We start from the raw sequence: 57,671 nt of genomic DNA, 5'->3' as shown, positions 1-57,671 counted from the left end.
TTTGTACCATGCCAAGCCAAGGCGATCTTCTCTCGCGAAATGCCATTGAAGTCCAAAAATACGCCTAGCACTGATCGTGCGTCCGGAGAGGCCTCATCTAGGTCGTAGTGACGATTTACCTTAGCACTATGGCGATAGCGGCGAGGAGAACGAAGCCTCGGTAGTTGGCGATGAGCTTGTCGTATCTTGTCGCGACCCGTCGAAACTGCTTCAACTTGTTGAAGAAACGCTCGACGAGATTGCGCTCCTTGTAGAGCGCCTTGTCGTAGTGGAGCGGCGCGCGGCGATTGGATTTCGATGGGATGATGGGTTTGGCCCCGCATTCGAGGACAGCCTGGCGCAAGTGATTGGCGTCATAACCCTTGTCGGCGATGACGGCTTCGGCCTCGAAGCCTTCGATCAGGGCGTGCGCCTTGGTGATGTCGTTGCGCTGGCCTGGCCCGAACAGCAGGCGGACGGGATTGCCGAGCGCGTCGGTCGCGGCGTGGATCTTGGTGCTCAGGCCACCGCGAGATCGCCCCAAACCTTGGGCATCCGCCCCCCTTTGGCGATTCTTGCGCCGGCAGCGTGCTGGTGAGCCCGCACGATGGTTGAATCGATCATCAGCCATTCGAGGTCGGCTTCGGTGGTGAGCGCTTTCAGAAACCCATCCAACGCGCCTCGCTCGATCCAGCGGTAATAGCGTCGTTTCACCGCTTGATGGTCGCCGAAGCGCTCGGGCAGGTCGCGCCAGCGCCCGCCCGAGCGGGCCATCCATAACAGCGCATCGACGAAGCGCCGGTTATCACAGCGCGGCCCGCGCTGACCGGCCCTGCCGCCCGGCACGAGGTCGCAAAGCCGCTCCCATTGATCGTCGCGTAGCGCATCGACATCCCGAATCATCAGAGCTGATCTCCAAAAATCAGCCTTGAATCATGGAAAACGACCGCCGAGAATCCCTCCAGCGAGGAATTCGTCACTACGATCTAGGCTCAGGACCTATTAATTTGCTTGCGGAGATAGCGAACGATTGATTCATTGGAGGCGCCGGGAGGTGCTTTGATGAGTGATCTGTTTTGGCTGTCGCCGGCGCAGATGCGCCGTATTGAACCTTACTTTCCGCTGTCGCATGGGGTTGCGCGGGTCGATGATCGGCGTGTGATCTCGGGGATTATCTTCGTGATCCGCAACGGACTGCGCTGGCGCGACGCCCCGAAGGACTACGGCCCGCATAAGACGATCTACAACCGCTTTATCCGCTGGAGCCGGCTTGGCGTGTTCAACCGGATCTTCGCCGAGCTGGCGGCCAAGGGCGGCAAGCCCGACCGGCTTATGATCGACGCCACGCATCTCAAAGCCCATCGCACGGCGGCAAGCCTGCTCAAAAAGGGGCTGTTCCCAGACGTATCGGGCGCACCAAGGGCGGCCTGAACTCCAAGCTTCACGCGGTCTGCGATGGCCAGGGCCGCCCACTGGTGATGCTGCTGAGCGAAGGCCAGATGAGCGATTACAAGGGCGCGGCCCTGATGCTTGGCGCCTTGCCGAAAGCCAAGGCCATGCTCGGCGACAGAGGCTACGACGCCGGCTGGTTCCGCAACGCCCTGGCCGAACGCGGTATCGTCCCCTGCATCCCGTCGAAGGCGAACCGCAAAATACCGATCAACCACGACCGCACGCTTTACCGTCAGCGCCACAGGATCGAGAACATGTTCGGCAAGCTGAAAGACTGGCGCCGCATCCACACCCGCTACGACCGATGCGCACACACCTTCTTCTCCGCAATCTGCATCGCCGCAATCTGCATCGCCGCAACCGTCATCTTCTGGATCAATCAATGAGTCCTGAGCCTAGCACTACTTTGGCGGAATTAATTCTGAGTACGCCTGAAGCGCATTCGGCAATGGGGACATCGGTGGTAGATTTGCTTTGGCGATAGCGCCTTGATGACGGCGCGTCGAACCGCCGGGAGGGTCGGTTGCGGCGGCCCGTGAAGGATTCTTTTTTTCCCGCGTCGCCTGCTTGAGGCGCTGATGCTGAAGGAAGGCGTAGGCGATCATGGTCATGAGCGCGTGCCGGTGCAGCCCCCGCCATGATCGTCCTTCGAAATGATCGAGGCCGAGTTCCTCTTTCATCTGCTGATGCCCCTGCTCGCAGACCCAGCGCGCTTTGATTGCGGCGGCGAGCCTCTTGAGACTGACCTTGGCCGGCAGATTGGCGAGATAATATTTGCGCTCGCCGGATGAGCGCCATTCGCCGACCAACCACGCCTCCTCGCCCGGCATGTGCTGTTGGCCCTTGTCAAGGATGCGCTGAGGCGCCCCGTCCGCGATGCGAATGCGCAGGGCGGCGAAGCGGGCGCTCAGGGGACCTTTGACGCCACGCCGCCAACTGACTTTCCTCCATTTGGCCTCGACCAACATCGTCTCGGCCGCGACCGAGAGCTGATCGGGGATCTGGTTCTTGCGCGGCCGGCCGCGCCCCGCCACAGGGAAGATCAAGGAAACGCCGGCGGGATAGACCTTTTGATGTTTGGGAACGCCCACGGCCCAAACAAGCCCGCGCGCGCTGAGCCCCTGGCGGAAGGCGGCGGACAGGCCGTAGCCAGCGTCGGCGAGAACGGCGCCAAAGCGGACGCCTTGAGCCGTCAGCCGGTCGATCTCTTGAAGCGCGATCTCCGGCTTGGTGAGTGGCCTTTGAGATGCTTCGGGAACGCCGGCTCTCGCCATGCGGAGCGGATCACTCGTCCAGCTCTCCGGCAGGAACAGCCGCAAGCCGACGGCGATCGGAACTTCTTGACGCGCCAGCGTCAGGGAAACCAGGGTCTGGCAATTGGCTCTCTTTCCGAGCATGGACGCATATTGCGGGGCGACTCCGACCGAATGCTCGCCCTTCTTGGGCAGGCTCGTGTCGTCGATGACCAGAAAGGCGTCGGACGCGCCGATGAGCCTATCCGCTTGCTTCGCCAATTCCGCCTCAAGCGGCGCGCTATCCCACAGGCCGTCCGAGATGAAATGATGCAGCCGGTCGTAACGATCGGGCGCCATGCGCGCCGCCATCGGCTCGATGCTCTTGCGTTCCCCCGGCCCAATCAGCCCCGCCACATATAAAGGGCACATCTGCCGCCGCTTCTTGTGGCCAAGTTTCTCAACGAACGGCTTCAACCAATCCGTCAGCGCCGCATTCCAATCCGCCATCACTCGCGCTCCCATTGGAGCGCAAAGCCTTGCCAATCAAAGTAACCAATCCGTTAATCCGCCAAAGTAGTGCTAGTGTATGTCTTACGTAGCGCGCGTTAAATTACTCTGAGGACAGACTTTTTGACACTATCTGTTCGACGTGAGCAGACCACAACTCGAAGGCCACTCGCAGCGCGGCGAGGCCGGCGTCTCGATTGTATGTCGCCTCAAGGCCTACCCTCGCATGGCCCATCGCCAGTTCGGCCAAATCGCTGTTCACGCCTAAGCGCGAGAGCCCGGTGCGGAAGGTCCTGCGCAAGTCGTGCAACTTGAAGTCGACGCCCGCGGTTTTTGACAAGGCGCCGGTCAAATCCGACCAGCCGGACATTAGGCCGCCGCTGCGGACAGACGGAAAGACGAGATCAGAGCCGGCGCTGATTGGACAAACGTCGAGCAGGTCGGCGAGCGCCGGCGCGATAGGCACGGAATGCCCGCGGCCCTGCTTCACAAAAGCCGCTGGCAGATTGATGACGCCGTCGGCCCGGTCAACCATCGGCCATGTCAGGCCGGCGCCTTCGCCGCGGCGACACCCGGTCAAAATCAGAAACCGGATGAGCCGGCCGAACGGAGCGCCGAGGCTTGCAGCCTGCCAGACTTTGGCGAGCTCGACGTCGGAAAGAGCGCGGCCGTGTTCCTGCTTCGAAATTCTGTCCGCCCGCGTCGACCGCTCTTTGCGGTAGCCGAGCAGAGGATTTGCGTCGAGCGCCTTGCTCTTGACGCACCATGTAAAGAACGCGCGTGCGCGCGATCGGAAGTCTTCAGCGGCGCCTTCTTTGCCGACCTTTTGCAGCGCTTCGATAATTGCCCACAGATCGGCGCCGGACACGGTCTTAATATCGCGCGCTTTAAAGGGGCCAGGCGCGCCTCAAGGCCATTGATGACTGTCACGCGGTTGACGTAGCCTCGGCGTGCGAGGTCGTCGCCGTAGCGGTCCAGGAGCGCGACGACGCTGGATGTTTTCTTGCGCTTGAGCTCAGTCCGGTTGACCGCCGGGTCTTCGCCGGCCGCGATGCGTCCAGCGATTTCGCGCGCCAGCCTGCGCGCCTCGACGGTCTTGACGCTCGGGAAAGTCGAGAGCCTGAGCTTTTTAGTGTTCGCGCTCCGGCCCGCGCCAGCAGGGCGATAAGCCATAATCCAGGTTTTAGAGATGGCCGCACACGAAGCCCGAAGCCGACAACGTCCGTATCCCAATAGATTTGCTCTTGCTGGCCTTCGCTGGGCTCGGCGGCGGCTGCGACAATGTCGGTGATCTTTCTCTTAGGCATAGATAGCATCCGGCTCCGCGCCCCCCTCAAGAGAGCCGATTTTACGGAAGCGGTGCTACCCAACGGAGCTCTGGGTAGCACATAGGCAGCACGATCGAACTAACCGCGCAAATCCTAACGTATCCCGTGCAATGCGGAAAAACAAATAAAATCAACGGTTAACGGGAGAGCAAAATATACTCCTTATGCCGCAATAAGCCTCCTGTAACCGGCGCTTATCTCCCTTCACACGGGAGGGGTCACAGGTTCAATCCCTGTCGCGCCCATCATTTAAGCCGTTGATAATCACGGTATTTCTGCGGCACATGCTGAAGTCGCCCGGAAGCTTTTCTTTCGGAGGAAGCATGGGGAGATCGCCGCGAAACTTTTGGAATCGAGCGGGCGTCGGTTTATCGGGTCTTGGGTTCGCCAGCGCCGTGAAGTGAGTGATATTCGCCGAGGCGCTTGGCGACGATCGCGGATCGATCCAACGCCGCGGCGTAAGCTTCCTCGCACTCGGCTATGATTGCTGCCGGAGCGCCTTCGCCCTCAGCCTCCCGCAAATCGAGAGCCGCGGCTTCCACGTCGTCCCAAGCGGCCGTCGCCGCAGCCATCAAGTCAGCCCTTCGCCGCGTCGATCGCTCGTGCGCAAAGTAGCCATAAACCAGCGCGCCGAGGAACGCTGCAGGAATCGAGAAAACGGGCGGTATATCGAACCATCTATCCGCGACGTACAGCGCCAAGACGCACAATGCCAGCCGCGCCACGCCGCCCTGACCAATCGCGACCCGGTTCATTCGATATTTCCGATCGATCAAGGACCTTAAGCCCATCCTAGCCTGGTTAGCACATTCGGCTTCAAAGTCCTGAATTGTCAAATCGCTTCCAATAGTGGGTCTGACGCATTCCTGCTGAGGGCCAAAGTTAAATGGCGTCGATTAATCTAGAACGGATTCGCATTAATCCGGATCATATCCTGCAGCGGCGAAGAAGTTTGCGCAATCTTGCCGCATGAAGAGATCGAGGACGTTCCGATCCTGCTCCAAAGACCACCACCGGTTCGCTCGGCCGCCACTCGCAGATGCGCTTTGAGCTTGGAAAAGGCGTTCTCGATCGGATTGAGGTCCGGACTGTAGGGTGGCAGGAAGAGCAGGCGCCCCGGCCGCCTCGATCGCGGCGCGTATGGCTGGCCCCCTGTGGCCGCCAGATTGATGGGGTGGACGCCCCCTCGACGGCATCTTGTGCCAGAGTGGCAGTGTGTCAGGCCACTCGAAAGGAGGCGTCCATGGAAAATGTTAGCACAGTTGGACTTGATCTCGCCAAGCATGTCTTCCAGGCGCACGGGGCCGACAAGGAGGGCGCCGTGGTCTTTCGGAAAAAATTGCGCCGCAGCCAGGTTTTGCCTTTCTTTGAAGCTCTCCCTCCCTGCACAGTCGCTATGGAAGCCTGCTCTGGCAGTCATTATTGGGGCCGCGAGATTGGCAAGCTCGGCCACTTGGTCAAACTGATCGCACCTGGATATGTGAAGCCGTTCGTGAAGCGGCAGAAGAATGACGTGTCAGATGCCGAGGCGATCTCCGAAGCCGCTCAACGTCCCACCATGAGGTTTGTCGCCGTCAAGAGCGAGGGGGCGCAGGCTGCGGCCATCGTATTCCGTACACGCGATCTGCTCGTCCGCCAACGGACACAAACGATCAACGCCTTGCGTGGTCATCTGACTGAGTTCGGTATGATCATCGCGAAGGGTCCCCAGCATGTTTCCAAACTCATTGCGATCGTGGAGGATCCTGTGTCAGGTCTGCCAGAGGCGGCTCGCATGATTCTCGCCTTTTTGGTTGAGCAACTGCGTTCTCTTGATGAACGGATCACGAAACTCGACAAGGAGATCGCACGTCGGGCGAAGGAGGATGAGGTCGTGCAGCGCTTGATGACCATCCCTGGTGTTGGCGTTTTAACGGCGACAGCGTTGACGGCTCTCGCGCCGTCAGCTGCAACCTTCAAGCGAGGGCGTGATTTTGCGGCCTGGCTTGGTTTGACGCCTCTTCAGCGATCGACCGGTGGCAAGGAACGCCTTGGCCGGACGTCAAGGATGGGCGAGCGAACACTGCGGCGTTTACTGATCATCGGGGCAAGCGCAGTTGCTTCTTGGAGTGTGCGCAGAGGGGCGCCAGCTGGATCGTGGCTTGACCGGATACTCTACCGCAAGCCGCCGATGCTGGTACGAGTGGCGCTCGCCAACAAAATTGCACGCACGGCTTGGGCCCTGCTTGCAAAAGGTGGAATATACAGAGCTCCGATCATGGCCGCATAGCGGACAGATCGCGAGGTTGTCGAAGGCGTAGGAAGGTCGAACGGAGGGTATGGCGCGACGGTCGATGAGACGGGATCGGAAAAACCAGTTCATGGATAAGCGCCCAGGAGCGCGCCAGATTGTAATGGATCCGATCCGCGAACTCCCATACGGGCCGGCGGCATGTGATGGCCGCATCAGAGGCCGGATACATGTCAGCACCCGACTACGCGCCGCGCCAAGCCTGAAGATTCCTCTTGCGCCAACGGGGGCGTCCATACATGTCCATGATCACGACGTCGCCCAGGTTGAGTTCTGGAACGAGGATCTGATCGACATAGGCCAGGAAGGCATCGCGGTTGATCGGCCCGTCGAGGACCATCGGCGCCGCCATGCCGGAAAGCCGCAACCCGCCACGAAGGTCGTGGTTTTCCAGTGGCCATGCGGGATGGCGGCGCGCAGGCGCTCGCCCTTCAAAGCCCGTCCGCGCAGGCGCGCCATGTTTGTCGACGCCCAGGTTTCGTCGATGAATATGAGGCGCTCCGGATCGAGATCAAGCTGACATTTGGAAAATTGAGCGACGTTGGAACTTGGGATGAGCAATCCGGGTTGCGCTGCTCGCCGCAGTGGTTCCCACGGTTGAAGGCCTAGCGGCCATCAACCGCTTTCGCGCATGGGTGACGCTTCCATGTCAGGGTGTGGTGGACTTGTACACCAGCAGTTTGTCCCAGAAATCACAGTGATGTTCGGCGCTGAATTGATCGGCCGTAAATGTCGACAACCCAGCCGGCTTGATGTCTTCAGCCAGGAAGAGACCATTGGGCGCTTTATAACGCGGCCAGGGTTTATTCCCTTGCCCATTCGGATTGCCTGTCCATGCGAAATTCGTCCAAGCGGTCACGAGCTGATCCGAGAGCTCCTCCTGCTTGCTGTTGAGCGGGTGTGGCGTCCCTTGTCCGCCGTGATAGAGCGGCCAATAATATTGGATGTCGCTCGTGTGATACGCCAAGGATGCGAACCCGGGCATGGGAGGGTAGTAGAAGGGCGCAGTTTGATCTCGGAATTCATAGGTATAGAGAGGCACTTGGCTAGCCAGGATTTGATCCATGTGGCGAGAGATGCAAGAATAATTAGCATCCGTTTCTAACGCGCCCCATTGCAATTGCGGACTCGGATAGGCGCTGAGTGGATACTGGGCCAAAACCGCCGCGACAGTCCCCGGCGGATATGCCGGCGGCGACCCGCCAGGCCCAGCGTTGCCGCTGTACACACTGTTCACATACGCCACAAATTGAGCTTCCGTGAGCGGCGCGCGCGGCGACTCGAAATACTCCGTCAGGACGATGAAGAAATTGCCCTCGTTTTCCGCATTCCCGTTGATGATGGGAACATGATTGAAGTTGCCGCTCAGATACTGGTCAATCGCCGGGAGCGGCAGGATTTGGCCGTCCGTGATCAAACCCGCCAGATAAGCGCCGTTGGAGCTTGTCGTTGTTCCCGCAAAGGACTCGACCCGCGCCGCGCTCAGACTACGCAGACATTTGGCGGTAGCCGCATCCGATAAAGAGCCACATCCCGCGGCGACAGCAAAAGCTGTCCCCTTCGCTTCAGCAATGCTTAAGGGCGTTTCAATGGGTATAGCGCCGCTTTCGAAGATCGCGCGGTTGAACAAACCCTTGGCGAGCGGCGACAATACCTCGGAACCTGTGTTTCTCGCCCCAGCAGATTGGCCAAAGACCGTGACATTATTCGGATCGCCGCCAAACTTTTCGATGTTTCGCTTCACCCACTTAAGAGCAAACTGGTTGTCCAGGATGCCATAATTGGCGAACAAATGACCCTCGTGATCCAGGGCGGGATGCGCCAGGAAGCCAAAGAGGTTCTGGCGATAGTTGAAGGTAACGACGACCGTATGGCCGTCACGGGCGAGCTTGCTCCCATCATAATCATTGCTCTCGCCATCGACGGCTGCGCCGCCATAACTCCAGAACATGACGGGCAGCTTTTCTTTGCCCGCGGGATCAACGTCGGGTGTGAATACATTGATATAGAGACAGTCTTCGTTGTTGTTCGCGGGGCCCGCAAAGAGGCCGAGTTCATAGATCTGCGCGCAGCTTGGGCCATAGGCGGTCGCATGCAGCACGTTGGTCCAGCGCTCATGCTTCTGCGGCGGCCTCCAGCGCAGGTTGCCGATCGGTGGAGCCGCGTAGGGAATGCCGAGAAATTCGGCGACGCCATTGTTGAGGAAGCCCTTGACAGGGCCTTCCTTCGTTTCGACGCGAAGTTTGCCTGCAGCGTCCGCCTGAAGCGGCGTCAAGGCGGCGCTGGTCGCGAAAAGCAGGCTCAGTGCGAAACCCGCTCCTGAGGCGCGTAACGTATCTGCGCGTGAGCGCAGGCGCCGCCACAGCTTTGAAAGCTTAGACATTTTCCTACCCCGATTGCTCTTTTTTGGTCCGCCACACCGATGTGACGGCATCGAGAGTAGTCGCGCCGCTTGGCTCAATCTTCCATGAAATTCAGGCGTCTATCAGAATATGGCTATGCCGTTGCGGAGCCCATAATGCGACGGGGGCCAACGCGACAGTCCCGCCAGAAGCTCCGCCATGCCCTCGATGGCGCGGTTGACGCCACGGGCCATTCAGTAAACGGATAGTCCCGAGCCGCCCCGGAGCCATCCTCGCGCCAAATATCGAAAATAATTTTCTCAGTTTATGCTGACGCGTGGCGCATTTTTGGCGCGACGCAAGCCTTTGCGGCCGAAAGTGTTGATTTCCACTGAGAACTGGCTCTGACGCATTTTTGCTGAAGGCGATCAGCTACCCCGCGCCGATCAGTCGCGCCTGAAGCAGATCGATTTTGGCGCGCCCGTACATCTGGCGTTTGATGAGTTTCAGACGAGTGATCTGCCCCTCCGTCTGTCCATTGGACCAGGGCGAGATGATCGCATTTCGGACGGCGGCCAGATCTTTCTCGACACCATTGGCGAAAGATCCGACAAGGGTTCCCTTCCCAGCTTCGAGCCACGCGTCCAGCTTGGCGGCCGCCTTTGATCGGATCATGGATTGGAACTCCATGATGGCCTCGCGAGCAACAACCAGATCCTGGACATTTCCTTCAATGGCCGCCACCAGAATGGCTTCAGACTTTGTCAGGTCGTCACGTGCCGACGTCATTAGACGGGCGATGATCCGAGCTGACGGCGTTCGCGCCAGCGCGTTTTGACCTGCCTTTTCCGCAAGGCGTCTGCGTTGCGCCCATTGTGACACCACGCCGCTTCGCCCGGAAAAGCCCGCCACACGCATTTCGCGCCAAAGCGCCAGCGCATTGCGCTCCCCTTTCTCCCAGCGCTCATTCAGCCAGGGCGACCAGCTATCCAGCGAACTGGGCTTTGTCCGGAAGACATCCGTCCGCTGGCCGCGCAGGACGTCGCGAACAAGCTTGCGGCTGTGTCCCGTCTCCCTCACGATTTGCCTGATTGGGGCGCCTTGCTTCGACATTTTCAGAATGGCCTCATTTGTCTCCTGCCGACGCAGATATCCCTGGTACTGGAGGCGCTCAGCACAGGTGAGAAGCTTGGGATCTATGACGCTGCTGCCGATGGCCTTTCTGATCTGCCGCATGGATTTGCCAACCGCATCGAGAAAGGCCCGGCTCGAGTTCTCCAGGAGATGCCAACGATCCGCGACTTGTTCAGCGTGCGGCAGGGCTTTGGCGATGGCCTCGCCGTAACCGCCGCCCCGGTCCCGGGCGACCGTAAGTATTGAAGGCCGCTCAGCCAGCCACGCCCGAGAGGTGTCCAGCGCCCGATCTGGCAACAAGATCACGGGGCGACGGCGCTCAAGATCGCAGACGATCGTTCCATAGGTCTGTCCTCGACGAAACGCGAAGTCGTCAATGCCGATGACCGTAAGCTCGGCGCCATCGGTCTGGGTGCTGCGGCGACGCACGACACGCAGAAGCGTGTCGTTGCTGACGGGCATCATCAAGCGAAGGGCGAAAGCCGCCGCAGGTCTGCCACCCAAGGCCAGACCGAGATGATGGACGATAGTCTCAAGCCTTCCGGTGCGCCGGCCGTATGGGGAAAGGACGCCAGTCTCAAATCGTTCGCAAAAGATGCGCCGACCGCACAAAACCGCGTCGCACCAGAACCGTCGCGCAATAACCATCAGTTCGACTTGGCGGCCGCCAAGGGGAAGGTCGGCGGGGCGGCGCAAATACCGACTCTGAATCCGGCCGCTTCTTCGACCGCAATCTGGACAATGACCAAACGGCCGAAGGGACCGCAACCGGATCTGGACCCGGGCGCCTTCCACCGTGACACCATCAACTGCAAAGCCATCTGGCGCCAGGCTGGCGCGTTGAAATTGCTGACCCATTCACAGCTCCTCCGACGAATCAGCAAGAGCGTCCCGGCGAACCGCAGCAAATATGAGTCAGAGCCAATTCTCGGCGGAAATCGACAGGTCAAGCTTCCGATGCGGAGAATGAGGCGCTGGCGGCTCTATGCGCCTATCGATGCGCCACGCTCAAAGAGGTGCAAATCAAGGCCGACTATCTGTGCGCCGATCACATCGATGTCAACCACTTTGAGGAAGGTCATATCAAGGCGCTGCTTCAGGCTTCGCGCAAGATGGAGGCTTAAATCATGAGCAAAAGCAAGCCTCGGGGCGGAATTGCCCGAGCGTCGAGCCAGATCGACACCGACTTGATCGGCCTCGTCGATCGGCAGATTGCTGAGCTTGACCGCCTCTTTCCATGCAGCGCATGCACCATTTGCCAATATCAGACGTGCCTCAAGTCGCGTCATCTTAGCTGGCGATCATGGCATCAAAAGCAGTATGGGGTGACGCCATGAGCGCCATTCTACGCCTTCGGCTGATGCTGCGCGTGGCGGCGGGGCTGGTCTGGATTGGCGAATTCGCTGAGAAGATCCACATAGCTTGCCACCGCAGATCCGGGCTGATCCTCGCCGAATGCAGCATCCGCACTGACGCGTTGGAGGCGCGTCGACGGCGGGGGTGGAGATTAGGACGACCGAACTAGGGACGCGTCGGGTGGTCGCTTTATCTATCGGATCAAAACGATGCCGAGCGCCGCCGTTGGGTATGAACGGCAGCGCCCGTGCTCAGCTTTGGATTACGCGTCGAACGGGAGGCCGGCCGGAACGAAGGGCGTAGCCGCGGGTTCGCGAACGGACACCGAAATGACGGATGATGACCGGGCGACCATTGCAACGGTCGATCTCTTGGCGAACCCCTTGTCGGCGAACGATTTCGACCCGGATGGATAGTGCCCGCAATGCTCGCAGTATCTTCCACTGGCGCACTCGCATGGTGCGTTACAGGAGCACGTTGGATGCCCTTCGCAGTTGCCGCACATCATTTCTTCCCCACCGTTCGAGCATTCTTGTGACGCCCGTTATCGTTTTTCGGCGATCCGTGCTGGAACTGCCGCGAATAATGATGAGCGTCGGGGCTACACGTTGCAAGAGGGCACTGACTGAGAGCAGCCTCGACGCCTGGTTCTAAGCTGATGGCTTAGCCGTGACGGCGTAGATACCAAGAATCACGAGAGAACAGAGGAGGAGCTCGAAAATCAATGCCGCCAAGGGATGTCGGCCGTTACCCGAAACGTTACCCGACAGGCAGTGCAGATTTTAATCGTAGTCGAAAATGCAGTCCAACATACTGATTTCATTGGTGCCGCAAGAGGGATTCGAACCCCCGACCCCCTCATTACGAATGTGATTTTTATGGTTTCACGACGTTTCCTGCCATTTCACAGCGTTTCAAAATACCTTTTATTTCAAAACGATAAGCTTGACAGGCATTCCTAGAGCAGCCTTACATTTCATTTGCGGTGGCGACACGGTGGCGACAAAACATGGCTCAGATCAAAATCGGCAAGCGAAGCGTCGACGGGTTACGACCGGCCGACAAGCCGGCGATCTTCTTCGATGAAGATCTGCCGGGTTTTGGCGTCCGCGTCATGCCATCCGGCCTGAAAACATTCGTCGTCGAGTACCGACCACATGGGGGCGGACGCGCCGTTCATAAACGTCGGCTCACCCTCGGCCGTTATGGCCCGACCACGCCAGATCAAGCCCGGGCGGCGGCCCATAAATTACTCGCTCAAGTGCGCCTTGGCGCGGACCCGGCGGCGGAGAAGGCGGCGGCCCGGGAGGCCCTGACCGTGTCCGCCTTGATCGACGCCTTCCTTGCCGAGCATGTCGCCCTGAAGTGCAAGAAGGGCACTGCTACAGGCCATAAGGAAGCGCTCCAGCGGCTTCGCAAGGCGCATGGGGGCCTAAGGGCGGAAAGCCTTTCACGCGGTCAGGTCGCAGCATTGCACGCGAAGATGCGAGCCACCCCGTTCGCAGCCAACCGCTGCCTTGCCGTCATCTCGAAACTGTTCAATTGGGCGAACGCCCGTGGCCTGGTTCCCGAAGGCTCCAATCCAGCCACCCGGATCGAGCGCTTCCCGGAACATCGCCGCGAACGGTTTCTGAGTTCGTTAGAACTTGGAAGGCTGGGCGATGCGCTTCGCGAAGGGGAGACCATCGGGATCGCTTTCGACATCGATATGACAAAGCCAAGCGCAAAGCATGCGCCGAAACCCGAGAACCGCCGCCGCGTGATCGACCCGTTCGCGATCGCTGCGATCCGCCTCTTGATTCTCACCGGCGCTCGGCTCCGTGAAATCCTCGACCTGGAATGGCGGCATGTCGATTTCGAACGTGGCATGCTTCACTTGGCCGATTCAAAAACGGGAAAGAAATCGATTTACTTGCCACCGGCCGCGCTCCCGATACTAGAAAGTCTTCCGCGCGTCGAAGGCAATTCCTTCGTAATTTGCGGCAGTAAAGCCGGCGCTTCGCGAAGCGATCTGAAAAAGCCCTGGGTCGCGATCACGGCGGCGGCGGGACTGCAGGGCCTGCGCATCCATGACTTGCGGCATTCATTTGCGTCGGTCGGTGCTGGGGCTTCGCTTGGGCTTCCCATCATCGGCAAGCTCCTGGGCCATACGCAGGCCGCAACGACGCATCGCTACGCGCATCTCGATTGTGACCCGCTACGCCGCGCTGTCGACACGATTGGCGCGACGATTGCTGCAGCGATGAATGGGCCTTCCCCCAAAGACGGCGTGGTCTCTATAGGGCTTCCAGCGGGCGACGAAGCTTTATGACCGCTCGCGCGACGCGATCACCCTTAATGAGGTGTAGCGTCGCCTCTGGTAAAATTGTTGTGGCGCACAGGCGTGAGACTCATAACCTGAAGGCCGCAGGTTCAAATCCCGACCGCACCCAAAGATAAGCGATTGATTTTAAGAGCTTATCCTATCCGCCACCAAACAAGTCGTCCCAGTTTGTCCTCGTCATCTCGCTCTCTCGAATATACGCGCTGATCCGCGGGCCGCAGCGCAATGCTCGCTTTCCATCAGACAAGCTCTACCTTTGCGCCCTCCAATTGATCGCGCCAACAAATTTGGCTTCGTGCCCGACCCAAGCGCCTTACAGCAACCGCGGGCGCGCCGACGCGGCGATAGACCTCAATAACCTTGCCGCGTTGCTCCGCGCTACGAATCGCCTCATGGAAGTCGAGCCGACGATGCGCAAGCGGGTCAAAATACTGTTTTCGTTCAATGCGCGGCGGCTATCAACACTCCCATTTACTAACGTCAGTGGACGAGTACACCGGCCGGCTTCTTGAATGGGGTCGCAGTAAGGTCGCGGGCCCGCCCATCATCGAAACGCTCGTTCATATACATGGGTTGAAGCTAAGCTAGGGCGACCAACGCCATTAACTGCCCTCGACATCGTTCATGCGAATGCTTGAAGCAATTTCAGCTCAAAACCTGCCGACCGTGAAACCGCTTGCCACTTCAAAGTCGTCCACTCCCGATTCCATTCCGGCCATGACTAAACATTTGACTGACGCGTACGTTGCGGTTCAACATCGGCCTGTCCGGAAAGCGCAGCGGGATGACGCGTCAAGGCGGCTACGATGTTTTCCTGAGCTATGCCCGCAGCGACGGAGCCGCCGCGGCGGAGCTGAACGGCTGGCTGAGCGCCCAGGGCCTCCGTACCTTCTTTGACCGCAGTGAGCTTCGCCCGGGTCTTCGCTGGATCCCGGCGCTCGAAGACGCGATTGGACAATCCGATGCTGTCGCCATCCTCGTCGGTCCCCACGGGATTGGCAACGCCCAGCAATATGAGCGTGAGCTCGCTTTGGTGCGGCAGATGCGCGATGACGGGTTTCCGGTGATTCCGGTGCTCATGCCGGGCTGCCAGAACCCGCCAACCGGCTTTTTGCAGCTTCTGACCTGGGTTGACCTCAGCCGGGGCGCCACGGTGCTGCCGCAGCAGGACAGCCTGGCGTTCCTTCGCGAGGCCATTCATGGAGAGGCGGTCCCGCCGTCGTCCATTCGCGCGCTGATCTGCCCCTACAGGGGCCTGGAGCCCTTCCGGGAAGAAGACGCCGCCTTCTTCTGCGGCCGGGATGGCGCAATCAGCGACCTGGTCGCGCAGGTGAAGGCGCACGCCTTTGTGGCCGTCATCGGCCCTTCGGGCAGCGGCAAGTCATCGCTTGTGTTCGCCGGTCTGCTTCCGGCGTTGCGCCAGCAGCGTCAGACCACGATGTGGGACGTCGTATCGCTCCGTCCGGGCGCGTCGCCGCTTCGAGCTTTGGCGGCCGCCTTCGGCGCCGCGCCGCAAGATGCCGGACCCGCCGCTATCGACACCTATCTCGAAGACGAAGCCGCCGCTTATCGTGCGGGCGACGCAGGCAAGCTCGCCCGCATCGTCAACGACCGTCTCGACGCTGCGCCCGAGAAGTTCGATCGGCTGCTGATCTATGTCGATCAATGGGAAGAGCTTTACGCCATGGCCCCGGCAGCCGAGGACAAGGAGCGACTTCACCAGCATTCCGGCGACGTCGAAAAGTTTATCGCGCTGCTGGTCGCAACCTCATCCGGGCTAAATCCTCGCGCGAACGTCGTGTTGACGGTGCGCGCGGACTTCTACGCTCCTCTCATCAGAAACGCGTTGGTGAGCGCGCTCCTGCCGCGGCAGCAAGTCAATATGCCTCCGATGGGCCGGAGCGACCTGCGATCGGCGATCGAAACGCCGGCCAGGATGGCGGGGCTTTCCTTCGATCCGCCGGCGCTTGTCGATCAGATTCTGAACGACGTCGGCGCACAGGAAGGGCGGCTGCCTTTGCTTCAGTTTGCGCTAAAGGAAACATGGGAGAAACGGCAGGGTGATCGGCTCAGCGCTGAGGCCTATACGGAAGTGGGCGGCGTCACGGGCGCTATCGAAAAGACGGCGGAGCGCGCCTACGCGGCCTTGACGCCGGCGCAGCAGGACGCGGCGCGGTGCCTGTTCCTGCGTCTTGTCACCCCTGGCGAAGGGCAGGAAGACACCCGCGCGCGCAGCCTGATCCCCGACGATCCGCAGCAGCGAGATGTTATAAATATCTTTTCCAATCCCCGGACCCGGCTGCTGGTGACTGGCTACACGGCGCTGCAGGGAGCCTCGCAAGCGGGAAACGACGTGCGCGCGACGGTCGAGGTGGCGCATGAGGCGCTGATCCGCCGCTGGCCGACGCTGCGCGCGTGGGTCGACGCGAATCGTGAAAAGCTTCGGGCGCGGGCGGTGATCCTCGCAGCCAAGGCGGACTGGGAAGAAAAAGACAGGATCGACAAGTACTTACTCGATCCTGGCGTTCAACTCGAGCGTGGCCGGGATCTGCTCGACGACCCCGGCGATGTCGCAGTGGACGACCTCCGCGATTATGTCGAGTTGTCGCTGGAAAAGGAAAAGGGCCGTTTCGATGCGGAGCGGGAAGCCGATCTGGCGGATCAGAGGCGGCTTGCCGATGCGGAACGTCGGGCCAGGGAAGCCGCTGAGGAAGCGGCGCGACAGGCAGAGGCTAGGGCGGCGGCCGAGGAAGAGGCCAGGAAAACTGCTGAAGGCGCGGCACGGCAAGCTGAAGCCTCAGGGCGCCGGCTGCTCAAATATTTGGTGATTGCTATTGTTGCTGCGGGTTTTGCTATTCTTTCTGCAGCTTCGGCACTTTGTTTCTTGAATCAGGCCTCGACGCAGGCGAAGGAAACGCAGCATCAACTCGACCATGCAAACGAGGCTCTCGCTGAGGCTATTTTGAACGATTTCGGGTTGGAATCCGACAAACCCCTCACCGCGCACCAGCGCAATGCCCTTTGGAAGCTGGCGGCGGCGGACACGGCGATCCAACAAGACTTCATTTCCACCTTGGTGGGGAACCCTGAGGAGATGGTTCGCGTGGCGCCCGGATTCGGGCAAGTCTCCAGATCGCTAGGTTTGCAAAGGCCGCTGCCAAGTGAGGCCGAGAAACTCCTTAGTGCTGCGTTAGCTGCACTCCGAAGTGCACCTGGCATAAACAGACCTCAGTCGATTGGGGTTGTGATCGAGGCGCTGGCGCCGAAGCTGACCGAGGCGCAGGCGCAGCAGGCGCTCGCCCCGGTGCTGCAGCAGATTGGCCAAACGACCGATTCCTCCGCGCTTCGCGCGCTGAGGGGGGCGCTCCAGGCGCTGGCGGCGAAGCTGACCGAGGCGCAGGCGCAGCAGGCGCTCGCCCCGGTGCTGCAGCAGATCGGCCAGACGACCGATTCCGACCAGCTTCAGGCGCTGGCGCAGACGCTTGAGGCGCTGGCGGCGAAGCTGACCGAGGCGCAGGCGCAGCAGGCGCTCGCCCCGGTGCTGCAGCAGATCGGCCAGACGACCGATTCCGACCAGCTTCAGGCGCTGGCGCAGACGCTTGAGGCGCTGGCGGCGAAGCTGACCGAGGCGCAGGCGCAACAGGCGCTCGCCTCGGTGCTGCAGCAGATCGGCCAGACGACCGCTCCCTTCGCGCTTGAGGCGCTGGCGCGGGCGCTCCAGGCGCTGCCGGCGGAGCTGACCGAGGCGCAGGCGCAACAGGCGCTCGCCTCGCTGCTGCAGCGGATCGGCCAGACGACCGCTCCCTTCGCGCTTGAGGCGCTGGCGCGGGCGCTCCAGGCGCTGCCGGCGGAGCTGACCGAGGCGCAGGCGCAGCAGGCGCTCGCCCCGGTGCTGCAGCGGATCGGCCAGACGACCGATCGCTACAGGCTTCAGGCGTTGGCGCAGGTGGTTGAGGCGCTGCCTGTGAAGCTGACCGAGGCGCAGGCGCAGCAGGCGCTCGCCCCGGTGCTGCAGCAGATTGGCCAAACGACCGCTCCCTCCGCGCTTGAGGCGCTGGCGCGGGCGCTCCACGCGCTAGCGCCAAAGCTGACCGAAGCGCAGGCGCAGCAGGCGCTCGCCCCGGTGCTGTGGCAGATTGGCCAAACGACCGCTCCCTCCGCGCTTCGCGCGCTGAGGGGGGCGCTCCAGGCGCTGGCGGCGAAGCTGACCGAGGCGCAGGCGCAGCAGGCGCTCGCCCCGGTGCTGCAGCGGATCGGCCAGACGACCGATCGCTACAGGCTTCAGGCGTTGGCGCAGGTGGTTGAGGCGCTGGCGGCGAAGCTGACCGAGGCGCAGGCGCAAGAGGTGCTCGCCTCGGTGCTGCAGCAGATCGGCCAGACGACCGCTCCCTTCGCGCTTGAGGCGCTGGCGCAGACGCTTGAGGCGCTGCCGGCGGAGCTGACCGAGGCGCAGGCGCAGCAGGCGCTCGCCCCGGTGCTGCAGCAGATCGGCCAGACGACCGATTCCGACCAGCTTCAGGCGCTGGCGCAGACGCTTGAGGCGTTGGCGGCGAAGCTGACCGACGCGCAGGCGCAGCAGGCGCTCGCCCCGGTGCTGCAGCAGATTGGCCAAACGACCGATTCCTCCGCGCTTCGCGCGCTGAGGGGGGCGCTCCAGGCGTTGGCGGCGAAGCTGACCGAGGCGCAGGCGCAGCAGGCGCTCTCGCAGGCGCAGCAGGCGCTCGCCCCGATGGTGTGGCAGATCATCGGCGAGACGACCGATCTCCTCTTCCCGCTCCTAGCGTCGGCGCAGGCGATTGAGGCGCTAGCGCCGGTGTTGACCGAGGCGCAGGCGCAGCAGGCGCTCGCCTCGGTGCTGGGGCAGATTGGCCAAACGACCGATAGCTCCGAGTTCCAGGCGCTGGCGCAGGCGCTGCAGGCGCTGGCGCCGAAGCTGACCGACGCGCAGGGGCAGCAGGCTCTGCACGTGGCCCTGGCGTCAACGGCATGGGCTGCGACGGAGGATGAGTCGGCGGAGTGGGCGCGTGCGATGGTTGCTTTATCGCCTCATGCGCCCAACCGAGATGGAACGACGGAGCTGCTGACCGCGATCGTCTATCCCTCCGCGGCTGGACCCGCGACCGAGGTCTTGCTCGATGCGATTCGCGCACGGCATTCCGATGCGCCGCCAAAAGAGGCGGGAACCGCCGCGGGCTTAGCATGGCTCGCAAAAAAATATCCAGAAGTTCTCCGTCCCCCGATCTGTCCGCCGCCACCGCAGCCGACCGCGATATCGGGCCTGAAATGTCCCGTCGTGGAAAGGTAAACTATGGCGACTTCTGCCGGAAACGCGTCAAAGCTCACGAAAGACTCAACCCCGCGTTGATACCGGGAGACGACAATGCCTACTTGTTTTGTGGCGATGGGATTCGGAGTGAAGACAGCCTTCTACGGCGGCAAAAAGAAATCGCGAACTCTCGATCTCGACAAAACATATGAGCATATCATCAAGCCCGGCGCGCTCGCCGCTGGGCTCGATTGTAGGCGCGCGGATGAGATCCAGCATTCGACAATGATTGATAAGCCGATGTACGAGCAACTCCTCGCGGCGGACGTCGTCGTCGCGGACATTTCGACCTCCAACGCCAACGCAATCTACGAATTGGGCGTGCGGCACGCGCTGCGGCCCTGGACAACGATTGTCATGGCGGAGACTGATTTTGCATTCCCTTTTGACGTCGCGCGGCTCAATATTTTGCGTTACGAGCATCTTGGCAAGGACATCGGCGCCGGAGAGGCGCAGCGCGTTACGGCGGTGTTGACGAACCGGCTCAAGGCGGTCCTTGCGCGCTTCGAAGTGGACAGCCCGGTCTTCCTTTTCCTGCCCCAACTCCCGCACGAGCACGCGTACGCATGCATCTCCTACAATGCGGAACGGAAGGAAACAACAGACTTGAATATCGGCTTCGCTGCCGAAGTGACGCGATGGGCGGATGGATCTCCGTGGTTTCGACCGGCCGTCCCAAGCCTCGCCGATCTTCGCAATGCATTTGAAAAAGCCAAAGCGGAGGCGACGACGCCGCAGAAATGGCGCGTGGTCGCCGAACGGCTGCAGGATTGGCGAAACATCGAAGCCGACGATCCTTTCGTGGTCCAGCAGCTGGCGTTTGCAACGTACAAGTCCGAGCATCCCGACAAGATCGCGGCGCTCGAGGAAGCGAAGCGCATTCTGACGATACTGCAACCGCAGTTTTCGAGCGATGCAGAAACTGTCGGACTGTGGGGCGCAATCCATAAACACCTTTGGGAGACGCTCCACTCGCCTGTTAATTTGGACGAAGCAATCCGCTCCTATGCACGCGGCTTTTATCTCAGGGGCGACCATTACAATGGCGTCAATCTCGCCTTCCTCTTGGATGCCCGCGCGAATCAATCGACTGGTGATGAAGCCATCGCGGATCAGGTGTTCGCGGCGCGCGTGCGCCGTGAGGTGCTGGCAATCCTCGATCAAGAGTTCGCCGAAGCTAAAAGCGACAGCACGAGCCACACGCCCGAGGAAATCTACTGGCTCCGAGCGAGCCGCGCCGAAGCGCTTTTTGGCCTGGGTCGACGCGAAGAGGCGAACCTGGAATTTCAACGGGCGGGAGAGGCAAATCCGCAGCCGAAGGACTGGATGGTCGCAACGACCGAGGATCAAATTCAAAAGCTCGAACGATTGCTAGCGCAACGGCGCTAGCACTCGATTAATGATCCGCCTGAAAACACCTTCGCTTCCCGGGCTGCCTTAACATCGAACGTTGTCGCGATGAGGTTGAATGGCGACTCCGTCTGCAGCGACGCATTACCAAAAGACGTACTGGAATTGAGTACATTCGCATTTTCCGAAAAAGCATCTTGCATTGAAATCGATTATCTATTAGTATAATCCATTAAGCACCATGATTTTTGCATTGCAAAATACTCCGAGTCCGCAGACACCATGCTGGACCCACGGGAATACTGCGTCTGGCAACTGCCGTAGCTCGTACAATGCCCCCCCTTTTTCAAGACAAGTAATTGTTGAAATGCTTTAGCGGTCATGCCCATTTGGAGGCGACGTGGCTCGATTACTTACCAAGTATTTGGCCAATGAATACACAGAGCTTTTTTCGCGCCTACAGATACTTGAGGATCGGCTCGTCGATATCGCAGTGATCTATCGGCGCATCACACGCCCTGCAGTACGACAAGCTTATGCTGCTGTCGAGCAACAGACAAACATCCCGTGGTTCTTCGTCGCAATTTTGCATAACCTTGAGTGCGCGGGACGATTCGATGGGCATCTCCATAATGGAGACCCATTATCGGCACGAACCATTCATACTCCGCAAGGCCGACCCGCGAGCGGCGATCCACCATTCACCTGGCAGGCAAGCGCGATAGATGCCCTCTCTGGCAGGGGGCTCACTCGTTGGTCCGACTGGTCGGTCCCCGGTATTGCATTCCAGCTCGAGAGCTACAACGGGTGGGGCTATCGCAATAATTATCCTTTCGTCCGAAGCCCGTATCTCTGGAGTTTTAGCAATATGTACGATCGGGGCAAATATGTCGCCGATGGGAGTTTCGTGGCGGAAGCTGTGAGCGGTCAATGCGGCGGCCTCACGTTTCTAAGCTATTTGCTGCAACAAGATGCGGACATCCGCGCGCGTGTCGCTTTCCAAGCGGAGGAACCGAGTGACCGAGGCGGCTCCCAGGAAAGGCCATTCCCCGTTGGCGGTGAATGCTCTTGGAGTCCTACCCCGCCGATTTTTCCCGGGGTCTATCTGCGAGCAGGCGTCCGACGAAACGCCGAAGTCACGCGTGTGCAGACGCGGCTAGCTGAGGTCCGATGCGATCCCGGGGTAGCTGACGGAAATTTCGCAGACTCAACGCGATTGGCTGTGATGCTGTTTCAAGCCCGCTCAGCTGACCTCTCCGACGAACCCTTGGAGATTGACGGAATCGTCGGCCCGAAGACCTGGGGGGCTTTGTTCGGCCCTAAGTCCCTTGCCCCCCGCTCCTCCGGCAGCGTTTCGCAGACTAAAGCGCCTGGCGCTCTTGGACAAGCAGCCGTCGAGATCGCCGCTGGCGAGGTCGGGACAATGGAGGATCCTCCAGGATCCAATCGCGGAATGCGGGTCGAGGAATACCAGTCGAGCATTGGCTCTTTCTGCATCGGCCAGCCTTGGTGCATGTGTTTTATCTATTGGTCCTTCAAAGAGGCGGCCAAATCTCTCGGGGCGGATAGTCCTGTTCCGCATACTGGAAGCGTTCAGGATGCTTGGGCCGAAAGCAGCAGACTCGGATCACCGGTTGAAGTGCTGGCGGCTGACGCGGCAGCGGAGGATCCGTCCCGGGTTCACCCGGGCATGGTTTTCTTCATAAGGACGAGCGACAGAACCGGACACGCCGGTCTGGTCCTGGCAAATTTCAACGGGATGCTCGAGACCATCGAAGGGAATACCAACCACGGCGGCTATCGCGACGGGATCGGCGTTTTTCGTCGCCACAAACGCCGATTGGATCAGATCAATCTTGGATTCGTGAGTTACGGATGAGGCTGCAACATGACAAACCCGGAATCAGTGCCTCCATCGTCTAAAAAGACTGCCCCAGCTGGCGATCTTGGCGCGCTTATCGCCACCGCCCAGAGAGCTGCGGACTGGTCGGCGACGGCGGACAAACTGAAGAACGGCGTCGTCCGCGCGCGGCAGATTGTCTTCGCGCTGTCTATCCTCGGAGCAACCGCAGCGACGATTGCGGGGCAAATGCCCTCGACAGGATCCTTGCGGACGATCTTCGCAACTTTTGGCGCTGTCGCATTGGCGATCGCGGCGTTCGTATCCGGTCGATCGCTGCGTGCTGCCCAAATTGCGCCGTGGGTGCGCGTCCGCGCCGCCGCAGAGGCCCTAAAGCGGGAAGCATTTCGATTCGCAGCTTCTGCGGCGCCTTATTCCGACGTTGCAACAGCCTCCGATCTCTTGAATGGAGAGCGCACGAAGATTGACGCAGATTTGGGCGACATCGTTCAAATCACGGCGACGCGCAAAGGTTCATCTCCGCGCGAGCCTCTCACTCCAGACGAATATCGAAAACTGCGAGTTCGATCGCAAATCGACGAATTCTTCCTACCCAAGGCTAACGACGCCTATCGTCAAGCGCAGCGCCTTCGCCGTTTCGAATTCGGCCTTGCATTGCTCGCCGTCATCATTACCGCCGTATCGAGCGTCACCGGGAAAACAACGTTTCCCTTCACAACAATAACGTTCGATCTCGCTGCTTTCACCGCTTTGCTGACAACGATTGCAGCCACCGTGTTAGCTCATATCGAAGGGTCGCGTTTAGAGTACTTGGCGAGCAGTTATGCAGCGACCGCTCGGAGGCTCGAAGATGAGGACTCTCGTTTTAGCCGAGCGGTCGCGAACGACTGGTCTGGCTTTGTCAACCATTGCGAGGACATCATAGCCTCAGAGAATCAAAGTTGGATGGCCAAGTGGACTCGCGCGACGGATTCACGACCCGCCGCATCCGCCAACCAATGAACGCAAGCGGTCGAGTAAACAAACTACTCCATCAGCCTCGATGCCCCGATTTGCTGCGGGCGGCCCATTTATAATGGATAACAAGCGCTTTCATTATTGATAACTGGTGCCCAATGGCCTCGCCAAAGCTTTTCCTCAGCCATGCTGGCGTCGATACAGACGCCGCTCGCCTGCTAATGGAGCGGATCGAAGCGAGCCCAACTGCGATTGAGGCCGGGCTAACCGTTTGGTTCGACAAGCGCAATCTCGGCCCCGGCCATGGTTGGCAAGCGCAACTCGAAGCGGTCATTGACCAGCAATCGACGGCCTTTGCAGTCTATGTAGGCAGCAAAGGGGTTGTGAACTGGGTCGAAAGCGAAGTCCGCTTGGCCTTGTCGCGCAGCGTCGCGGATCCTTCTTTTCCCTTCATTCCCATCCTCAGCAAGGAATGCAAGGGATCGTCGGCCCTTCCCCCATTCGCGCGGCAATATCACGGCGCGCGCGATCCGCTCAATGACCCTGACGAATTCGAAAAACTTCTAAAGGCGACCCTTCGCCTTGATCAGCGCTCGCCCATCGTCACAACGGATACGCCGTTCATTGGGCTGCGGTCGATGGACGAGGATTGGGCGAACCGCTTTTTCGGACGCAATGACGACGTCAAACTTCTAGCCGAGAAACTCGGAGCGCATCGGCTCGTCGCAATCGTCGCCGACAGCGGCTCTGGCAAATCCTCGCTGGCGCAGGCGGGTTTCACTCCTGCCTTTCGCGGCGCCGCGCTAGCGGAAACATCCGGCAGGGAGCCCGACGATCGGATCTGGCATGTCGTCGTCATGCGGCCGGGGTCAGACCCGATGCAGGGTCTGAAATACGGTCTCACCGACGCCGCGGAGCGGATCGAATTGGATGGCGATGCGCGTGCCAATCTGCGCCAGCGCGTTAATGTGGCCGATCCGGGCGAAACCGCCTACGCGCTGCGCTGCGATCTGCCCCAGAAAAAGACTGCGACTCTGTTGATCATCGACCAGTTCGAGGAGCTGCTCACCCAGACCCCGCAAGAAAAACGCCAGGAATTTGTCAATCTCGTCACAGCATTGGCCGACGGCGACTTCGGATTTCGGATCCTGCTGACGATCCGCGCCGATCACTACAATCTGTGCAGCCCGTTCGACAAACTCTTCGGCATGCTGCAAGGCGACAATCAGTCCGCCGTCCTGCGGCTGAAGCGCATCTCGAACGACGGACTCGCTGAGGCGGTGCGCACGCCCCTTCGCATGGCAGGCCACACCGATGAAGCCGGCGCACAGTCGTTCGTGTCGTTGATCGAGAGAGACATGTCGGAGCGTCCCGGCGATCTAGCCCTGGTCCAGATGGCGCTCCACAGCGTCTGGGGCCGGCGCAAGGCGCACGGGGGCGATCTTCTCAAAGCCTATGCGGAGGTTCATGGCGTCGCCGGCGCACTCGCTTACGAGGCCGAGGCCGTGCGCAAGAACCTCCGATCGGAAGATCAGGACCGGCTGTTTCCCGTCCTGACGCGCCTGCTGCGGCTCGGCGAGACGACCGGCGGCGCCACCCGCCGGACCGCGCAGCTCGACGGATTTGACGCCGCGAGCCAAAAGCTCATCGCCTTGCTGTCGAGCGAAAACGGAAGCCGTCTGCTGCTGACGAGCGACAAGACGGTCGAGATCGCCCATGAGGCGCTGATCACCCAGTGGCCATGGCTGCAAAACAAACTGAACGAAGCCGCAAGCGCAAGCGATATGCGCCTGCTCGACAGGCTGATGAGCAAGGCCGCCGGCTGGACGTCCGCCCATCGGCGCAGCAGGTCCGAACATCTAGCCACAGGCGTCGAGCGAGCAGAGTTTTTGCAGTTGGCGAGACAACGAGGCGCTTGGCTTTCACAAACGGAAAAGAAATTTGTCACCGCCAGCGAGAAACGCCACAGGCGCAATTTGTGGCTTCTGAGGGTGCTTCTCGCCGTTCTGTTGGTCGCGTTGGGTGTCTCGCTTTATGAGGGTTTTTCAGCTTCGCAGAGCGCGCGACAAACCCAACACGCGCTCGATGTGGCTAACCAGGCGCTGGCGGAAGGCATGCTGAATGATCTCGACCTGAAGGCTGATGAACCGTTTACGACCCGTCAGCGAAATGCAATATGGAAGCTCGCGGTGGCCGACGAAGCGGTCAAGCAGTACTTCATAGCGGCACTGTCGGCAAACCCGGAAGACATGATCCGGGTGGCCCCGGGATTCGCTCAGCTTGCCCGCGCCCTGGGCGTGTTGAGGCCGGCATCGACCGAGGCCTGGCAACTTGTGGCCGCTGCAGTTGCCGCGCTCAAAACCTCGGCCGACGGCAACAGCATCCACGCTGTTGGCATTGCCATTCAGGCTCTGGCTCCTAAGCTGACCGAGTCACAGGCGCAGCAGGTGTTCGACAAGGTCCTGAAGCAGATCATAGGCAAGTCCGACACTGTATTCGTACTCCAGGCTCTGACGCAGGCCCTTCAGGGGCTTGCCCCAAAGCTGACCGACGCGCAGTCGCAGCAGGCGCTCGCGGCGGTGTTGAAGGAATTCGGCGACACTGACGATGAGGAGACGCAAGAGCATTTGGCGCACGCGATCCAGGCACTCGCGCCGAAATTGAACGAATTAGAGGTGCAACGGGCGCTAGATCCAATGCTTGAGCAGATCCGTGCGGCCACTGATCTTTTTAGGAAGTTGCGTTTGGCAAGGGCGCTCAAAGCCCTCGCGCCGAAGCTGACCAACGCGCAGGCGCAGCAGGCTCTTGGTCCGGCATTGAAGCAAATCGGCGAGACTGATGAACCCTACGGGCTCCTGGCTCTCGCGGAAATGATCCAGGCGCTGCCACTGAATCTGAGCGACGCGCAGGCACAACAGGCGTTTGATAAGATATTTATGCTGGGCGGCAAAAGGTCCAGTTCCGCTGAAGTTTTTTCATACGCGGTCCAGGCGCTGGCATCGAAGCTGAACGAGAAACAGTCGCAGCGAGCGTTCCGTTTCGTGATCGTGCAGTTCGGTGTCAATGGCTTCCCACTGGAAGTCACAGCCGCGGCGATCCAGTCGCTCGCGCCGAGGCTTACCGACGAGCAGGTGCAACAGGCGCTTGATCAGCTAACGACGGAGATCGATAAGGACGTTAAACCTCGCGAGTTCATGGCTTTGGCACAGGCAATCCAGGCATTCCCTGGTAAGCTGACCAACTCGCTAGCGCGGCGGACGCTCAATGCGATGTTGAAACAGTTCGACGCAGCTCCTAGCGACTATTATTTACTAATAGAGGGGATTCGGGCGCTGGGGCCAAAGGTAACTGAAGTGCAGGCGCAGGAAGCGTTTGCTCCGGCATTGCAGAAAACCGGCGAGACTAATACTTCCTACGGGCTCCTCGCTCTGATGGAGGCGATCAAAGCGCTGCCGCTGACGCTGAGCGAGGCGCAGGCGCAGCAGGCGCTCGATGACGCTCTTGGTCTTTTGTTGGGCCGAATCGATGGGCCTTACTATCGCTCTGAGCGTAAAAACGCGGTGGAGGCGATCGAGGCGCTGGCGACAAAACTGACCGACTCGCAGGCGCAGCGTGCGATTGATCGCTCGCTTGATCCGCTATTAGAGAAAATCAGTGAAAATGCCGACAGTGATGACGACCAAGTTCAAGCTCTGGCACAGGCGATTGAGGCGCTAGCGGCTAAGCTGACCGAGAAGCAGGCTCAGCGGATCTTCGATGTGATCTTGAAGCGGATCGGCCGGACAGACGATTCCGCGACTCTCCAAGCCATCGCTGACGCGATTCGGGCTCTGGCAGCAAAACTGACCGACGTGCCGGCGCAGCAGGCGTTTCTTATGACCAGATCGTCATTGGCCTGGGCTGCCACGAGCGATGAAGCGGTTGCTTGGGCGCGGGCGATTGCTGTATCGTTGCGCGTGATCGACAATGATAGAATGAGAACGGTCGCCGCCACGATCGTTTATCCGTTTGCCGCTGGCCCCGCGACCGACATCCTGCTCGACGCGATCCGCGTGAGGTGCCCGGAGGCGCCTCCAAAAGAGACCGGAACGGAAGCCGGTCTCGAATGGCTGACGGAAAAAAATCCGGAGGCGCTTCGCCCGCCGACCTGCCCCGAGCCTCTGCAACGGGAATCACGCCTCAAATGTCCGACGACAGTAGTCGACGCCGAGCCGGTATCCCTCAAAAAACCGACGACGTTGGACGCCGTTCTTAGCAGCGCGACTATCATGGAGGGGATCCGTCGGGCTTTCCAGCTCGCCCAGGATAGCGTGTCGTCGCTAGAGCGTCGGATGTTCAAGTGAATCCATATCCTGCAGCTTTGAAGTAGTTTCTGCATTCGGTTGGCTCGAATGGATCGCAGATGTGTCCGATTTCGCGCCAGAGGGCGTCGATTGTTCTGACGGCGCTGGCGCGCAGACGCGCCTTGAGTTTGGAGAAGGCCATCTCGATCGGATTCAGGTCCGGACTGTAGGGCGGCAGGAACAGGATCCATGCGCCTGTGGCCTTGATGGCCTTTTCGGCAGCCGGACTTTTGTGGGCCGCCAGATTGATGGGGTGGACGCCCCCTCGACGGCATCTTGTGCCAGAGTGGCAGTGTGTCAGGCCACTCGAAAGGAGGCGTCCATGGAAAATGTTAGCACAGTTGGACTTGATCTCGCCAAGCATGTCTTCCAGGCGCACGGGGCCGACAAGGAGGGCGCCGTGATCTTTCGGAAAAAATTGCGCCGCAGCCAGGTTTTGCCTTTCTTTGAAGCTCTCCCTCCCTGCACAGTCGCTATGGAAGCCTGCTCTGGCAGTCATTATTGGGGCCGCGAGATTGGCAAGCTCGGCCACTTGGTCAAACTGATCGCACCTGGATATGTGAAGCCGTTCGTGAAGCGGCAGAAGAATGACGTGTCAGATGCCGAGGCGATCTCCGAAGCCGCTCAACGTCCCACCATGAGGTTTGTCGCCGTCAAGAGCGAGGGGGCGCAGGCTGCGGCCATCGTATTCCGTACACGCGATCTGCTCGTCCGCCAACGGACACAAACGATCAACGCCTTGCGTGGTCATCTGACTGAGTTCGGTATGATCATCGCGAAGGGTCCCCAGCATGTTTCCAAACTCATTGCGATCGTGGAGGATCCTGTGTCAGGTCTGCCAGAGGCGGCTCGCATGATTCTCGCCTTTTTGGTTGAGCAACTGCGTTCTCTTGATGAACGGATCACGAAACTCGACAAGGAGATCGCACGTCGGGCGAAGGAGGATGAGGTCGTGCAGCGCTTGATGACCATCCCTGGCGTTGGCGTTTTAACGGCGACAGCGTTGACGGCTCTCGCGCCGTCAGCTGCAACCTTCAAGCGAGGGCGTGATTTTGCGGCCTGGCTTGGTTTGACGCCTCTTCAGCGATCGACCGGTGGCAAGGAACGCCTTGGCCGGACGTCAAGGATGGGCGAGCGAACACTGCGGCGTTTACTGATCATCGGGGCAAGCGCAGTTGCTTCTTGGAGTGTGCGCAGAGGGGCGCCAGCTGGATCGTGGCTTGACCGGATACTCTACCGCAAGCCGCCGATGCTGGTACGAGTGGCGCTCGCCAACAAAATTGCACGCACGGCTTGGGCCCTGCTTGCAAAAGGTGGAATATACAGAGCTCCGATCATGGCCGCATAGCGGACAGATCGCGAGGTTGTCGAAGGCGTAGGAAGGTCGAACGGAGGGTATGGCGCGACGGTCGATGAGACGGGATCGGAAAAACCAGTTCATGGATAAGCGCCCAGGAGCGCGCCAGATTGTAATGGATCCGATCCGCGAACTCCCATACGGGCCGGCGGCATGTGATGGCCGCATCAGAGGCCGGATACATGTCAGCACCCGACTACGCGCCGCGCCAAGCCTGAAGATTCCTCTTGCGCCAACGGGGGCGTCCATACATGTCCATGATCACGACATCGCCCTTTTCAAGGGTCGGCGCGAGCTGGGTCTCGACATAGGTCTCGAAGATGCGCCGGTTCATCGGAGCGTCGATGACGAAGGGCGCGGTGAGCCCATGGCAACGCAGGCCGGCGACGAAGGTCTGTGTCTTCCAATGTCCGAAAGGAGCTTTGGAGCGAAGACGCTGGCCCTTGAGGCAGCGGCCACGCAGGCGCGTCATCTTGGTTGTGGTTCCGGTTTCGTCCAGAAGGACCAGCCGGTGCGGCTCAAGCCGCATCCGCGGTTGCCGTTTGGCCGTCCACTCCTCGCGCGCCTCTTTGACGTCGGGCCGATCTTGTTCGCTCGCCAGAAGCGTTTTTTTTGAAGCGGTAGCCGTTGCGGATGAACCAGCGCGAGATCGAGGCGGGAGCCGCCTTTACGCCGGTCGCCGCGGCGAGTTCTGCCGCGAGCTCCGGCATCGTGATGTCGTGCTTTTCGGCGAGACGGGCGAGCAAAAACACACGGTGCGGATCGAGCTTGGCGTGTCGCCGTCCGCCGCCCGGCTTGGGCTCGAGCCTTCCCGTCGTGTGATAAGCTTTCATCAGCTTTACGACGAAGGAAGCCGACACCCCAAAAAGCGCGGCCGCGGCATGGCGCGAATGGCCCCCTTCGACGAAGCGAGCGACCCGTTCACGCAGATCGAGCGAATAAGCTTTCGGCACGGCAAATCACCTCCTTGCGGAAGTGAATCACGAACCTCGCCCAATGGGAATCCCTGCGAGTCAACCTGAGAATCCGACGCTCTAACCCGCCACTATTGGACCAACCCCGCCGCAACTCGAGAGTGAACGCGCAGCAGCCTGTTCACAAAAGCCTATTGCGGTTTCATGCCAGAAACCCATCGAAATGCGCAACCTTCACCTTCCAATCTGCCACCGCGCGGCCGACCTCCCGCAGTGCGTCGATTTGCGACACCGCGGCAAGATTGCGGATTGGGAGCGGATCGATACGCTCGCAGCCGACGGCGTCAAGGCCGGGTCGCGTAAGCTCCGTGTTGTAGCGGACATAGGTAAAGCGCTTTTCGGCTACGAGGCCTTGAGCGTCGATCAGGTCGCCGATTTCGCGATCAATCTGATCGCCTGCAAGGCAGTTTCCGAACACGCGGCACAACAGGTCCTGTTCGATTTGCGCCGCATTCATGAGCGCGGACGGAATGTGGCTAGCGTTGTAAAGAAGATTCATGTTTGCGGGCGTGAGGGCGTCGTCTGCTATCGGCGAAAGGCCGGTGCCGACCGAAACGACGAGCATCTCCTTCTCGCCCGTCGCCCATCCGCGCTGACCTTCGGGCGCGAGCGGCCAATAGCGATCAAGCGTCGCCATCAGCACCATCTGAAAGGCAGGGTTATTGTAGACGGTGACCCCGCCGTCGACAAAGAGATGAATCTTGTCGCCGACCTTGATCGGTTCTGGCGGGAAATAGGTCGGGGCCGCCGTGCTCGCGCGGACTAATTGCCAGAGCGGAATGAGACAATTGCAATTGGCGCGTTGCGGATTGTTGTATTTGGCGAAAGGATTGTTGGAGATTGGCCACGGCGAATCAGTCGTTGCATTGCGCATGACGAGCAATAGAAGCGTGCGCAGTTTTTTCGAGCCCAGGGTCGTGTCGGCGCCGAACACGCGCTGCAGTTCGAGCGCCAGGGGCTCGCTCCTGAAGTCGGCGTACACGCGTTTGAGGAGCCATTCCTTCTCAAACATCTTGGGGCCGGACTGGACGTAAAAGTCCATGATGTCCGAAACGCGCATGCCGCAGCTCAGCCCCGAAGCGATGATGCCGCCAGTGCTCGTGCCGGCGATATAGTCGAAGTCGTTTGCCAGCACGTAGCCTTCGCGGCCTTTGGCGAAGATCGCCTCGATCTTGCTCAGGATCTCGAGGGCAAGAACCCCGCGAATGCCGCCACCATCGATGGCAAGGAGCTTCTTTGGACCCTTTGAAAGAACGCGCTCCCGCAAAGACATGATCAAATCCGTTTGCATAAAACAATAGAATAGCGTGTTTCAAAATCTTGCACTACTCTCAGCACGCCGGCGGCGCGAGGAGGGCGACATGGCGCGGATTTTTCTCAGCCACTCGAGCAAAAACAACGCGGCGGCCATTGCGCTCCGAGACTGGATTATCGCCGACGGCCGCCAGCATGGAATGATAGAATTGAATCCATCAAGGTGCTACAACTTCAGACCGCCGGTTATCTCGTAGCTGCAGCTAAGGACGAAATTTTTGTTTATAATTTGACGACATGCGCGAGAGTAGGGAATGTCAACTCGGAGAAACCGATCCGGAGTTTAATTGAAGTTGCTGATTCACCTCTCTTTATAACAGCTAATGGAGATCGGACGTATTCGCTTTGGGACGCGACTTCGGGAACTAAGCTTTATGATGGTGTTGGCGTAGCTCCCATTACGAACGTGATAGGTGGCGAGAGTGATTTTTTTGCGATCGAAGGCATAAGGACGAATTTAAACTTTTTGCGGCTCGATCCTTTTGTATTGCGTCACGCAATGCGCTCTGAAGCCGACCAAATTCGGGAGCTTGAGGAATGGCTTGCTGCAGAAACCGCGACCGAGGAAGCCAACTAATGTTGAGTTCATCCGTCCTTCTATACGCTATCGCGGGTGCGAGAGAAAGTGGACCAACTTCTTCCCGGCAGCGCTGACAGAAGAGGCCCGATCCCAATCCAAGTTAGTGTGATGAGCAGGAAGACATCGGTCCGTGCCATAGCCCCACAACGGCAAAAAGACGGCGCAGGTGCCAAGATATAGTCAACCCGCCAGAGTAGCCAAACGTTTAGAGCGGGGCGCTTTTTGACGGAATCCAGATTCCCGAGTCAGTGGTGATCTGATTCAGATTTCGTGCTGGGGAGGCCAGCATGAATGACGGCTCCGTATTCGGTTGATCTTTGTGAACGGGCGCTGGTGACCTTGCCCCCAAGTTTTATCCAGTTTTGAGTTCGCTCCGGCGGATTGTGATGCTCGTTTGAGCGGGGTGAGCAACGGGCGCAGGCGCGGAGCCTACCATCGAGCGCCGCGCCTGCACCCGTTGTGGTTCGAAGGTTGCGGCATATTCGGCCGGGGTGCGCCAGCCGAGGCGAGAGTGAGGTCGCCTGGTATTGTAATCGTCTCGCCAGGCCGCCAACATGGCTCTGGCATGCGGTAGCGACCGGAACAGCGTCTCATTCAAGAGTTCATCCCGCAACCGCCCATTGAAGCTCTCGATGAAGGCGTTCTGAACCGGTTTGCCTGGCGCGATGTAATGCCAGGCCACCAGACTGTCGTCCGCCCAGCGCAAGATCGCGTTCGAGGTGAGTTCGCTGCCGTTGTCGCTGACCACCATCTTGGGCTTGCCGTGCTCATGGATCAGACGATCCAGCTCCCGTGCGACCCTCAGGCCGGAGAGCGAGGTATCAGCCACCAGGCCAAGGCATTTGCGGGTGCAATCGTCGACGACCGCCAGAATGCGGAAGCGGCGTCCGTCGATGAGCTGATCCGAGACAAAGTCCAGCGACCAGCGGTCGTTGGGGGCAAAGGGGATCAGCATCGGCGCTCGCGTCCCGATCGCCCGCTTGCGCCCGGCACGACGCCGGACGGCGAGCTTCTCCTCTCGATAGAGCCGGAACAGTCGCTTGTGATTGACCACATAGCCCTCCCGTCGCAGCAGGACATGCAGGCGGCGATAGCCGAACCGGCGGCGCTCGTGCGCCATGGCCTTCATCCGCTCGCGCAGGGCGCCGTCATCCGTGCGGGCCGTCGCGTAGCGAACCGTCATCCGGCAGCAGTCGATCACCTTGCACGCCCGCCGCTCGCTCATCTCGAAGGCTGATCGAAGATGCGCGACGGCCTCTCGCTCGGCAGCGGGCGTCACCATTTTTTTCCAAGAAGATCTTTCAGCGCCGCATTGTCGAGCATAGCGTCCGCCAGAAGCCGCTTCAGCCGCGTGTTCTCGTCCTCAAGCGTCTTCAGCCGCTTGGCCTCCGACACATCCATGCCGCCGTACTTGGTCTTCCACTTATAAATGCTCGCGTCGCTGACGCCGTGCTTGCGGCACAGATCGGCTACCGAAACCCCGGCCTCGTGCTCCTTCAATATCCCGATGATCTGCTCTTCGCTGAAACGGCTGCGCTTCATTCTCCGGTCCTCATCATGGGCCAGAGCAAACTTCAAACCGGATAAGCCTCAGGGGGCAAGGTCACTGGCGCGGAAGGCCTCGGGCGAGACAAACCGGGAAATCGCCGCTGCGCTACGGATCAGTCCCTCTTGCGTCTCGAAGTGGACGACGCGCCAGCGCAAGACCGGCTCGCTGGCCCCCGCTCGGATCGGCGGCTACAAACCTCGGGCGCTGTCGGGTGATTGCGCCGCGTGGTTGCGTTCGCGCATCGCCTCTGGGCCGTTCACGCTGCGAGGACTGGCGGCGGAATTGGCCGAGCGCGGGATCAAGACCCATCCAAAGGCGGTGTGGGTATTCGTCCACGCCGAGGGCCTGAGCTTCAAAAAAAATCCTGCTGCCCGAGGAACAGATGCGCCCTGACGTGGCGCGAAAGCGCGCCCGTTGGAAGGCATATCAGAGCCGGATCGCGCCTTCGCGCCTTGTGTTCATCGACGAGACCTGGGTGAAGACCAACATGGCGCCTCTACGCGGTTGGGGACCACGGAGCCGGCGGCTGAAGGCCTATGCGCCGCACAGCCACTGGAAGACCCTGACCTTCATCGCCGCCTTGCGTCATGACCGCATCGACGCGCCCTTTGTGATTGACGGCCCCATCAACGGCGAGATGTTCCTGCTCTATGTTGAGAAGGTCCTGGCCCCCACGCTCTCTGCGGGCGACGTCGTCGTGTTGGATAATCTCGGTAGCCACAAAGGAAAAGCCGCCCGCGCCGCCGTCAGAGCCAGGGGAGCCCATCTCATCTTCCTACCGCCCTACAGCCCCGACCTGAACCCCATCGAACAGGTGTTCGCCAGGCTCAAACACCTGATACGCAAGGCCCAGCCCCGTGACGTCGAAGCCACTTGGAGAAAAGCCGGTCAACTCCTCGACCTCTTCGCTCCAAAAGAGTGCGCCAACTACCTCACGAACTCAGGATACGGTTCCGTCTAAAAGAGTCGCGCTCTAAGGCATGTTTCCGATCTTATGATAGTGACGATCGGAAATTAGGCGTGAAGTGCTCGCGGCGCCTCCCTCTCGAAATTGCCGGACGGTCCTTTCGGACGGTTCCAAAGTTGCGCGTTGGTTGCGGCGTCAGATCGAAGTATTCAAATCGCCGCGGTCGCTCCGCGAGAGGTTCGGACACAAGCTTCGGATCTTTCTCGATACCGCTTATGAGCGCGGCACTAGCGATTTCTATGAACAAAGCATCAAGCCAGCCTTGCTCTCTCCACGCTACCTTGTGGTGGCGACGCCTGACGCAGTGAGCCGCGTCGGCGGAATACGAAGAGGCGCGACGGACGAGTGGTTGCGACCTACGCTGGTAGCCGCGGCTTTCGACGCGGGCGATGCGGAGAAGGCCGAAGACCTCGCTTATGAAGTCGTCGCGGCGGAAGCTTGACAGCGGGGTAATGACCTCTCGCCTTCCCGCAAGTCAAGGATGCTGAGCGCCGGGAGTGTCCCACTGCGATCCTCGCTTCGTTGACAGAATAGGGGGGAGGCGATGGAATTGCCACGTCTTATTGGCCCCTGGCGTTTGCCTCCAACAGGTCTTTCGGATCGATGATGTCGGGCTCCCGACCTGACCTCTCCTTGGCGTGTTTTACAAAATCTTCGGCTCCGCCAGGACCATCGCCGGCCTTCCCGTCCCAAAGCGCTATAAGCTGCACTTCCCCTGCCAGTTGGGCCAGGTCCAGGATGCGCTCATTGCAAATGGCATAAGCTTCATCAGATTTTAGGCCGAGGTCAAAGCGGCGGCCGGGCGGCGTTTCGTCCCAGAGTTTTCGAAACCGTTGGGGCCAGTCGCCGCTGTCGACTCCTTTCACAGAGGTCTCGAGAAAAAGATCCAAAGAGAAAGGCAGAACGATCGCAGTGTCAAAGCCGAACTTTCGGCAGATCTCATGAAAGAGAATGTCGCCGCCGCGCGCGAGACTCGCGAAACCCTTAACGCTGCTTTTGCTGCGGCCTTCTGTATGGCCTGCGATGCGCCGCTCTATTTCAGTCCGCGCAGCTCCCACTATACTTGGAGGAAAGCGTGGCGGCGAGCGTCCGGGAAGATCGACCATATGACCGGTGAAAACGAGTGAGAGCGGCTCAGACGTCATTCCTTCTCCAGCTCATTCAAGGTGAGGATCCAAGCGGAAACCAGAATCCCCCCGCATGTCAACCGGCGGCATCTTCCAAGCTGGTTATCCCCCGAGTATCGACCCCTTTATGGCAAACCGCCATTCGCGCTTCCCGGATTGACATTATCACGGAGGTCAGGAGCTTTGCGTCGACGATCACCGGCGTGCCAACGCGCAACCGACCTCGGCGCCGTTTAGAGGCGAACCGCGATTGCTCAGCTGGTACCAAACATTAAATCTTTATAAGCAAGTCCTCAAATTTGGCACGGTGGCTATCCGGCAAAACAAATAAAAAAAAGATACGGACGTTGAATCAATACTATTGTTCCGTCGACGCCGCAAAACACACTTTCATTGATCGAATCCACCGCGGCGCCGCTTTACGATCTCGGCATATTGTCGCGCGGCCGAGGTGCTGGTCGCGTGGTTATAGTGCTCCTCCGTAACCCTACGATCGACGTGCTGCAGTACTGCGCTGGCAAGGTTTGGATTGTCTCCAGCGTAGGTATAAATCGCGGTGGCCGCGGAGGCCCGAAAGAGATGCGGGCCGACTTCGACGCCGAGCGTGAGGAGAGTGGTCGCGGTTATCGTCAGCTCGACGCCGGAATAGCTCATGCGCGCGCCAGAGTTTGAAGACAGCCAAAGCGGGCCCGAGACTGCGTCCAGCGTCTCGGCGGAGGTCACTGCGGGGTCTTGCCGGTTGGCAGGCAAATGCTCGATGTCAGACATTGCACCGCGTGTCCTGCCCTCAACAGCCCTCAGCACTGGACGGTGAATCAAAAGGTAAGAGGCGATCGCGGCGTCAAGGTCGCGCGGCACGCGGCGTTCGTCCGGCCGACCGCTTTTGGTGTGCTTGCGATCGAGCACAATCCACCATCGGGATCCAATCCTGCGAAAATTAGCCTGCAGATCGAGGGCGACGAAGTTCTTAAGGCGGATCGGGCAGAGCGCGAGAAGTGCGACCATGACGCCGTTGCGGACCTGACGGGCCCGACGTAGCGGAGTGAGACTCGGATTGTCGTTCGCCTCTTGCACGAGACTGAGTCCCGCTTCAACGAGGCGATCAGGATCAACGATGCGGTGCCCTTTTGAGATCGGCCGCATTACCAGGGCAAGGTCTTTTTCGATCTCCCCGAGCCACGCGAGATCGCGTTCGGGCTCAAGCAATTCGGACGCCCGCCGCACCTTATATATCGTACCGGCGAGAGTGACCGAGCCGATCCGAGATCGGAGCTCCTCGAGAAAACGTTCAATGTGGTCGGGGGTCACCTGCCCAGCGGCCGGAGCGTCTGGTTCAAAGAGACCATTGCGCATCAGATGATCGACGAAATAACCATAGCGGCGGCCGAGATCGCCCTGCGTAATGCGGGCGAGGTGAGAGCCGGCGCCGCCCTTGCGGAGGCGAACGCCAGGCGCGATCGCGCGCGTCCAAGCCGCGCGATCAGCGATTGACCATTCAGCGATTGGCGCTGAACGGATTTGCGGCGTTTGAGGACCGTGTGGCGGAGAGCTGGCTAAACGTCCTTCTCCGCTAGCGGGTTGGTCGGACGCTAGTTTATGCATCGTCTTCCTCCTCCAATCGCCGGGCTCGCAGATTGCGGACAAGATTGCCGTAGACCTCGCTAGCATGGGTGGTTTCAAGACCAATATAATTGCGGATCGTGACCTGCACTGTACGATGACCGAGAAGCAGGCGGACGAGCTCGTAATTGCCAGGTTGATGTTTCAGGATGATCGCCGCCGACAAATGCCGGAACTGGTGGACGGTGAGACGAAGGCCGATCGATTTCTCGATGGAGGTCGTAATCTGACCGCTCAGCGTCGCAAGATACTTGTGGCCGTCCCCTTCTCCTGGAAACAGCCATGAACCACCCGAGTGATCGATGAGAGCCGGGCGATAGTTGAATAGATAGTCGTCGATCAGCGCCGTAAGCTCGGCGTCCAGAGGAAAGTCGAGAGTCACCCGGTTTTTGACATCGTAGCCCGGGAAAACGAGTCGGTAGGGCGTTTTCGGTCCGCCCGTACGGATGAGATTTTCGCCGATGCGAATTTGGCCAAGGTTGGCGCGGCGAATCGGAGCGACATTGAGAATGCCGATCGCCACCGCCATTTGGGCTCGCCCCGCCGCCTTGACCGGAGCGGAATATGACGCTTCTTTTGCCTGATCCATCAGAAGCTCCGGCAGATGATGCAGCGCGCGCCAGGCCTCGCCTTGCATGAACATTCGGATGGCGGCTAAATTCTTGTCTGTCATTGCGGCGGGGCTGTGGTGTTCGAGCTCGCCGCGCATGTCGTCGAGCTCTTCCAGCCTCTCCACAGACAAACAATGGGCGCTCCGCGCGACGCTGAGGAAAAGTCGCGCGAGGTCGATCGTGAAAATTGAGGGCTGCTCCCCGCTCTTTTCCCAATAGGCGTCGAGCACGCGCCGGCTGACGGCCGGATCAAGGAACGACGAGAGCGAGGCTAACTCCTCCATGCCGACGCCGATTCGGCTCGCCATCCGGAGCGCGGCTTCGAGCATGGTCCGGCGGTTCCTGATGGTGGTCGCCTTGGCCGGGAGCACCCTCTTGCCCTTGGCCGTTTTTCGAACCTTCGTGAGGCTACCGAGATAGGCTTCGATATCGAGACGCAAGCCTATTGGATAGGCTTGCCACGGCGGAAAGGCTTCGGGCCTGCGCGATGGCGGCTCGTAGAGAAGTTGGCTCGGCCAACCCGAGGCCGTCCGCGCCCGATCGTTCCAATAACGCGCCACTGAGCGCCGCGCCGTCGCGCCGACGGCGAGCGAGGTCGTTGAGCGTCGGTAATCGAGAAACGAGTCAATCACTGCCTCGTCGACGGCGCCCGGCGCAATATTGCGCGCCGAGCAGAACCGCATCAGCGGTAGAAGCCGCGCCCTGTGCGGCAGTTTGGGGCATTGATCGCTCAAAGTTTGCCATTCGCGCGAGAGGGCCGCGCCGCGCGCCGGCGCGCGCTTTTCCTGCTGCATCCAGGCGAGCGCGGCGCGGACATTCGAGAGATGATTGCAAAGCGTCTTTTGGGTCACCCCGAGCTGGATGGCTTTCAGGCGGCTCGCCGGAATGCGGACCGCGGTCCAACGCGCCGGCAGCAAGGGCATCGGCCGGTCCAGAAACGCCGCAACCCGGCGCAACGAGCAACTCCAATGATTTTTTTGGGCGGGCGGCAGATTTGGATCGCCGGCGATCGCCGCGACAGCGTCCTCGAAGGAGGGCTCAAGCAGCTCCAAATTGGCGCCGACAGCGGGCGCGGGGAGGGCCGGCGGGCTGAGTTCGTTCATTGGGCGGGCCTTTCGTGGCACCAAGATGGACTTAGGTGGATTGGGTGTCATTTTGCAGTAAATTAGGATTACGTCAAGCGTTTACTGGGTATATGTAGATATATATAAGTTCCTAATCTTAATAATGCAAGTAATACATAGTGTCATATTCTTGTACAGACGTTCTCGGCGATGCCCGTTGTTTCATTCGGTCCAGGAGCCTGGCCGAAGGGGGCACAAGGACGCGAAATGCACATACCAACGGCGCGGGGTTGAGTGCGCGAGCCGGAAAGAGCGCGCCCAAACCGGGCTCGCCTACTTGCCGTTTTTTGGAGGCCGGCCAGGCCCCGAATGACTCGCATATTCGGAGGTCGAGCCGCGCGCGTTCGCCCGCTTGAACTCTTCAAGGGCCTGCACGCTGTACCGGACCGAGCGGCCCATTTTGATGAAGCGCGGTCCTCTTCCCGAAAGGCGGGCCTTGTTCAGCCAGGATTCGCTAAGCTGGAGGTATTCGGCGCCCTCGCCGACCGTAAGCAACCTGTCACGCTGGAATTCTTTGGCTGGATCGCCCATAGACTCTTTTCCTTCGAATGTGGCGCCGCGCCATGCGATTGGGCGACTGCACGCTCGAAATGATGGGAAAAGGCCAAAGGGCAAAACGCAGGGTGGCTCAGATTCTTTTGCGCGAGTCACCCTGTAGAAAGGGCCGCAAGCGCGCGTCGATGCGGCCTTGCTCGTCCGCCTCGTGTTTCCTGATCGCCAGCGCCTCGGCGACGGTATGTGGAGACACGGATTCTTGGTCGGGAAACAGTTTCAAATGCTGCTGGACAGCCCGAACAAATCGGACAAATGGTCCTTGCGGTGTTCGATCTTCGGTGGCCTGCGAGGGGGTCGAAGCCGTGGCCTTCTTCTTAAAATGCGCCTCGAAGACCGGAGCCAAGTCAAAGGCTATAATCCATGTGACCGTTTTGGGCGGACTCCACAGATCGACGAGTCTCGCCCAGGCTGGATTCGAGTCCTCCATCCTTTTCCGCACTTTGACGGTTTGGATCTCTGCACCTGCGGCTGATAATGTTCGATCCGAGCCCAGCGCTAGAAGTTGGAGAATATCCAGAAACTGTCCTAACGCTTCAACGCGCAGCGGCGAAGGCGGTAAATCTTCATCGGGCTGAAGGCCGCATAAATTGCGCCAAAGCTCGTCGCGAGTTGCTGCCTCTTCGACAGCCGGACCGAGTGCGTTAAACAGCTTTGCGGCATGCGTCCGGACCGTCTCGGCGCGCCGTTTCCGTTGAGTGGGCGATTGCTTTCGGGGCGATGACTTTCCTTGAAGCCGCTGCGATCTCCATTGCGCCGCGGCGAGATCTGCACCTAATGCGGCGCAATCTATCTTAACAGCGGGTAAGGCCACCGCTTCGACGATCGCTCCAACAATGCATTCGTCAACGGGCTGAAAAGCCAGGATCTGGGACAATACCGACATGAACTTCCTCGGGCACCTTAGGCTCGTGGGGGCATAGGCGCATCGACAAGGTGCAGCCGTCTTATTTAACAATAGATTAGATCATTCTCGTAATTGTTTGGGCATTAGCGATTGGTTGTATTGGGGACGAATTTACATGTCATGGCTTTAGCCCTTGGAAACACTCCGTCCCAAGGACCCAGCTTCATATTGACCGGAGCTCAGCGACGGCGCAGCCGAACCGAATTGCGGCAGGATCCTCCTTGAGAGGGATACGAATGCTCCGCGCTACGAAAACGCGATGCTTTTCCATTGTGCTCATTGAAACTATCGACAATCTCGCGGCGCTTCTGGCCGAGCGCAAAGACTACTTCCGTAGTCCCGCAACGAACGCGACCGAAGAACATCGCAGCGCAGCCGATGAGACAACGGCAAGGGGGGAGGCCATCAAAGGCCGCGGAAGATTCGGGCGCACCCGAGCACCGCGATTCAATCACTGCCATCGAAACGAAACTATCTCTAATTTCTCGATTGAACATCAATGAATTTTATGGCTTAAGCTGCATTGTTAAGATTAAAGTCTTCCCTTCCAATCGATTTCGGTCGTATGCGGTTCGCGCTGCGACGGGGTTCAGCCCGCCATGTCGATGCGTTTGCTCTGGCATCCGTTCTTACGGATCGCACTTTTCTGGATGACATTCTTCGCCCCAGTTTGGTATCTTTCTTCGAGCGTGAGTATCCTCTCACTTGCACCGGTACTGCCCGTTGTCAGCCAAATTTTGAAAAGCGACTTCAGCGGTGTCAGCAGGCCCGAATTCGCTTATTCGCTGGCCGCTTTCCTAGTGATGACCGGCGCCGGTTTTGCCGCAGCTTTTTTTTTCATGCATGCGCTGGCGATAAGTGTCGCGATGCGCAATGCTCGCAAAATCGTTGAAGGAGCGCCAGACCTGAGCGCTTTTTCCAGCGACTATGAGACATTCTACCAAAAGCTTAAAGCGCGCCCGATTATAGGAACCTCATGGGCGCTTTTCGACGCGACCTTGATAAGGCCGGCGGAGCGAGGCACCCCAATCCGCAGCACTGTGCGGCCGCAGGCTTTTATCAATCTAGGCGCTGCGCGCGAGTCCCTGCCCGGTCTAAAGCTGATGGGCAGCATCCCAGGCTATTACGTCGGAATCGGACTGCTCCTAACTTTCATGGGCCTTGTGTTTGCGCTTTACAACGCAGCCGCCGCCATCGACAGCACCGACGCCCAGGCGATGCAAAATGCGACCCGTGGACTGCTTCACGTCGCGACTTTCAAGTTTGCGACGTCGATCGCCGGGCTCGGCGTCTCGATCGCGCTCTCGTTTGTGTTCAGATGCTACACGATCAGCATGGAGCGGGCGTTCGACCGTTTCGACCATGCTGTCGAACGACGTCTGGCATACGCCGCCCCGCAGGCGATCGCCGCGGCAATGGATGCACGTATGGAAGAGCAGGTCACGCAGCTCAAAGAGATCAACAGCGAAAGATTCTTCAGCCGAATGGGCGAACAGATGTCTCCGCGTATTGAGGCGGCAATGTCCGCTGCCGTCGCTCCAGTGAGCGCCAGCATCGACAGCGCAGTCGCGCGAATGGCAGAGACGAGCGCGTCTGGAGTCGGGGATCTGATCGACAAGTTCAGCACCGCGGTTCAGGGCGGCGCGGGGCAGGAGCTGCGGGCGCTTGCGGTTACGCTGGACGAATTGCGCCGAACCCTGGGGGATGCACAGAAAGGCATTCATGGGTCGGGCGAAGACTTCGGTCGCAGCATATCGGCGGCCGCTGAGAATCTGAACCGGCTGGTCCAGCAATCAGCGGACCGTCTCGACGAGGGCTCGGGGAAAAGTCAGGCGGCTCTGAATGAAATCGTCGCAAAGTTGAGCGTCACCTTCGACCGGACGAACGACAACGTGCAACAGACAATTGGGCGGGCCACGGAAGCCACCGCGTCGCGCATGGAAGAGATGCTGGGACGCATGTTCGAGCAAGTCGGAACGCAGGTGAACTCTTTCATGGAGAGCGTCGCTGAAGCCGAGAAGGGATTGGGCGGCCGGATCGAAGAAACCAGTCGCAAAGTCGCCGAGTCGCAGGTGGCTTCGGTCCAAGCAGTCGGATCTGCGGCGACTGAAGCTGCGCAGGCACTGAAGAACGGACTCGCGAATGCGCTCCAGCGCGTCAACGGGGAAATCGAAGTCTTCGTTCGGGCCATGAGCGACACCAGAATAGCGCTTGCCGCTCAATCCGAATCTTTCAAGGACACGACGGGAGAATCCCGCGCCATTGCCGACGCCTTCCACAGTACCGCAGCCGATTTCCGCCTCGCGGCCGCTCCCCTGACGCAGGCTGGCGAACGCATCTCAATTGCAACAGAACGGATCACGGCGGCGATGCAGAACTCTGTTGCCGCGCTTGAGACGACCCAGGCGTCCAGCCAGCAACTCGCCTTATCTCTCGACGCGCAAGTCGGTCAGCTTTCGAAAACCTGGGAGGCCTATTCGGCGCATTTTGCGGGCGTCGACAAGGATCTGGCCAATGCCTTCCGGCAACTCCATGAAACGAGCGAAGCGCTGGGCCGGAGACTGACGGAGCACGTCAAGTCGGTCGACGACGGACTGACCAAGGCCATCGACAAGCTTAACCCATTCGTCTCGGAATTCAGCGAAAGCATCGAAGAGCTTTCCGCGTCTTTCGAGAAAATCCTGCGGCCACGCGCGGCGGAATAGGCTGTCATCGATGCTAGGAGACCAACACGCTGCAACCGCACATGCCGATGAGGAAGAGAATTACTTCGTCTCGATGACGGACATGATGGTCGGCGTGTTGTTTATCTTTATTATTATGCTGATGGTCTTTGCCCTCGACTACCGTAGCAAAACCGACGATCAGACTGAATCCCTCAAGGTCGCTCAAGAGGTCGCGAAAAAGCTGGAGACGCTGCGCAAGGAGGTAAGCGAGGAGATCTCAGCACTCGATGAGGCGCAGCGAACCCGGCAGCGGCTCCTGCAACAGCTGAAGAGCGAACTTGAAACGCAAAGGCTCCGTGTCGAGGTGGATGAGCAGAACGGCGTGCTGCGTCTGACGGAGGATGCCGTGCGCTTCGACGCTGACAAGGCGACGCTCTCGGACGCGGCGCGCCAGAACGTCGCCCGCATCGCGCGTGTTCTCAACGACGTTCTCCCTGCCTATGCCGCCTGCCAGTCACGGCTCGAGCGCGTCGAATGCCGCGATACGCCCGGCTCCACGGTCGAGACGGTTTTCATTGAGGGCCACACCGATGTAACCGGCGTTAAGGACCCGGATGAGCGCGACAGGCGCAACTGGGAGCTATCAACCGAGCGCGCGGTCAACACCTATCGCGGAATCATCGCCGACGCTCCCCTTCTACGCGCTATGCGCAATCTCAAGCGAGAAGAGATCATTTCCGTTTCGGGCTATTCGTCCGCACGCCCAATCGATTCAGCTGAGAGAGCAGATGCATGGGCGAAAAATCGACGCATCGATCTGCGCTTTGTGATGGAAATCGAAAGCAAGCAGAGACTTCACGAAATCCTTACGCGAACCAGCGAAATGCAGAAGGAAATCGAGCGCCTCGCCAAGGCGAGCGGGGGCTGATGTGGGGCTGCTTCGATCTGCTCTGATACAATTTTCTGGGCGACCTCCCAAGGTCGGGCCGCCGCCAATAGTGCAGATCCTGGCGGCCGCTAATCGGCTTCCTGATCCCCGCGCTCTGGCGGCGCCGCGCGCGAGCGAAGACTATAATGCGATAGCCGCGGCGATTCTCTTAAAATGTCGCGCGGGCGAAACCCTGAGCGACCGAGAGATCCGCCGCGGGTCATGGTGCCTGTGGGAAACGGAGCCTGCGCTCGCCGGAACATTGGCGTTCCGGGTAATCCTTGCCGGCGTAGAGGAGGCGCCGGGAAAGCGCCCCTTCCGGGCTCTCGCGTCGTCGTTCATGCAAAGCTTTGATCCCACCCGAGACGGGATGGAGGCCACCGGCCAGGCGCTGGCGAGCAAGGCCGCGAAGGCGGGAAGGCCCTGGATAGTCCTGCAATACCGCTACGCCATCTTCGAGCCAAAGCGCGGACCCGATCTCGTCGCGCAGGCGGCAATCGACGCCGGTCGTTCTCCGACGAAACTGTTGAGTGATGAGGGACTAGGTTCGCTCAATGCGCAATCCGGATACGCGAGAGCCTGCGCAGCGCGTTCCCTGGAGCGGTTGGCCGCGGATGTCCTGATGGCTGGGCACCGTCGCTTCGAGCTGGTCAGAGCGATCGGTCTTCATAGCGACAAGCGCCTGATTTTCGAAGATCACGCTCCGCTCGTCGCCAATGCACTGATTCTTCCGTTCAGGAACGCGCCTCTTGATCAAACCCTTCAGCATCAGATTCTCAACCTCGCGCTCGGCCTCTTTGGTGATCCCCGACTGCCTTCTAAGCGCTGGAGCCGCATGGAGGAAGCGGCCGCTGTCGTGCGGCGGTGGCTCATTCGCGCGTCGCTGCGGCAATTTTTCGATGTCGTCGACGTGGTCGCCACAGAACGCATGTGGAAATATAGACGCGCGTTCTGGGAAGCGGTGGATCGCGCTGAACTTATCTTGGACGCGCGTGTCGTCTTCGCGAAAGACGGTGCTCTCGTTGCCAGACGATCATTCGGAGCCGAACTGCCGTTTTCCATTTTTGCCGGCGGCACCGTTCAGGCGAATCACGCTGTGCTCCTGATGAGAACAGGCCGTGGCGTGGTCGCCGAATGGAGCCACAACGGCAAATGCATCATCTGGAGCGATGCTGAAGACCCGATGGCCCCGCGACTGCATCAGCGAGAGTATGATCCATCCAGACTGCGCCATCCAAGCGCGACCGATGCGCTCGATCGCCACGTCTTCGCCGTGTCGCATGTCCATTCTGATCAGTACTCATGGCAGGGCAAAGTCGCTGCGAAATTGCATCAGATGACGGGCGTGCGCATTGCCCCGGCGGACTACGGGATTTCACAGCGATGAAGCTGCGCTTCAAAACTTCGATCACACCTAAAGGCATCGAAATCGCCTGGCTTCGCAAGTCCGTCCTCTCGTGGCGTCCCGCTCCGATCGAAGAATGGGCGCAATCGGAAGGACGCGAAAGGGTCGCCGCTATCCATCTCCAGGATCTACTCGATCGCGACGAAGCGATGGCTTTGGATTGCGCTCTCCTACTGCCGCACTCGGTCGCCGCGCGATTAAACTCCATGATCGCCGACGCCATCGGGCTACCGCCGGTCGCTTCGCTTTCCGCTAACCTGGCCTTCGAGGGCCGGGTCGAACAGAGGGAAAGCCTGATCCGCGTGCGCTGGTTCGATCGCAATCTACGGGTCATTATCCCTCAGCGCATTGGAGCGTTTCTTAAATGGGGCTCCGACGAAGGGCGGCTTTCCCGGCAGCTCTTCGCATTGATGGAGGCCGTCGACGGCTTCAATGCCTCGCAAGGGACGGAGCAGGATCAGCGCATCAAGGCGTGGGGCCCGGTGCAGGACGCGCTCAGGCAGACGACCAGCGCCGACGTAAGCAGCGATGATTATCTTGCGGGCCTGACGATCTTCCAGGCTGGCGCCTTCTCCCTCGAATGCCGCGAGACGGGCGGCGGACCGGCCTTTCGTCCCATACTCATGTCGCGGTCGAAGGCGTCATCGCTTGAGGATGACGCGCCCGTGACCGAAGCGGAGGGGGAGGCCCCCGCTTCCGATGCGCGCGCGATGAAAGGGCGGATGCGCTTTTAACGCCCGAACTCGACGCAAGGTTTATCGAGCAATCCGCAGGTCCAACGCGGGACGCCTATGTGCTTGCGCGCAATACCTACCTTGTCATCGACCCGGACCTCAAGATCGCTCTCGATGTCGTCCGCCGGAAGCAGGCGGCCTCGAAAGATGAGCGCCGGGAATTCATGAAAAATCCGCGGGCGGCGATCGCCGAGGCTCTCGGCGCGGCTGAAGAGGAGGCGGCTGCCAGTCTCTTCGTCGAAACGGCCCAGTATTCGGATCGAGTTCTTGAGCTCGGGTTGTGGGAGCCGCCCGCCCTTGCGTGGCTCACACGCAAGTCCGGGCAATGGCTGCCGGAAAGCTTCCCCATTTGGGTCGGCTCGCGCCAGATCGCCATGACTCCAGACAGCATTACGACTCTCAAGCAAAACTGCGCCGCCGCGCGGCAGGCCGGCGAGGCTGACATCGAGGTGCAGGGCGAACGGCACTCGGTTGATGTCGTCGAGCAAGCCGTTCGCGAAGCCGAAGCGCTATATGGAACTTTTAACCCCGACAGAGCGCAGCCGCCTGCCGATGCGGCCGATAACGCGAACCAGGCAGGAGATCCATCAGCGGCGCCAGAGGATCCGGCTTCCGGCGATGATCTGGTCCTTCTGATCAAGACGAACATCGACGGGCTCGATTACGAGTTAGTCCACCCTAGACGGGGGGCACGTATCGCGCGGGACCTTCCGCATCAAGCACTCGGCGCAACGACGCCGCAGCCGCATCAGCTCGAAGGATTCGACTGGCTGGTGAAGACCTGGAGCGCAGGTTGGCCTGGCGTGCTCCTCGCAGACGATATGGGTCTCGGTAAAACCTTACAGGCGCTCCTGTTCCTCGCATGGATCCGGCGCAACGAACTTGCGTCTGGTCGCGCCGAACCACCGACGAAGCGGCCCATCTTGATCGTCGCGCCGACGGCGCTGCTCACGAACTGGGTCGCTGAGTCGGTCCGACACCTCGCGCAGCATGCGCTCGGAACCTGCGTCGAGGCTTTCGGAAGCAGTCTCGTGAAGCTCAAACGCCCGAAGGGCGCGCAATGGTCACCAGAGGACGCTCTGGAGATTGGCGCGCTGACTAGCGCGGATTGGATCCTGACAACCTATGAGACGCTCGCGGATAATCATCGCGCTTTTGCGCGCGTGTTCTTCTCGGTGATTGTGTTCGATGAGATGCAAAAGGTTAAATCTCCCGGCACCATCAACACCCAGAGCGCGAAGGCGATGCATGCGGATTTCGTTATCGGGCTCACTGGTACGCCGATCGAAAACCGAATCGAGGATCTGTGGTGCGTCATGGACCGGATTGCGCCTGGATATCTTGGCGACCTCAAGAATTTTTCAGCCGAGTATGGCGGCGAAGACCCCGCGGCGTTGAAGATGCTGAAAGTTAGGCTTGAGGCGCCATTCCGCGAAGGACCCGCCGTCATGCTTCGACGGATGAAAGAGGAAATCCTCGTCGGCCTGCCAAAGAAGAACGTCAAGAAATATCCGACGCCGATGCCCAGCATTCAATCGGAAGCGTATGACGCCGCCGTCGCGGAGGCCCGAAAAGGCAAAGGCGATCCTGCGGGGATGCTGAAAGTCGTGCATGCCCTTCGCAGCATTTCACTACATCCAACCGGTGCGCAAAATGTCGACTCTTATGACGCGCATTCGGTGCGGCGGTGGATTGCCGCTTCGGCACGCCTGTCTAAGACTATCGAATTGCTGCATTCAATCAGGAGCGCATCCGAGAAAGCGATTGTGTTCATCGAAGATCTTGAGATACAAAAGACTCTTGCCGCAGCGGTTCCGCAGCTTTTAGGCCTCTCAAAGCCGCCCGACGTTATCAACGGCGGAACGCCCGGAAAGAAGAGGCAGGCCGTCGTAGATCGGTTTCAGGATGGCGGGAAAGGTTTTGATCTCCTACTGCTGTCGCCGCGCGCGGCGGGGGTCGGGCTGACGATCACGGCTGCAAACCATGTCATCCATCTTAGCCGCTGGTGGAATCCTGCTGTCGAAGACCAATGCAACGATCGGGTCTATCGCATTGGGCAGGATCGTGAAGTCACGATCCATGTGCCGATTGCACGCCATCCGGTTTTCGGCGACGAGTCGTTCGATCACACGCTCGATGATCTTCTTGAGATCAAACGCAAGTTGTCTCGCCACATGCTGGCGCCGCCAGTGCAGAGCAACGACGTCAGTCGTCTTTTCGGAGCGGCAATCAGAGGCGAGCAGGTTCAACGCCCGCCAAACTAAGCCGGTCGAGCCAAATGATTGATCTGTGCCGGAGCGCGAAAGCGAGCCGAAGGCCGTCGTGGTCAGAAACGCGCGAGCTTGATGGCGTCGCTCACTGTGCGCCGCGGAGATCACCTCGCACGGGGCCGCACTCCTCCAACCCCCGGAGTCGCCTTCCGCGCCGCTGATTCGCCCAACGCTTTTTTGTAGACATGCCGCAACATCCTGTATGCACGGCGGTTACCGCGCGGCGAAATCCCCAAGGAACTCCGACGCTGGAGCGATGCCCGTGACGAAAAGCTGATCTCTGGCCCGCGTGCATGCAACATAAAGTAGATGCCGTTCCGTATTATAGACCTCCTCGAGGTCGGCGTCGTCCGTGACCGTCTCGATGCGTTCCTGAAGCGGCAGCACATCTTCGTCGCAGGCCATGACGGCGACGGCGCGGAACTCGAGGCCCTTCGCGAAATGCATGGTGCTGATCCCGATGTGGCCGGCGCTGGCCTCAACTTCGTCGGTCAATTCGATCGCCGAGCCGCCAGCCGCCTTGACGGCCTGGAGGGCGCGCACCAATTGATCCTCCGACCTGACGAAGACGCCGATCTCATTTGGCTGATATCCTTCTTTGAGACGGTCTGCGATCCAGTGCCCGACGGCTTGCTGCTCCGCGCGTGCGTCATCAAAAATCCGCACCCCGGGCGTCGGCCCGTTGAAGACCGAGACTGTACCTCGTCGGCTCTCAGAATTTCCGTCGACGTCCGCGATCGATGACGGCAGGAGCCGGTCTGCGTGGGTGCGAATCTGGTGCGACGTGCGGTAATTGATGCGCAAGGTGTGGGAACGGCCCCTTACGTCGATCCCAAGGGATTTCCATGAAAACGGCTGCTGGAAGATCCGCTGACCGATGTCGCCGGCGAAGAACAACGCGTTGGGACGATTGCCGCCAAGTGCGCTGAAGAAACGGGCTTCGGCAATGCCAATGTCCTGCGCCTCGTCGACGACCGCGAAATCGTATGGTCTGTCCGCGCCCTCAGCGAGACGCTCAGAAAGTGAACCGAAAACGTCAGCCCAGGTAACCGAACCACGCTCCCGAAGGCCAGCGCGAACCAGCTCGAAAATCGCCCAAAGCTTTTCACGCTGCTTGCCGCTGAGCCGGGTCTTCCGGCCAAGGCGAGAAACCTGCGAATAGGCTTCCCAGCTCTTGAGGTTCCATGCGTCGACCACCTCGCTCCATTCGCCGAACAGGAACTGCGGCGAGAATTTCGCGCCATCTGCGCTCAATGCCGCTTGCGACAGCAGCGATCGAATGAGATCGGCTGAAGCAATGCTGGGCTCGCCGAAGGCGCGCGCATAGAGATCATGGCCAACCTCGGAAATCGACTTCACAACGATTCGCTCCGCGACGAGCGGCTCATTGCCGATGAGCTGGTCAATCTTCCTTTTGAGCGCGTTCGCCAATGCATGGGAGAAGGTCGTAAGGAGGACCTTCGCCGCCGGATTCTGGCGCGCAAGATAGACCGCGCGATGGAGCGCGACGATCGTCTTGCCTGTCCCCGCTGAACCGGAGACGCGAACCGGACCCGAATAGTCGCGTTCGACGAGCGCGGTCTGGTCCGGGTGCAAAAAGACCGCCCATTTTTCCCACGGGTAGTCGAGCGCGCGCTGCAGCTCTTCGGCGGTGCTGACCAGGCGAAACCGGCGCTGCGCATCGGGATGCGCGAAAGCATCGGCATCGAACAATATGGGCGCGCTCTCCACTGCCGGGGGCGCCGCGCTTTGATAAGGCGCCTTGGGAACTGCTGCGGGAATCTCCGGCTGCTCGCCGACGGCGAGCTTCAGCAGCGCCTCCTGCGCCTCCTGCGGCAAATGTTTGATGACATCGAACAGGCTGTCTTCATCGGCTGTCCGGACGTCGGCGATCCACTCCTCAGGCACGCCGAAGCTCATGAGTTCGAATTTGCGCAGATTGTCGAACAGCTTCGGTTTTGCCGCTTGGGCCAGCGCTTCGATCACTTTCGGCTTAAGGATCTCGATTTCCTCGATGCGCTCGCGGACCTCGACCAGTTGCATGGCGCCGGTTGCCGGATGGCGTTCGATCTTGCGGCGCTCGGCCCATTTATAGGCGTCGTCGTGGTGATCGACATAGGTGAGCAAAAGGCTCGATGGCGTTCGGTGGACGATCAGCCGGATGTCCGCGTTCACGCGAACGGACCAGAAATTCGTGTCTTTAGCGCGGTCGAGCTTGTGGAACGATAGGCCCGGCGCCGACGGATTCATTTGCAGGTCGAAGGCGGTGGTCTTTGCTGCCTTCTGTTCCTGCGCCGTGAGCCGCCCCAGGCTGTCGGTGAATGTATCGGCGATGCGAAAGTCCATTTGGCGGCCTTATCGGGGCTTTGCCGTCCTGTCACGGCCGAGTTTTGCAATCATCCAAGGAAATACGATTTCGCGTGGCATTCGCCCGCAAAAGCGATAGCCCGTATTAAAAATATGCCAGGCGTTACCCCCGTTCTTGCCCATGCCAGGCAATGTGAAGCACTTTCTTTCATTACACATATCTTTGCTTCGCACCGCCCAAATCAGCAGGTGCTCGATTTCCTCAAGCGCCTTTCCAATCCTTTCGATGCGATTCTTCCCTGAGATGAAGTCAACTGGAGCATAGCTGAACTTTACCTGACCATTTTTTTTGACGATTTCGTGCGCCGTCTCGTGATTCCCAAAGCGACTTCTCGGAGCGGTGGTTAGTCCGATATACACGATGTGGTCTTTCGTGAGCGATTTACCGTGATTACGAACGAGCGAATACAGGAACGGCTTTTCGGTATCGAACCTTGGTTCGGAATCTTCCTTGGCCCAGATTGTGGGCCGCGACCAATGTAGCCCGGCTTCTTTGTAAAGAGGGTTGTCCCGTGAGTTACATACCTTTGAAACAGCATCGTTCCATTGAACGATTTTATAGCCTTTCATTTTTCTAACTCCACTCCAAACACCTTCATCACCTCATCCCCGAGATGGTTGATGACCTTCACTGCGATGCGGCCGGATTCCGGCTTCGGGAACGGGCGCGACGTGTCGCTGTAGAGGCTTTCCCACGCTTCAGGGTCGATCTCGGCTTTGAGCGTCGTTTTCAACGCCTTGTAGGGATCGTTCGCGCCGAGGAAATAGGCGTGGCGGACGAAGAAGCTTTCCTCGTTGTAGTCGGTGTCGAGCATCCACAGCGCGATGCCGTCGGTGCCTTCGGAGACCACCTCGCCGGTCTGCGGCTTGAACACATCGACGCCGAACACCTTGACTCGGATCATGCCGTCTCCGGCGTCCTCGATCCTGATGTCGGGCTCGCCGAAGATGACGAAGAGATTGCCGGCGCCGGTGGCCTTGAGGTCGGTCCCCATATGAAGGTCGGGGTTCATGCGCGCTTTCAGCACCGCCACGCGGCCGAGCTTGTCGAACTCGGCGGAATGAGCGTCATAGTTGAAGGCGCAGGCGATGAGCGCATCGAAACCCGCGTCGCCCGCCTCGCGCGCGGCGGCGACGAGATCGGGACGCGACACGGTGCCAAATTCCGGACCGATGAAAATTCCGGCGCGCTTCTGCTTATCGCCTTCCATGAAGAGGCCCTCGGCGCAGATGAAGTTGCCGGGCCAGCCGGTAAGGCTCGTGAAGGCGATACGGTCTTCCTTATGCGCCTGCTGGACGCCGGCGACTTTGAGGTTTTCGAGAATCATCTGGGCGAAGTCGGTCATCGCTTCGTCGCGGTCGATGCCCCTTTCTGGCGGCTTGCGCTTGCCCTCGACGGCGTCAAGAATGTCGATCAGTTCGTCGTTCCAGTCGACCGCGAGCGTGCGATGCGGCGACAGGCTCTCGACCGTGAAGGGCCCGGCGACGCGGATGCGGTCCTTGTCGATATAGGGCTTATCGTAAAGATATTCCGACTCGGCCTTGGCGGCGATCGAGGCGTCGATTTCTTTCTGGCGGGCGATGCGGGCGTCCCACCATTTGCCGTGGATTGCGATGGCTTCCGGGCTTGGCCAGGGGTCGACGGCGTCCGCGGGCAATGTGGCGAAGGCGTAGGTACGGCCGAGCAGTCTGTTGAGTTGGGCGAGCACCTTCTGCGATTTCTCGCCAACATCACCGGCGGCGATCGCTTCGCGGAGTTTTGCGTGCAATGAGGCCGCGTCTGCCTTCCAGGGATCGCCGGCTTGTCTGGGAATTTCCCATTCTTCCCATGGTTGTTTGCGGCCAAGCACTGCGTTCAATTGCGCACGCAGCGGCTCGAGCGTCTCCTGCCATCTCTCCCAGATCACGTCGATCTCGGCGTTGTTGGCGATGCTTTTCAGCGTGATATGCGGCACGCGCTCATAGACGAAGCCATGGCGGATGTCGCCGCGGGTCGGCGCCGTCTTCGGCGGCGTGCGGCTGATCTCGCCTTCCTTGCGCTGGCCTTCGGGCGAATCGGCGAGGAGATAATAGGGATAGCGCGCGCCCATCAGACGCGAACGGGCAAGCGCGATGGCGACGCGGCTTGTATCGATTGTGATCCAGCGCCGACCCCATTGCTCCGCGACATAAGCGGTGGTGCCGGAGCCACAGGTTGGGTCAAGCACGAGGTCGCCCGGGTCGGTAGCCATTAGTATACAGCGCTCAATGGTCTTCGTGCCCGTTTGGACGACATAAACCTTCTCGTCAGTGAAACTACCTGTCCCTGTATCAGCCCAAAAATTTGTGAAGCTGAAAGTAGGATTGTCGTCAAAATACCTGACATACCGGATTGTCGAACCGCCAAGAGTAATTCGATTCGATTTTCCTAGACGATCAAAACCTATTGGGCCCGTTTTCCAATATCCTTTGCCGGGACGGTATTCGTTTCCCTCGAAAATTACCGGAAAACTCGTCGCATTACCTCCGCTCTGGCTTCGAATGTCTGAAGTCGCAAAAACCCGTCCGTCAAAGATGCCGCTAGATATTTCTTCATTGGACATACGACGGCGCGATAAATCATTATGCTCAATTTGAGTGTATACCACCGCACCTTCGCCTCCAACTGTCTTTACGCGGAGGATCTTCCGAAATTTTGCCGATTCTCTTTCCTTGGAATACCAAATAATTAGGTCATAGGACGTCGGGAGAAGATCGCTAGTTTGTCCGGTTGTTTTCGAAAACGCTATTTCACTTACAAAGTTATTTTCTCCAAACACCTCATCCATCAGCGCTCGCACCCGATGCACATTCTCATCGCCGATCTGCACGAAGATCGATCCGCTCTCATGCAACAGGTCACGCGCAACAGTCAGCCGGTCGCGCAGATAGGTGAGATAGGAATGGACGCCGTCGCGCCAGGTGTCGCGGAAGGCGCGCACCTGTTCCGGCTCGCGGGTGATCTGGTCCTTTGCGCCATCCTTCACGTCGCGCGAAGTCGTGGACCACTGAAAATTCGAGTTGAATTTTATGCCATAGGGCGGATCGAAATAGATGCACTGCACCTGCCCGCGCAGCCCCTCGCGCTCGGTCAGACTCGCCATCACGGAGAGTGAATCGCCCGAGATCATCCGGTTCGACCAATGCGCATCGTGCTGGTAAAACTCGGTCGCCGCCTCCTTGTCTTTCAGCCCGTTGAAATCGGCGAAGAGATCGGGCGCCGGAGGCGCCGCCTCATCCGCCCGCGCTTTCGAGTGGCACCGCAGATCGTCGATGATGACCTTCGGGTGCACCTTCTCCTGAATATAGAGCGGCGGCGCCGAGACGATGAGATCGGACCAGTCCTGCTCATCCTTGCCGCGCCACACAAGCTGCGGATCAAGATCGCGGTTGCGCCGCTCATAGGCAAGCCGCACCGGCGTCTTGTCCTCCTCCCGCATGACGGATTCGAACTCGGCGGTCGGAATATTCTTCCGCTTCGCCTCGGCGTGCTTCAGCGCATCGACTTCGATGGGTTTTTTGGCCATTTTAAAGTCAGTCCTCCAGCCGTTTTGGCTTGGCGAGGGACTTTCGTTCCTCAGAAGCCATGCGCCGCTCGACCTTTTTAATGTCCTCCGCGGGTGGCAAGCTCTCCGGACGGATACCGCGATCGAGCAATGTCTTGCGCACGGCCTGATTGTTGGTGACATGCTCAGCCGAGATTGCCCGCTCGGACCTCATCGCATGGGCGTGGGCATTGAAAATCGTGATCTCCGTTGCGAAATCCTTGGCTTTCAGGATGATCGTCGGCGCGAAATCCGCCAGCGGCCGCGCATCTGGCACTTTCCATTGCGCTTTCATGGCCTGCGTCGAGCGTCCGAAAAGCGCTTGATCGCCTTTGCTGCGGATGAGCGCGAAATCCTGATTGCCGCCGGTTTGCTCATAAATGACGATCGAAAGCTCCTTCTCGGTTTCGCTCAGCTTCTTACGGGCGGCGATCCGTTCTACTTCCAAAAGGCGCTGTTCGATGAGTTCCGCCCTGCGGGTCTGGATTGCGAAGTAAGCCTGGGCAAAAGCGATTTCGGGCTTTGCCGGGTCGCCATTCTGGGCGATGAGGTAGCAGGCGAATCGAGTGAGCAGAATGTCGTCGATCTCGCGCCGGGCGTTGGAGCCGAGTTCGACCATTTTCCCGACGTCAGCAAAATGGTCGCGAACGTCATGGCCCGAGACGTCGCAAGCAGTTTTTGCCTTCGTGACGACGTTTTGAAAATTATCCCATTTCGAATAGCCCAGGAGGAATTGCAGGTCTCGCGCCAGCCAGTATTCCACACCTGACTCGGTCTGCTGCGCGTGCCCTTCGAAGGTCTCTGTCAATTGCTGAACGATCTCCGATTTCATATCCTCTGCCCTCCCGGCAGCATCCCCTTGATCAATTTCTCGAACTCGGCTTCGATCTCATAGATCGCCGTGAATTCGGCGAAGGCCCATCGCCCGAATTTTTCCAGATTGTTGACGCCGGGAACCCAATAGGCGCGCATCGTATTGGCCTTTTCCTTCGCGTCTTCGCCGCGATAGCCCTTGATCTCGACGATGAGATTGAGGGGATCGTCCCTGCCGTCATTCACCTGCACGATAAAATCCGGAATGTATTTTCGCGGCGTCGAACCCATGAGGTAAGGCGCTTCGAGGCCAAGGTTCTGGTTTTTAACATAGGCCCGCACCTTCGGATGCGCCTCGGCGACGCGGCAGAACTCCGCCTCCCAATCGCTGTCGCAAATGACCCAATTGATGTGGCATTTGCGCGGATCGGTCTGCCAGCGCGTCTCCTTGGATGTCGTGAAGTTGACGTGTGCGGTCGAGCCGGTCGGATTGTAAGCGTCGAGGATCGCCTTGACGGGATTTTCCCCGACGAGAGAGAGCGTGATCGCGGCCTTGATGCGCTCGGCGGCCATGTCGGCGATTTCTTTATAGACGAGCTGCCCGGGAAATGTGCCGCCGGAGCATTTGAGGTAGCCGCCCTCCAGCCATTGACGGGTGATGCGTTTCAGCTGACCGAAGAGATGCAGCTTCGGCTCTTCGCCTGGATTGCGATATTTGTTGTAAAGGAGATGCCGCGCGAGATGGAACAGGATCGTCGATGATCGCATGTCTGCTAGATGCTCGAGCGTCAGGTCGACGCCCTCGCCGATGATGCCCTGATTCTTGGTGACCGATGGTCCTACGCGGTCAGGGGTCAGGTTTAGGATCGAATCCGGCGTGAAGCGAGCTTCCAGGCGCTCGTCCGGCAATTCGACGCGGTAGCCCTCGACACGCGGAAAGACGATCTCCAGTGGGTCGCGCTCCGGCCTGACGGCGTGAACGCGAACGGTCTCGCGCGGCTTCGCGGGCGGCGCCACGACAGGCTTGGCGGCGAAGTCGAAGGGGATCCCTAAAATATCCGCATATTCGACGTTGAACAAACCTTCTTCGTTCAAATCATAGGACTGACGCCGCAGTCCCCGGCCGACGACCTGCTCGCAAAGCAGTTGCGTGCCAAAGGCGCGCACGCCGAGGATGTGGGTGACGGTATTGGCGTCCCAGCCTTCGGTCAGCATCGAAACGGATACGACGCAACGAATCTGTTCGCCGAGTCTGTCCTTCTTGCCGACGGTATTCATGACTTCGCGCAGCAATGTTGTGTCGTCGATCGTCTCGCCAGCCCTGATGTCGCCACTGCGTTCGACGATCTCACGGCGGAACCGCTCGATTTCATCGCCTGCGATCTCGCGAAAATCCTTGTCGAGCGCATCGCCCGATTCGAGCTGCGCACTGTCGATCAGAATCGTGTTCGGGCGGGGAATTCTGTTACCGTAGTCGTCATAGTTGCGGAACAAGGAAAGGCGGCCATTCTCAGGCGTCGTCGATCCGTCGTCGTTTTCGCGGCGAAAGCCGGAAATGTATTTGTATATGAGTTCAGATGTCGAAGTGTTGTTGCAGACGACGATGAAGACGGGGGGAATTCTCAGTCCCGCCTGTTGCCAAAGATCGGACGTTTTTTTGTAATGACCATAGAGGGCTTCAAGCGCCGTCAACAGCTCCGCCGGCAGGCTCAATGGATCGAGAGACTTGCCTGACAAGCTTCGCCCTTTTTTTGGCAGTTTCTTGCCGATATACTCCCATAGATTCCGGAACTTTGGCGTCTCCCCGCCGGGAATATTGTCGGCCACCGGCACGCGCGGCAATTTGACGATGCCGCACTCAATCGCGTCCATCAGCGAGAAATCGCTCATCGTCCAAGGAAACAACGTGCCTTCGACATAGCCGGAGCCGCGAAGAAAGAATGGCGTCGCCGAGAGATCGTAGACCAGTGACAATCCCAGCTTGCGCTTGACTGCCTCAAGACCGGAAATCCACATCCGCGCCGCTTCATTGTTCTCCTTCGCCTCGTCTTTTTCTTCGCCTCTCAAATCGCCTTCGGTTTCGCCCAACGCGTCCTTGACGCGCTCGCGATAGCAATGATGCGCCTCGTCGTTCAGGACCGTGATGTTCTTCATGCCCATCAACTCGGGCATGACGCGCTGGAGCATCTGGCCTTCGGTCTCGAGCGTCTGAAGCTTCTCGCCACGCCATCCCTCAATCACGGAGCGGGTGCCTTTGGCGACGTCCACGCGTTCGCGCAGTTTGAAAGCGTGGTAGTTGGTGATGATGATTTTGGCGCGATCTATGTCGGCCAGCATGTCGGGCGGAACGATCTCGCGCTGGCGATAGTAGCTTTCGGGATCATTTGGAAAGAGAACGCGCAAGCGATCTTTGATCGTGATGCCGGGCGCCACGATCAGGAAGCCGCGCGAGAACTGCTT

Annotated in this window: 38 protein-coding genes and 8 pseudogenes (1 of these 46 only partly in view); 21 read left to right on the top strand and 25 right to left on the bottom strand. The window is 59.6% G+C overall.

What is annotated here, in order from left to right:
* Positions 1–115: 115 nt before the first annotated feature.
* Positions 116–882 (bottom strand): annotated as a pseudogene (locus SIN04_RS17590) (IS5 family transposase).
* Positions 883–1,041: 159 nt separating this feature from the next.
* Here SIN04_RS17590 and SIN04_RS20310 point away from each other — a divergent pair.
* Together SIN04_RS20310 and SIN04_RS17585 are read left to right on the top strand one after the other, a co-directional pair.
* Positions 1,042–1,212, top strand: a pseudogene (locus tag SIN04_RS20310) (transposase); the annotation flags it as partial.
* Positions 1,213–1,238: 26 nt separating this feature from the next.
* Positions 1,239–1,817, top strand: coding sequence for an IS5 family transposase (locus SIN04_RS17585; RefSeq protein ID WP_423136033.1), 579 nt, complete (start codon positions 1,239–1,241; stop codon positions 1,815–1,817).
* Between the two features lie 15 nt (positions 1,818–1,832).
* On the opposite strand, the gene SIN04_RS17580 is transcribed toward SIN04_RS17585, so the two are convergent.
* The 5 genes and pseudogenes from SIN04_RS17580 to SIN04_RS17565 all read right to left on the bottom strand — a co-directional run.
* Positions 1,833–3,188: an IS701 family transposase gene (locus SIN04_RS17580; protein ID WP_423135984.1), complete on the bottom strand. Its 1,356-nt coding sequence runs from the start codon at positions 3,186–3,188 to the stop codon at positions 1,833–1,835.
* A gap of 88 nt (positions 3,189–3,276) precedes the next feature.
* On the bottom strand, positions 3,277–4,041 hold the full coding sequence (locus tag SIN04_RS17575) for a site-specific integrase (protein WP_341264107.1): 765 nt from the start codon (positions 4,039–4,041) through the stop codon (positions 3,277–3,279).
* A 209-nt stretch (positions 4,042–4,250) separates the two neighbouring features.
* Positions 4,251–4,346: pseudogene (locus tag SIN04_RS20305) on the bottom strand (hypothetical protein); the annotation flags it as partial.
* Between the two features lie 523 nt (positions 4,347–4,869).
* The gene (locus SIN04_RS17570; protein ID WP_134491298.1) at positions 4,870–5,256 is read right to left on the bottom strand and encodes a hypothetical protein; all 387 of its coding nucleotides are present in this window, start codon (positions 5,254–5,256) and stop codon (positions 4,870–4,872) included.
* Between the two features lie 162 nt (positions 5,257–5,418).
* Positions 5,419–5,658 (bottom strand): annotated as a pseudogene (locus SIN04_RS17565) (transposase); the annotation flags it as partial.
* Between the two features lie 86 nt (positions 5,659–5,744).
* Here SIN04_RS17565 and SIN04_RS17560 point away from each other — a divergent pair.
* The gene (locus tag SIN04_RS17560) at positions 5,745–6,770 is read left to right on the top strand and encodes an IS110 family transposase (RefSeq protein WP_341264106.1); all 1,026 of its coding nucleotides are present in this window, start codon (positions 5,745–5,747) and stop codon (positions 6,768–6,770) included.
* A gap of 262 nt (positions 6,771–7,032) precedes the next feature.
* Here the strand turns inward: SIN04_RS17560 and SIN04_RS17555 are convergent.
* The 4 genes and pseudogenes from SIN04_RS17555 to SIN04_RS17540 all read right to left on the bottom strand — a co-directional run.
* Positions 7,033–7,310 (bottom strand): annotated as a pseudogene (locus SIN04_RS17555) (transposase); the annotation flags it as partial.
* A 130-nt stretch (positions 7,311–7,440) separates the two neighbouring features.
* Positions 7,441–9,174, bottom strand: coding sequence for a carboxylesterase/lipase family protein (locus SIN04_RS17550; RefSeq protein ID WP_134491296.1), 1,734 nt, complete (start codon positions 9,172–9,174; stop codon positions 7,441–7,443).
* 391 nt (positions 9,175–9,565) lie between these two features.
* Complete coding sequence (locus SIN04_RS17545) at positions 9,566–11,125, bottom strand: ISL3 family transposase (RefSeq protein ID WP_322847415.1); 1,560 nt, start codon at positions 11,123–11,125, stop codon at positions 9,566–9,568.
* A 125-nt stretch (positions 11,126–11,250) separates the two neighbouring features.
* Positions 11,251–11,556: a hypothetical protein gene (locus SIN04_RS17540; RefSeq protein WP_134491294.1), complete on the bottom strand. Its 306-nt coding sequence runs from the start codon at positions 11,554–11,556 to the stop codon at positions 11,251–11,253.
* Between the two features lie 1,181 nt (positions 11,557–12,737).
* Between SIN04_RS17540 and SIN04_RS17535 the strand changes: the two are divergent.
* The 8 genes and pseudogenes from SIN04_RS17535 to SIN04_RS17505 form a co-directional block, all read left to right on the top strand.
* Positions 12,738–12,863, top strand: a pseudogene (locus tag SIN04_RS17535) (integrase); the annotation flags it as partial.
* A gap of 231 nt (positions 12,864–13,094) precedes the next feature.
* A complete protein-coding gene (locus SIN04_RS17530; protein WP_341264480.1) occupies positions 13,095–13,934 on the top strand; it encodes a site-specific integrase in 840 nt (279 codons plus the stop codon).
* A 796-nt stretch (positions 13,935–14,730) separates the two neighbouring features.
* Complete coding sequence (locus tag SIN04_RS17525) at positions 14,731–19,251, top strand: TIR domain-containing protein (RefSeq protein ID WP_341264105.1); 4,521 nt, start codon at positions 14,731–14,733, stop codon at positions 19,249–19,251.
* A gap of 492 nt (positions 19,252–19,743) precedes the next feature.
* Positions 19,744–20,661 carry a TRAFs-binding domain-containing protein gene (locus tag SIN04_RS17520; RefSeq protein ID WP_210234732.1) on the top strand — a complete coding sequence of 306 codons (918 nt, stop codon included), beginning with the start codon at positions 19,744–19,746 and terminating at the stop codon, positions 20,659–20,661.
* 361 nt (positions 20,662–21,022) lie between these two features.
* Positions 21,023–22,501 carry a peptidoglycan-binding protein gene (locus tag SIN04_RS17515; protein ID WP_134491282.1) on the top strand — a complete coding sequence of 493 codons (1,479 nt, stop codon included), beginning with the start codon at positions 21,023–21,025 and terminating at the stop codon, positions 22,499–22,501.
* A gap of 9 nt (positions 22,502–22,510) precedes the next feature.
* The gene (locus tag SIN04_RS17510) at positions 22,511–23,485 is read left to right on the top strand and encodes a DUF4231 domain-containing protein (protein ID WP_341264104.1); all 975 of its coding nucleotides are present in this window, start codon (positions 22,511–22,513) and stop codon (positions 23,483–23,485) included.
* Positions 23,486–23,598: 113 nt separating this feature from the next.
* Positions 23,599–23,946, top strand: a pseudogene (locus SIN04_RS20300) (toll/interleukin-1 receptor domain-containing protein); the annotation flags it as partial.
* 132 nt (positions 23,947–24,078) lie between these two features.
* Positions 24,079–27,783, top strand: a complete 3,705-nt coding sequence (locus tag SIN04_RS17505) for a hypothetical protein (protein WP_423136032.1) — start codon at positions 24,079–24,081, stop codon at positions 27,781–27,783.
* On the opposite strand, the pseudogene SIN04_RS17500 reads toward SIN04_RS17505, so the two are convergent.
* Positions 27,776–28,030: pseudogene (locus SIN04_RS17500) on the bottom strand (transposase); the annotation flags it as partial. The gene SIN04_RS17505 and the pseudogene SIN04_RS17500 overlap by 8 nt on opposite strands.
* 75 nt (positions 28,031–28,105) lie before the next feature.
* Here SIN04_RS17500 and SIN04_RS17495 point away from each other — a divergent pair.
* Positions 28,106–29,131 carry an IS110 family transposase gene (locus SIN04_RS17495; protein WP_134491276.1) on the top strand — a complete coding sequence of 342 codons (1,026 nt, stop codon included), beginning with the start codon at positions 28,106–28,108 and terminating at the stop codon, positions 29,129–29,131.
* Between the two features lie 205 nt (positions 29,132–29,336).
* On the opposite strand, the gene SIN04_RS17490 is transcribed toward SIN04_RS17495, so the two are convergent.
* The 3 genes from SIN04_RS17490 to SIN04_RS17480 form a co-directional block, all read right to left on the bottom strand.
* Positions 29,337–29,669, bottom strand: coding sequence for a transposase (locus SIN04_RS17490; RefSeq protein WP_244605870.1), 333 nt, complete (start codon positions 29,667–29,669; stop codon positions 29,337–29,339).
* Positions 29,659–30,093, bottom strand: a complete 435-nt coding sequence (locus SIN04_RS17485; protein ID WP_244605869.1) for a helix-turn-helix domain-containing protein — start codon at positions 30,091–30,093, stop codon at positions 29,659–29,661. The genes SIN04_RS17490 and SIN04_RS17485 overlap by 11 nt, the downstream gene beginning before the upstream one ends.
* A 163-nt stretch (positions 30,094–30,256) precedes the next feature.
* Positions 30,257–31,387, bottom strand: a complete 1,131-nt coding sequence (locus SIN04_RS17480) for a patatin-like phospholipase family protein (protein WP_244605868.1) — start codon at positions 31,385–31,387, stop codon at positions 30,257–30,259.
* A 204-nt stretch (positions 31,388–31,591) separates the two neighbouring features.
* Here SIN04_RS17480 and SIN04_RS17475 point away from each other — a divergent pair, with 204 nt between their 5' ends.
* Complete coding sequence (locus SIN04_RS17475) at positions 31,592–32,005, top strand: hypothetical protein (protein ID WP_134491272.1); 414 nt, start codon at positions 31,592–31,594, stop codon at positions 32,003–32,005.
* A 355-nt stretch (positions 32,006–32,360) separates the two neighbouring features.
* On the opposite strand, the gene SIN04_RS17470 is transcribed toward SIN04_RS17475, so the two are convergent.
* Positions 32,361–33,550 (bottom strand): IS3 family transposase gene (locus tag SIN04_RS17470; protein WP_134491270.1). Its coding sequence is split into 2 segments (ribosomal slippage): positions 32,361–33,292 and positions 33,292–33,550, totalling 1,191 coding nucleotides; the frame shifts between segments, so codons are not numbered across the junction.
* 64 nt (positions 33,551–33,614) lie between these two features.
* Here SIN04_RS17470 and SIN04_RS17465 point away from each other — a divergent pair.
* Together SIN04_RS17465 and SIN04_RS17460 are read left to right on the top strand one after the other, a co-directional pair.
* A protein-coding gene (locus SIN04_RS17465) for an IS630 family transposase (RefSeq protein WP_341264479.1) occupies positions 33,615–34,518 on the top strand; the annotation gives its coding sequence in 2 pieces (ribosomal slippage) (positions 33,615–33,920 and positions 33,922–34,518; 903 coding nt in all).
* 133 nt (positions 34,519–34,651) lie between these two features.
* Positions 34,652–34,966: a hypothetical protein gene (locus tag SIN04_RS17460; RefSeq protein ID WP_134491268.1), complete on the top strand. Its 315-nt coding sequence runs from the start codon at positions 34,652–34,654 to the stop codon at positions 34,964–34,966.
* A gap of 118 nt (positions 34,967–35,084) precedes the next feature.
* On the opposite strand, the gene SIN04_RS17455 is transcribed toward SIN04_RS17460, so the two are convergent.
* Together SIN04_RS17455 and SIN04_RS17450 are read right to left on the bottom strand one after the other, a co-directional pair.
* Positions 35,085–35,669: a hypothetical protein gene (locus SIN04_RS17455; RefSeq protein ID WP_134491266.1), complete on the bottom strand. Its 585-nt coding sequence runs from the start codon at positions 35,667–35,669 to the stop codon at positions 35,085–35,087.
* A 372-nt stretch (positions 35,670–36,041) separates the two neighbouring features.
* A complete protein-coding gene (locus tag SIN04_RS17450) occupies positions 36,042–37,004 on the bottom strand; it encodes a site-specific integrase (protein WP_244605867.1) in 963 nt (320 codons plus the stop codon).
* A gap of 3 nt (positions 37,005–37,007) precedes the next feature.
* Between SIN04_RS17450 and SIN04_RS17445 the strand changes: the two genes are divergently transcribed.
* A complete protein-coding gene (locus SIN04_RS17445; protein ID WP_280178181.1) occupies positions 37,008–37,142 on the top strand; it encodes a hypothetical protein in 135 nt (44 codons plus the stop codon).
* 103 nt (positions 37,143–37,245) lie between these two features.
* Here the strand turns inward: SIN04_RS17445 and SIN04_RS17440 are convergent, their stop codons facing one another.
* The 3 genes from SIN04_RS17440 to SIN04_RS17430 all read right to left on the bottom strand — a co-directional run bounded on the left by SIN04_RS17440 (position 37,246) and on the right by SIN04_RS17430 (position 40,444).
* Complete coding sequence (locus SIN04_RS17440; RefSeq protein ID WP_341264102.1) at positions 37,246–38,985, bottom strand: site-specific integrase; 1,740 nt, start codon at positions 38,983–38,985, stop codon at positions 37,246–37,248.
* Between the two features lie 294 nt (positions 38,986–39,279).
* Entirely contained in the window at positions 39,280–39,537 is a 258-nt protein-coding gene (locus SIN04_RS17435; protein WP_134491260.1) for a helix-turn-helix transcriptional regulator, read from the bottom strand.
* 97 nt (positions 39,538–39,634) lie between these two features.
* Entirely contained in the window at positions 39,635–40,444 is an 810-nt protein-coding gene (locus tag SIN04_RS17430) for a hypothetical protein (protein WP_134491258.1), read from the bottom strand.
* Between the two features lie 620 nt (positions 40,445–41,064).
* Between SIN04_RS17430 and zorA the strand changes: the two genes are divergently transcribed.
* Genes zorA through SIN04_RS17405 form a run of 5 tightly spaced genes read left to right on the top strand, consistent with a single transcriptional unit; the run spans position 41,065 to position 48,462 of the window.
* Complete coding sequence (gene zorA / locus SIN04_RS17425; RefSeq protein ID WP_341264101.1) at positions 41,065–43,170, top strand: anti-phage ZorAB system protein ZorA; 2,106 nt, start codon at positions 41,065–41,067, stop codon at positions 43,168–43,170.
* A gap of 10 nt (positions 43,171–43,180) precedes the next feature.
* Positions 43,181–44,059, top strand: coding sequence for an OmpA/MotB family protein (locus SIN04_RS17420; RefSeq protein ID WP_134491254.1), 879 nt, complete (start codon positions 43,181–43,183; stop codon positions 44,057–44,059).
* Position 44,060: 1 nt separating this feature from the next.
* A complete protein-coding gene (locus tag SIN04_RS17415; RefSeq protein ID WP_134491252.1) occupies positions 44,061–45,446 on the top strand; it encodes an EH signature domain-containing protein in 1,386 nt (461 codons plus the stop codon).
* Entirely contained in the window at positions 45,443–46,198 is a 756-nt protein-coding gene (locus tag SIN04_RS17410; RefSeq protein WP_134491249.1) for a hypothetical protein, read from the top strand. The genes SIN04_RS17415 and SIN04_RS17410 overlap by 4 nt, the downstream gene beginning before the upstream one ends.
* Positions 46,199–46,257: 59 nt before the next feature.
* Positions 46,258–48,462, top strand: a complete 2,205-nt coding sequence (locus SIN04_RS17405; protein ID WP_134491247.1) for a DEAD/DEAH box helicase — start codon at positions 46,258–46,260, stop codon at positions 48,460–48,462.
* A gap of 219 nt (positions 48,463–48,681) precedes the next feature.
* Here the strand turns inward: SIN04_RS17405 and SIN04_RS17400 are convergent, their stop codons facing one another.
* The 5 genes in view from SIN04_RS17400 to SIN04_RS17380 are tightly spaced (at most 9 nt apart) and all read right to left on the bottom strand, a layout consistent with a single transcriptional unit that may run on beyond the window.
* Positions 48,682–50,814 carry a 3'-5' exonuclease gene (locus tag SIN04_RS17400; protein ID WP_134491245.1) on the bottom strand — a complete coding sequence of 711 codons (2,133 nt, stop codon included), beginning with the start codon at positions 50,812–50,814 and terminating at the stop codon, positions 48,682–48,684.
* Positions 50,815–50,823: 9 nt separating this feature from the next.
* Positions 50,824–51,405, bottom strand: a complete 582-nt coding sequence (locus SIN04_RS17395) for a hypothetical protein (protein WP_134491242.1) — start codon at positions 51,403–51,405, stop codon at positions 50,824–50,826.
* Positions 51,402–54,380 (bottom strand): site-specific DNA-methyltransferase, encoded by a 2,979-nt coding sequence (locus SIN04_RS17390; RefSeq protein WP_134491239.1) that lies wholly within the window; start codon positions 54,378–54,380, stop codon positions 51,402–51,404. Before SIN04_RS17390 ends, SIN04_RS17395 begins: the two co-directional genes overlap by 4 nt.
* A 7-nt stretch (positions 54,381–54,387) precedes the next feature.
* The gene (gene dinD / locus SIN04_RS17385) at positions 54,388–55,230 is read right to left on the bottom strand and encodes a DNA damage-inducible protein D (RefSeq protein WP_134491237.1); all 843 of its coding nucleotides are present in this window, start codon (positions 55,228–55,230) and stop codon (positions 54,388–54,390) included.
* On the bottom strand, positions 55,227–57,671 hold the 3' portion of the coding sequence (locus tag SIN04_RS17380; RefSeq protein WP_134491235.1) for a BPTD_3080 family restriction endonuclease. Its footprint extends 606 nt past the window's final position; only the last 2,445 of its 3,051 coding nucleotides appear in the window; its start codon lies beyond the right edge, outside the window; it ends in the stop codon at positions 55,227–55,229. The genes dinD and SIN04_RS17380 overlap by 4 nt, the downstream gene beginning before the upstream one ends.

It is taken from the genome of Methylocella tundrae, assembly GCF_038024855.1.
Classification (GTDB): domain Bacteria; phylum Pseudomonadota; class Alphaproteobacteria; order Rhizobiales; family Beijerinckiaceae; genus Methylocapsa; species Methylocapsa tundrae.
The sequence above is the reverse complement of the archived record's forward strand: the minus strand, read 5'-3'. Positions and strand labels throughout refer to the sequence as shown.

Excerpts from the sequence above, each read along its gene's own strand:
- SIN04_RS17580 (WP_423135984.1), bottom strand. The coding sequence starts at position 3,188 with ATGGGAGCGCGAGTGATGGCGGATTGGAATGCGGCGCTGACGGATTGG.
- SIN04_RS17570 (WP_134491298.1), bottom strand. The coding sequence starts at position 5,256 with ATGAACCGGGTCGCGATTGGTCAGGGCGGCGTGGCGCGGCTGGCATTG.
- SIN04_RS17560 (WP_341264106.1), top strand. The coding sequence starts at position 5,745 with ATGGAAAATGTTAGCACAGTTGGACTTGATCTCGCCAAGCATGTCTTC.
- SIN04_RS17550 (WP_134491296.1), bottom strand. The coding sequence starts at position 9,174 with ATGTCTAAGCTTTCAAAGCTGTGGCGGCGCCTGCGCTCACGCGCAGAT.
- SIN04_RS17545 (WP_322847415.1), bottom strand. The coding sequence starts at position 11,125 with ATGGGTCAGCAATTTCAACGCGCCAGCCTGGCGCCAGATGGCTTTGCA.
- SIN04_RS17540 (WP_134491294.1), bottom strand. The coding sequence starts at position 11,556 with ATGACGCGACTTGAGGCACGTCTGATATTGGCAAATGGTGCATGCGCT.
- SIN04_RS17525 (WP_341264105.1), top strand. The coding sequence starts at position 14,731 with ATGACGCGTCAAGGCGGCTACGATGTTTTCCTGAGCTATGCCCGCAGC.
- SIN04_RS17510 (WP_341264104.1), top strand. The coding sequence starts at position 22,511 with ATGACAAACCCGGAATCAGTGCCTCCATCGTCTAAAAAGACTGCCCCA.
- SIN04_RS17505 (WP_423136032.1), top strand. The coding sequence starts at position 24,079 with ATGGACGAGGATTGGGCGAACCGCTTTTTCGGACGCAATGACGACGTC.
- SIN04_RS17495 (WP_134491276.1), top strand. The coding sequence starts at position 28,106 with ATGGAAAATGTTAGCACAGTTGGACTTGATCTCGCCAAGCATGTCTTC.
- SIN04_RS17490 (WP_244605870.1), bottom strand. The coding sequence starts at position 29,669 with ATGCGGCTTGAGCCGCACCGGCTGGTCCTTCTGGACGAAACCGGAACC.
- SIN04_RS17480 (WP_244605868.1), bottom strand. The coding sequence starts at position 31,387 with ATGTCTTTGCGGGAGCGCGTTCTTTCAAAGGGTCCAAAGAAGCTCCTT.
- SIN04_RS17455 (WP_134491266.1), bottom strand. The coding sequence starts at position 35,669 with ATGACGTCTGAGCCGCTCTCACTCGTTTTCACCGGTCATATGGTCGAT.
- SIN04_RS17450 (WP_244605867.1), bottom strand. The coding sequence starts at position 37,004 with ATGCGCAATGGTCTCTTTGAACCAGACGCTCCGGCCGCTGGGCAGGTG.
- SIN04_RS17445 (WP_280178181.1), top strand. The coding sequence starts at position 37,008 with ATGATCGACGAAATAACCATAGCGGCGGCCGAGATCGCCCTGCGTAAT.
- SIN04_RS17440 (WP_341264102.1), bottom strand. The coding sequence starts at position 38,985 with ATGAACGAACTCAGCCCGCCGGCCCTCCCCGCGCCCGCTGTCGGCGCC.
- SIN04_RS17435 (WP_134491260.1), bottom strand. The coding sequence starts at position 39,537 with ATGGGCGATCCAGCCAAAGAATTCCAGCGTGACAGGTTGCTTACGGTC.
- SIN04_RS17430 (WP_134491258.1), bottom strand. The coding sequence starts at position 40,444 with ATGTCGGTATTGTCCCAGATCCTGGCTTTTCAGCCCGTTGACGAATGC.
- zorA (WP_341264101.1), top strand. The coding sequence starts at position 41,065 with ATGTCGATGCGTTTGCTCTGGCATCCGTTCTTACGGATCGCACTTTTC.
- SIN04_RS17420 (WP_134491254.1), top strand. The coding sequence starts at position 43,181 with ATGCTAGGAGACCAACACGCTGCAACCGCACATGCCGATGAGGAAGAG.
- SIN04_RS17410 (WP_134491249.1), top strand. The coding sequence starts at position 45,443 with ATGAAGCTGCGCTTCAAAACTTCGATCACACCTAAAGGCATCGAAATC.
- SIN04_RS17400 (WP_134491245.1), bottom strand. The coding sequence starts at position 50,814 with ATGGACTTTCGCATCGCCGATACATTCACCGACAGCCTGGGGCGGCTC.
- SIN04_RS17395 (WP_134491242.1), bottom strand. The coding sequence starts at position 51,405 with ATGAAAGGCTATAAAATCGTTCAATGGAACGATGCTGTTTCAAAGGTA.
- SIN04_RS17390 (WP_134491239.1), bottom strand. The coding sequence starts at position 54,380 with ATGGCCAAAAAACCCATCGAAGTCGATGCGCTGAAGCACGCCGAGGCG.
- dinD (WP_134491237.1), bottom strand. The coding sequence starts at position 55,230 with ATGAAATCGGAGATCGTTCAGCAATTGACAGAGACCTTCGAAGGGCAC.